The 57,203-nt window shown below is 68.5% G+C and carries 53 protein-coding genes, 1 tRNA gene and 1 other RNA gene (2 of these 55 only partly in view); 37 read left to right on the forward strand and 18 right to left on the reverse strand.

Translation table 11 applies throughout. The features are described 5' to 3' along the window. The 4 genes from VV02_RS13240 to VV02_RS13255 form a co-directional block, all read left to right on the forward strand. Window positions 1-231, forward strand: the final stretch of a protein-coding gene (locus VV02_RS13240) for a hypothetical protein (protein ID WP_052592106.1). 279 nt of this gene lie to the left of the window's left edge; only the last 231 of its 510 coding nucleotides appear in the window; the start codon falls outside the window, past its left edge; the stop codon is at window positions 229-231. 19 nt (window positions 232-250) lie between these two features. Continuing rightward, window positions 251-2,068 carry a hypothetical protein gene (locus VV02_RS13245; protein ID WP_052592109.1) on the forward strand — a complete coding sequence of 606 codons (1,818 nt, stop codon included), beginning with the start codon at window positions 251-253 and terminating at the stop codon, window positions 2,066-2,068. 16 nt (window positions 2,069-2,084) lie between these two features. Further along, window positions 2,085-3,578 (forward strand): hypothetical protein, encoded by a 1,494-nt coding sequence (locus VV02_RS13250; RefSeq protein WP_052592111.1) that lies wholly within the window; start codon window positions 2,085-2,087, stop codon window positions 3,576-3,578. 96 nt (window positions 3,579-3,674) lie between these two features. Continuing rightward, window positions 3,675-4,784 carry a glycerophosphodiester phosphodiesterase gene (locus VV02_RS13255; protein WP_052592113.1) on the forward strand — a complete coding sequence of 370 codons (1,110 nt, stop codon included), beginning with the start codon at window positions 3,675-3,677 and terminating at the stop codon, window positions 4,782-4,784. Window positions 4,785-4,844: 60 nt separating this feature from the next. Here VV02_RS13255 and VV02_RS13260 read toward each other — a convergent pair whose 3' ends face one another. After that, entirely contained in the window at window positions 4,845-5,561 is a 717-nt protein-coding gene (locus tag VV02_RS13260) for a class I SAM-dependent methyltransferase (protein ID WP_157063402.1), read from the reverse strand. Between the two features lie 85 nt (window positions 5,562-5,646). Continuing rightward, window positions 5,647-8,409, reverse strand: coding sequence for a pyruvate dehydrogenase (acetyl-transferring), homodimeric type (aceE, locus tag VV02_RS13265; RefSeq protein WP_052592116.1), 2,763 nt, complete (start codon window positions 8,407-8,409; stop codon window positions 5,647-5,649). Between the two features lie 212 nt (window positions 8,410-8,621). Here aceE and VV02_RS13270 point away from each other — a divergent pair, with 212 nt between their 5' ends. The 8 genes from VV02_RS13270 (at window position 8,622) to VV02_RS13305 (ending at window position 14,255) form a co-directional block, all read left to right on the forward strand. Continuing rightward, window positions 8,622-9,041, forward strand: a complete 420-nt coding sequence (locus VV02_RS13270) for a DUF3052 domain-containing protein (RefSeq protein ID WP_052592118.1) — start codon at window positions 8,622-8,624, stop codon at window positions 9,039-9,041. Beyond that, on the forward strand, window positions 9,038-9,502 hold the full coding sequence (locus tag VV02_RS13275) for a peroxiredoxin (protein ID WP_052592120.1): 465 nt from the start codon (window positions 9,038-9,040) through the stop codon (window positions 9,500-9,502). The genes VV02_RS13270 and VV02_RS13275 overlap by 4 nt, the downstream gene beginning before the upstream one ends. A gap of 120 nt (window positions 9,503-9,622) precedes the next feature. Continuing rightward, a tRNA-Val gene (locus VV02_RS13280) sits at window positions 9,623-9,695 on the forward strand. A gap of 59 nt (window positions 9,696-9,754) precedes the next feature. Further along, on the forward strand, window positions 9,755-10,627 hold the full coding sequence (locus tag VV02_RS13285; protein WP_052596976.1) for a Nif3-like dinuclear metal center hexameric protein: 873 nt from the start codon (window positions 9,755-9,757) through the stop codon (window positions 10,625-10,627). Window positions 10,628-10,662: 35 nt separating this feature from the next. Further along, window positions 10,663-11,364 (forward strand): zinc ribbon domain-containing protein, encoded by a 702-nt coding sequence (locus VV02_RS13290; protein ID WP_425412295.1) that lies wholly within the window; start codon window positions 10,663-10,665, stop codon window positions 11,362-11,364. Then, on the forward strand, window positions 11,361-12,581 hold the full coding sequence (locus tag VV02_RS13295; protein WP_052592124.1) for a bifunctional RNase H/acid phosphatase: 1,221 nt from the start codon (window positions 11,361-11,363) through the stop codon (window positions 12,579-12,581). Before VV02_RS13290 ends, VV02_RS13295 begins: the two co-directional genes overlap by 4 nt. Before the next feature lie 64 nt (window positions 12,582-12,645). Next, window positions 12,646-13,056 carry a rhodanese-like domain-containing protein gene (locus VV02_RS13300; protein ID WP_052592126.1) on the forward strand — a complete coding sequence of 137 codons (411 nt, stop codon included), beginning with the start codon at window positions 12,646-12,648 and terminating at the stop codon, window positions 13,054-13,056. Beyond that, the gene (locus VV02_RS13305) at window positions 13,053-14,255 is read left to right on the forward strand and encodes an O-succinylhomoserine sulfhydrylase (RefSeq protein WP_052592128.1); all 1,203 of its coding nucleotides are present in this window, start codon (window positions 13,053-13,055) and stop codon (window positions 14,253-14,255) included. The genes VV02_RS13300 and VV02_RS13305 overlap by 4 nt, the downstream gene beginning before the upstream one ends. A 6-nt stretch (window positions 14,256-14,261) precedes the next feature. On the opposite strand, the gene VV02_RS13310 is transcribed toward VV02_RS13305, so the two are convergent. The 4 genes from VV02_RS13310 to VV02_RS13325 are packed head-to-tail and all read right to left on the reverse strand — an operon-like array spanning window position 14,262 to window position 18,084. Then, window positions 14,262-15,353, reverse strand: coding sequence for an SLC13 family permease (locus VV02_RS13310; RefSeq protein ID WP_052592129.1), 1,092 nt, complete (start codon window positions 15,351-15,353; stop codon window positions 14,262-14,264). 7 nt (window positions 15,354-15,360) lie between these two features. Then, the gene (locus tag VV02_RS13315; RefSeq protein WP_052592131.1) at window positions 15,361-16,107 is read right to left on the reverse strand and encodes a YaaA family protein; all 747 of its coding nucleotides are present in this window, start codon (window positions 16,105-16,107) and stop codon (window positions 15,361-15,363) included. A gap of 58 nt (window positions 16,108-16,165) precedes the next feature. Further along, entirely contained in the window at window positions 16,166-17,413 is a 1,248-nt protein-coding gene (locus VV02_RS13320; RefSeq protein ID WP_052592133.1) for an alpha/beta-hydrolase family protein, read from the reverse strand. Further along, window positions 17,410-18,084 (reverse strand): hypothetical protein, encoded by a 675-nt coding sequence (locus tag VV02_RS13325; protein WP_052592135.1) that lies wholly within the window; start codon window positions 18,082-18,084, stop codon window positions 17,410-17,412. Before VV02_RS13325 ends, VV02_RS13320 begins: the two co-directional genes overlap by 4 nt. Before the next feature lie 165 nt (window positions 18,085-18,249). On the opposite strand from VV02_RS13325, the gene VV02_RS13330 reads away from it, so the two are divergent. From VV02_RS13330 to VV02_RS13340, 3 genes are read left to right on the forward strand one after another with little or no spacing between them, the layout of a single operon-like run. Further along, a complete protein-coding gene (locus VV02_RS13330; RefSeq protein WP_052592137.1) occupies window positions 18,250-19,506 on the forward strand; it encodes a sensor histidine kinase in 1,257 nt (418 codons plus the stop codon). A 4-nt stretch (window positions 19,507-19,510) separates the two neighbouring features. After that, window positions 19,511-20,176 carry a response regulator gene (locus VV02_RS13335; protein WP_052592138.1) on the forward strand — a complete coding sequence of 222 codons (666 nt, stop codon included), beginning with the start codon at window positions 19,511-19,513 and terminating at the stop codon, window positions 20,174-20,176. A gap of 58 nt (window positions 20,177-20,234) precedes the next feature. Beyond that, window positions 20,235-21,674: an RNB domain-containing ribonuclease gene (locus VV02_RS13340; RefSeq protein WP_052592140.1), complete on the forward strand. Its 1,440-nt coding sequence runs from the start codon at window positions 20,235-20,237 to the stop codon at window positions 21,672-21,674. Window positions 21,675-21,798: 124 nt separating this feature from the next. Here the strand turns inward: VV02_RS13340 and VV02_RS13345 are convergent, their stop codons facing one another. Further along, the gene (locus tag VV02_RS13345; RefSeq protein ID WP_052592143.1) at window positions 21,799-22,893 is read right to left on the reverse strand and encodes a PLP-dependent cysteine synthase family protein; all 1,095 of its coding nucleotides are present in this window, start codon (window positions 22,891-22,893) and stop codon (window positions 21,799-21,801) included. A 22-nt stretch (window positions 22,894-22,915) separates the two neighbouring features. Here VV02_RS13345 and rnpB point away from each other — a divergent pair. Next, window positions 22,916-23,292: RNase P RNA component class A (gene rnpB, locus VV02_RS25805), an RNA gene on the forward strand. Between the two features lie 110 nt (window positions 23,293-23,402). On the opposite strand, the gene VV02_RS13350 is transcribed toward rnpB, so the two are convergent. Next, the gene (locus VV02_RS13350) at window positions 23,403-23,705 is read right to left on the reverse strand and encodes a hypothetical protein (RefSeq protein ID WP_052592145.1); all 303 of its coding nucleotides are present in this window, start codon (window positions 23,703-23,705) and stop codon (window positions 23,403-23,405) included. An 88-nt stretch (window positions 23,706-23,793) separates the two neighbouring features. On the opposite strand from VV02_RS13350, the gene VV02_RS13355 reads away from it, so the two are divergent. From VV02_RS13355 to VV02_RS13365, 3 genes are all read left to right on the forward strand, one after another. Beyond that, on the forward strand, window positions 23,794-24,168 hold the full coding sequence (locus VV02_RS13355) for a helix-turn-helix domain-containing protein (protein ID WP_052592147.1): 375 nt from the start codon (window positions 23,794-23,796) through the stop codon (window positions 24,166-24,168). A gap of 104 nt (window positions 24,169-24,272) precedes the next feature. Beyond that, window positions 24,273-25,130 carry a PI-PLC domain-containing protein gene (locus VV02_RS13360; protein ID WP_052592149.1) on the forward strand — a complete coding sequence of 286 codons (858 nt, stop codon included), beginning with the start codon at window positions 24,273-24,275 and terminating at the stop codon, window positions 25,128-25,130. 23 nt (window positions 25,131-25,153) lie between these two features. After that, the gene (locus VV02_RS13365) at window positions 25,154-25,915 is read left to right on the forward strand and encodes a PI-PLC domain-containing protein (RefSeq protein WP_052592151.1); all 762 of its coding nucleotides are present in this window, start codon (window positions 25,154-25,156) and stop codon (window positions 25,913-25,915) included. On the opposite strand, the gene VV02_RS13370 is transcribed toward VV02_RS13365, so the two are convergent. Next, window positions 25,879-27,339, reverse strand: a complete 1,461-nt coding sequence (locus VV02_RS13370) for a GuaB1 family IMP dehydrogenase-related protein (RefSeq protein ID WP_052596978.1) — start codon at window positions 27,337-27,339, stop codon at window positions 25,879-25,881. The two genes, VV02_RS13365 and VV02_RS13370, sit on opposite strands and share 37 nt — an antisense overlap. 45 nt (window positions 27,340-27,384) lie before the next feature. Between VV02_RS13370 and VV02_RS13375 the strand changes: the two genes are divergently transcribed. The 3 genes from VV02_RS13375 to VV02_RS13380 are packed head-to-tail and all read left to right on the forward strand — an operon-like array spanning window position 27,385 to window position 29,462. Next, window positions 27,385-28,038, forward strand: coding sequence for an MBL fold metallo-hydrolase (locus VV02_RS13375; RefSeq protein WP_052592153.1), 654 nt, complete (start codon window positions 27,385-27,387; stop codon window positions 28,036-28,038). Window positions 28,039-28,087: 49 nt separating this feature from the next. Further along, window positions 28,088-28,264 (forward strand): hypothetical protein, encoded by a 177-nt coding sequence (locus VV02_RS26420; RefSeq protein WP_157063403.1) that lies wholly within the window; start codon window positions 28,088-28,090, stop codon window positions 28,262-28,264. Window positions 28,265-28,307: 43 nt separating this feature from the next. Continuing rightward, complete coding sequence (locus VV02_RS13380) at window positions 28,308-29,462, forward strand: lipid II:glycine glycyltransferase FemX (RefSeq protein ID WP_052592155.1); 1,155 nt, start codon at window positions 28,308-28,310, stop codon at window positions 29,460-29,462. A gap of 9 nt (window positions 29,463-29,471) precedes the next feature. On the opposite strand, the gene ppgK is transcribed toward VV02_RS13380, so the two are convergent. Continuing rightward, entirely contained in the window at window positions 29,472-30,239 is a 768-nt protein-coding gene (gene ppgK, locus VV02_RS13385; protein WP_052592156.1) for a polyphosphate--glucose phosphotransferase, read from the reverse strand. Window positions 30,240-30,270: 31 nt separating this feature from the next. Continuing rightward, window positions 30,271-31,134 carry a type I methionyl aminopeptidase gene (gene map, locus VV02_RS13390; protein ID WP_052592158.1) on the reverse strand — a complete coding sequence of 288 codons (864 nt, stop codon included), beginning with the start codon at window positions 31,132-31,134 and terminating at the stop codon, window positions 30,271-30,273. Between the two features lie 80 nt (window positions 31,135-31,214). On the opposite strand from map, the gene VV02_RS13395 reads away from it, so the two are divergent. The 12 genes from VV02_RS13395 (at window position 31,215) to VV02_RS13450 (ending at window position 45,513) form a co-directional block, all read left to right on the forward strand. Next, a complete protein-coding gene (locus VV02_RS13395) occupies window positions 31,215-31,397 on the forward strand; it encodes a hypothetical protein (RefSeq protein WP_052592160.1) in 183 nt (60 codons plus the stop codon). Between the two features lie 81 nt (window positions 31,398-31,478). Continuing rightward, window positions 31,479-32,669, forward strand: coding sequence for an MFS transporter (locus VV02_RS13400; RefSeq protein ID WP_052592162.1), 1,191 nt, complete (start codon window positions 31,479-31,481; stop codon window positions 32,667-32,669). Window positions 32,670-32,777: 108 nt separating this feature from the next. Then, the gene (locus tag VV02_RS13405; RefSeq protein WP_052592164.1) at window positions 32,778-35,159 is read left to right on the forward strand and encodes an immune inhibitor A domain-containing protein; all 2,382 of its coding nucleotides are present in this window, start codon (window positions 32,778-32,780) and stop codon (window positions 35,157-35,159) included. 93 nt (window positions 35,160-35,252) lie between these two features. Next, window positions 35,253-36,587, forward strand: a complete 1,335-nt coding sequence (locus VV02_RS13410) for a glutamine synthetase family protein (RefSeq protein WP_052592166.1) — start codon at window positions 35,253-35,255, stop codon at window positions 36,585-36,587. Continuing rightward, window positions 36,584-39,577 (forward strand): bifunctional [glutamine synthetase] adenylyltransferase/[glutamine synthetase]-adenylyl-L-tyrosine phosphorylase, encoded by a 2,994-nt coding sequence (locus VV02_RS13415; protein ID WP_052592169.1) that lies wholly within the window; start codon window positions 36,584-36,586, stop codon window positions 39,575-39,577. Before VV02_RS13410 ends, VV02_RS13415 begins: the two co-directional genes overlap by 4 nt. 117 nt (window positions 39,578-39,694) lie before the next feature. Then, window positions 39,695-41,041 (forward strand): histidinol dehydrogenase, encoded by a 1,347-nt coding sequence (gene hisD / locus VV02_RS13420; protein ID WP_052592171.1) that lies wholly within the window; start codon window positions 39,695-39,697, stop codon window positions 41,039-41,041. After that, window positions 41,034-42,152: a histidinol-phosphate transaminase gene (locus tag VV02_RS13425; protein WP_052592173.1), complete on the forward strand. Its 1,119-nt coding sequence runs from the start codon at window positions 41,034-41,036 to the stop codon at window positions 42,150-42,152. The genes hisD and VV02_RS13425 overlap by 8 nt, the downstream gene beginning before the upstream one ends. Then, entirely contained in the window at window positions 42,149-42,748 is a 600-nt protein-coding gene (gene hisB / locus VV02_RS13430; protein ID WP_052592176.1) for an imidazoleglycerol-phosphate dehydratase HisB, read from the forward strand. The genes VV02_RS13425 and hisB overlap by 4 nt, the downstream gene beginning before the upstream one ends. A 1-nt stretch (window position 42,749) precedes the next feature. Next, on the forward strand, window positions 42,750-43,376 hold the full coding sequence (locus VV02_RS13435) for a hypothetical protein (RefSeq protein WP_052592178.1): 627 nt from the start codon (window positions 42,750-42,752) through the stop codon (window positions 43,374-43,376). Next, window positions 43,373-43,999, forward strand: coding sequence for an imidazole glycerol phosphate synthase subunit HisH (gene hisH / locus VV02_RS13440; RefSeq protein ID WP_052592181.1), 627 nt, complete (start codon window positions 43,373-43,375; stop codon window positions 43,997-43,999). The genes VV02_RS13435 and hisH overlap by 4 nt, the downstream gene beginning before the upstream one ends. 36 nt (window positions 44,000-44,035) lie before the next feature. Then, the gene (gene priA / locus VV02_RS13445; RefSeq protein WP_052592183.1) at window positions 44,036-44,770 is read left to right on the forward strand and encodes a bifunctional 1-(5-phosphoribosyl)-5-((5-phosphoribosylamino)methylideneamino)imidazole-4-carboxamide isomerase/phosphoribosylanthranilate isomerase PriA; all 735 of its coding nucleotides are present in this window, start codon (window positions 44,036-44,038) and stop codon (window positions 44,768-44,770) included. Further along, window positions 44,767-45,513 (forward strand): SseB family protein, encoded by a 747-nt coding sequence (locus VV02_RS13450; RefSeq protein ID WP_052592186.1) that lies wholly within the window; start codon window positions 44,767-44,769, stop codon window positions 45,511-45,513. Before priA ends, VV02_RS13450 begins: the two co-directional genes overlap by 4 nt. A 102-nt stretch (window positions 45,514-45,615) precedes the next feature. Here VV02_RS13450 and VV02_RS13455 read toward each other — a convergent pair whose 3' ends face one another. Next, window positions 45,616-45,858 carry an SHOCT domain-containing protein gene (locus VV02_RS13455; protein WP_157063404.1) on the reverse strand — a complete coding sequence of 81 codons (243 nt, stop codon included), beginning with the start codon at window positions 45,856-45,858 and terminating at the stop codon, window positions 45,616-45,618. 149 nt (window positions 45,859-46,007) lie between these two features. On the opposite strand from VV02_RS13455, the gene VV02_RS13460 reads away from it, so the two are divergent. Then, window positions 46,008-46,952 carry an NAD(P)/FAD-dependent oxidoreductase gene (locus VV02_RS13460; RefSeq protein ID WP_052592190.1) on the forward strand — a complete coding sequence of 315 codons (945 nt, stop codon included), beginning with the start codon at window positions 46,008-46,010 and terminating at the stop codon, window positions 46,950-46,952. A 13-nt stretch (window positions 46,953-46,965) separates the two neighbouring features. Here VV02_RS13460 and VV02_RS13465 read toward each other — a convergent pair whose 3' ends face one another. The 5 genes from VV02_RS13465 to lpdA form a co-directional block, all read right to left on the reverse strand. After that, window positions 46,966-48,144, reverse strand: coding sequence for an XdhC family protein (locus VV02_RS13465; protein WP_052592192.1), 1,179 nt, complete (start codon window positions 48,142-48,144; stop codon window positions 46,966-46,968). 12 nt (window positions 48,145-48,156) lie between these two features. After that, entirely contained in the window at window positions 48,157-48,633 is a 477-nt protein-coding gene (locus VV02_RS13470) for a (2Fe-2S)-binding protein (protein WP_052592194.1), read from the reverse strand. A 7-nt stretch (window positions 48,634-48,640) separates the two neighbouring features. Next, window positions 48,641-50,968, reverse strand: coding sequence for a molybdopterin cofactor-binding domain-containing protein (locus tag VV02_RS13475; protein ID WP_052592195.1), 2,328 nt, complete (start codon window positions 50,966-50,968; stop codon window positions 48,641-48,643). 211 nt (window positions 50,969-51,179) lie between these two features. Beyond that, complete coding sequence (locus VV02_RS13480) at window positions 51,180-52,436, reverse strand: glycoside hydrolase family 30 protein (protein ID WP_169787688.1); 1,257 nt, start codon at window positions 52,434-52,436, stop codon at window positions 51,180-51,182. A 391-nt stretch (window positions 52,437-52,827) separates the two neighbouring features. Next, entirely contained in the window at window positions 52,828-54,228 is a 1,401-nt protein-coding gene (lpdA, locus tag VV02_RS13485) for a dihydrolipoyl dehydrogenase (RefSeq protein WP_052596981.1), read from the reverse strand. Between the two features lie 160 nt (window positions 54,229-54,388). On the opposite strand from lpdA, the gene VV02_RS13490 reads away from it, so the two are divergent. Then, complete coding sequence (locus VV02_RS13490; protein WP_083450147.1) at window positions 54,389-55,438, forward strand: HD domain-containing protein; 1,050 nt, start codon at window positions 54,389-54,391, stop codon at window positions 55,436-55,438. 9 nt (window positions 55,439-55,447) lie between these two features. On the opposite strand, the gene VV02_RS13495 is transcribed toward VV02_RS13490, so the two are convergent. Continuing rightward, window positions 55,448-56,419 (reverse strand): sugar-binding transcriptional regulator, encoded by a 972-nt coding sequence (locus VV02_RS13495; protein WP_052592202.1) that lies wholly within the window; start codon window positions 56,417-56,419, stop codon window positions 55,448-55,450. 121 nt (window positions 56,420-56,540) lie between these two features. Between VV02_RS13495 and VV02_RS13500 the strand changes: the two genes are divergently transcribed. Continuing rightward, a protein-coding gene (locus tag VV02_RS13500) for an ABC transporter substrate-binding protein (RefSeq protein WP_052592204.1) crosses the window boundary here: on the forward strand, window positions 56,541-57,203 show its start. Its footprint extends 693 nt past the window's final position; 663 of the gene's 1,356 nt are visible here — the first part of the coding sequence; the start codon lies at window positions 56,541-56,543; its stop codon lies off the right edge, out of view.

Consider the following 57,203-nt stretch of genomic DNA (forward strand, 5'->3'; position numbering starts at 1 on the left):
GCCGAGGCGTTCGCCACCGTCGGGCACATCTCACTCGGCTACACGATTGATGTGTCAGTCCGGTTCGCGGACACCGGCACGCCGGTCGGCGACGAACCCATCGCGATGATCACGGGCACGTTCAACGTGCGCCAGCGTCGCACTCTCATCGGCGAACTGCCCTCTTGCGTCATCGGATTCACTCTGATGGGCGACGGCCGAGGAACGATGAAAGAACTCAAGATCCGCTGAACAACCCGGAAGGACAACCATGCCCGGCAACGACCTACAGATCACGGGCGGCATCACTCAGGCCCTGCTCGATGCTCTCAACCAGATCCACACATCCATCACGGCTGGACTGGTCGGCCCTGATGGCCAGCCGTCCAAGACAGCGATCTACATGCATCTTCCGGTCGGTCAGCCGGTCGACCCGAAGATGTACGCCAACCCATGGACCCCGGCGGGCGGCTCCGCCTACGCCGCCGTGACCAGCACGGGAGCCTTCACCCCGGCGGCGCCGCCGCCCGTGGCCGACGCAGACGCCAAGCCACCGGCTCAGCAGCTCGCGGCGATTCCGGCACCGGACCCGAAGCTGCAGCTGGCGATCAGCAGTGCGTTCAACACCGCGCAACGAGTCGACAACATGCTGATGGTGACCGACAAGGGAGTCGCGGTCGCGTGGCCGCAGCGCACGGTCAGCATCGAGTACTTCACTGCGCTTGAGGGCATGCAGGCGGAGCCCATCCCGGAGCCGTCGGACGAGATCAAGAAGCGCATCGCGGACGCGGAGAAGACCCTTTACACGCTCGACGCGGACGGCAACTTCACGGGTTACACACCCCGGCATGCGTCCTACCGTCACAACCAGAAGGCTCTGGCTGACGCACGTAGTGAACAGGCCCTCGCCTACAGCCAGGCGATGGCCGATCCCGTTGCGGGACAGGCGTGGCCAGTGACCAGCGCGAAATACGAGAACGCGGTCACGCAGGCGTACAACGACTGGCGTGACATGGGCGGCCAGGAGATCGAGGACGCCATCAACACGCTGCAGTCCGTCGGCGGGAGCGCGGCTGCGGCACTGATCGCCAAGGCGCGCAAGATGTTCGACGACTACAGCGTCGGTCTCGGCGGGGCGGTTTCGACGAAGGTGCCGTGGTCGTACATCGACCCAGTGTCCTGGTGGGACCACAGCAACCACGACTTCGGCGCGATGCGGATCACCGCGAAGTCCAGCCAGTACCAGGCCGGCGGAGGCGGGGGAGAGCACAGCTTCGCGCACTCCTTCTATCGGGACGAGTCGTCGTCGAACTCCGGGAGTGCCGGGTTCAGCTTCTTCTGGGGTGTGTCAGCCGATGCATCGCACTCGGAGACGAGTCACGACGACGGGACCAACACCGACACCTCGGGCTGGACCGAGCATCACGACCAGTCCTCATCAGCCACAGTGGAGTTCGAGTGGTTCATGGCGAGCATCGAACGGCCGTGGCTGCTGGGCGACCTCTTCCATATGGACGGGTGGTACCTCGCGGGGCAGAAGAAGGGAGCCATCAGTGACGGAACCATCGAAGGCCAGATCGGCGACGTCCCGAAGCTCCTGCCCATGATTCCGAAGTCGTTCGTGGTCGTGCGCAACGTCAAGATCACGTCCGACTCGTGGGGAAGTCTGGGCAGCTCGTTCCAGAACGCTGTGGACAGCAGTCAAGGTCACACCGACAGCAGCTCGACGTCGTACGGCGGGTCTGTGGGCTGGTTCGGTCTGGGCGGCTCCTACCAGCACTCGGAGTCGGATGCGAACGGGGCCTTCACCACGACGCACGACGGCTCGAACGGTTGGTCGTACACCTCGACCGCCACGGGCGGCACGCTTGAGCTGCTCGGTGCTCAGATCGTCGGGTGGGTCGGGCAGATCCAGCCCGTGGCACCACGCGTCGACGACCCCAACATCGGCAAGGAGCAGGTGGACAAGCCTGCTCCCGACCCGGCGAAGGCGGACGGCGACAAACCGGCCGCTCCGGCACCGGCCGCTCCGGCACCGGCCGCTCCGGCACCGGTACCGGTACCTGCAACGCCCGTGCCGAACGCCTGAGTGAGGGAGGTACGCCATGACTGGGAACAGCGATCAGCTGGCTGTCCTGGGCCAGCAGGTTCTCGACGCCATCATCACGACGTACCTCCCGGACTCGGGATCCGCGCTTGCCCTGGCTCTCCATCCAGGGCAAGCGCTCGCCGACGACCTCGTGCAGGCCGGCGAGACCAACCCGCTACGCCTCTCGGAGTGGATCGCTGACCAGTACGACTACCCGTTGTGGCTCAAGCGCTCTGATGGCTCGTCGGTGTCGGCGTCCGTGGTGGGAGGCATCCCGGCCAAGGCCGCGTACCTGAACATGGTGCCGTGGGCGTGTCCGAGCGTTCCCGCGGACTCGACGTCCTACCCGCGGCTGGCGGCGTTGATCGCGCAGGCTCGAAAGGACCTTGGTGACACTCCCGAGACGCTCCCTTTCGGTTGCGAGCCAACCGATTTCGCCGAGCCGACCAGTCCGGCGTGGCACGTCTTCGACACCAAGATCACCAGCACGTCGAGTATGACCAAGACCGTCCATCCGGAGTCCGCGCCGGTGATCGGGGTCAACCCAGACCTGTGGAAGCTGCGTCCGGTGACGGCGCAGGTGTTGGACGCCCTGCCTGATCGGGCCGTTCAGCTGGAGGACCAGAGGAAGCTGCTGGAGGAGATGACGACGATCCCGCGGTACGAGGTCGCTCAGCGGGTGCGCGACATTCCCTGCCCCGAGGACTATGCGACGCCCGAGGTCCAGGCGCAGGTGGAGGTGGCCACGGAGGTCGTCCAGCCGCCCGAAGAAGCGCAGGTCGCCGCGGAGGTCGTCCAGCCACCCGAAGCGGTCGGCGAGACCGCGGTCACCGGCGTTGCCGATCTCCAGCTGGATCAGCCGTTGGCAGCTCGGGGGATCGCAGGGTTTGCCGGGCTCCGTACGACGCTGGCCCGGTCCGACGTCGCGCTCGACCGGATGGCCGTGGCAACGGCCGTGGCCGCCGCAGAAGAACCGCCCGCACCCGTGCGCGCGATCCGTTTCGACACCGCTGTCGCCGAACAGCTGACGCAGCTGCAGACTGCCGATCTCGTGGCCGCACCTGCGGTCACCGAGACGACGACCGAGAGCAGCGAGCTGCATGTGCACTTCGAGTACTGCCTGCTCACGATCACCCGTCGATTGGCCGGAAACCGTTGGTGGCACCAGGAACTCGTGGCCGAGGACGACTGGTTCGTGCCCGGGATGAAACGGGGCGACATGGTCAAGGAGTCGACGCAGGAGGGCTACGCCCACTGCCTGCCGCAGGCCCTTCTCGTTGTACGCAACGTCAGCCTCACCGGGTCCTGGACCGATGCAGCGCGGGAGTCGATGACCAACGCGATCTCCTATGTCGGCCCCTTCCTCGCCAGCGTTCCGGCCGCAGCAGAGGCGAGCACGGCCAGTGCCGAGCAGGTGACGGTGCTGGGCATCGGCGTACAGGTGATCGGAGAGCTGTGCGCGCCCTTGCCGCCCTTGCCACCGCAGGACGATCCGGCCCTGGTTCAGTGAGAGTGACAGTCCGAACCGTCGTACGGTCACCTTGTGGTTGCTTGCCATGCGGCCGTTTGTCACCCGGAGTGCGTCAATCCGCGGTGTGATGAGCGCATGGATCGTCGAACCTTCACCGGACTCGCCGCTGCTACCGTCGCGGGCGTGGTCGCTGCACCTGGGGCCGCTGCGGCCGCCCCCACCCCTCATTCCCAGAGCTCAGGTCGACCGGGCCATCACACGAGGCCCATCGTGGTCGGTCACCGCGGCGCGTCGGGCTACCGGCCCGAGCACACGCTCGCGTCCTACACGCTGGCTGCGCACATGGGTGCCGACTTCATCGAGCCCGACCTGGTCATCACCAAGGACGGCGTGCTTGTCTGCCGGCACGAGCCGGAGATCAGCGGGACGACGGACGTGTCCAAACGGCCGGAGTTCGCTGCTCTCAAGAAGACCAAGTCGCTGGATGGTGTCGCGACCACGGGCTGGTTCGTCGAGGACTTCACGCTGGCCGAGCTGAAGACCCTGCGCGCGATCGAGCGGCTGCCCGCGCTGCGGCAGCACAACACGACCTACGACGGGTTGTGGGAGGTGCCGACCTTCGAGGAGGTCCTGCAGCTGCGCAAGCGCCTCAGCCGTGAGCTGGGTCGGGAGATCGGGGTCTACCCCGAGACCAAGCACCCGACGTACTTCCGCACCCAGGGTCTGCCGCTCGAGGAGCGCCTCGTCGGGCTCGTCCGCCGTTACGGCCTGGACCGGGCCAAGGCGCCGATCTTCATCCAGTCGTTCGAGCTGAAGAACCTGCAGGACCTGCGGCACCGGCTGCATGTGAAGGCTCCGCTGGTCTTCCTCACCTCGGCCAGCGGCGGGCCGTTCGGCGACGGACGGACGTACGCCGAGCTGCTCACCCGAGCGGGTATGGCGACGTATGCCAAGGACATCACCGGGCTCGGTCCGGACCAGGCGCAGATCATCCCGCGCAAGGCCGACGGCAGCACCGGTCCCGTCACGACGCTGGTCGCGGACGCGCACGCCAACGGGCTGCAGGTCTGCCCCTACACGGTGCGCGCCGAGAACGTGAACCTGCCGGCGAACTACCGCAAGGGCACCAAGGACGACGACTTCGGGCGGGTGCTGGACTACTTCGCGGTGCTGTTCGGCACGGGCATCGACGGGCTGTTCAGCGATATGCCCGACCTCGCCGTGCTGGCCCGCGACCTCCTCTGACCCACCGCTGGTCGAGTAGCCGGAGGCTCGTTCCTCGTCTACTCGACCAGCGGTTTGGTGTCAGGTGGCGGTGAAGATGGTGGCCGCGCCGGTGTAGGTCCGCTCGCCGTCGTACGGCTCGATGGTCCGGGCGGCCTCCGGCGCGAACGAGGCGATGTACGCCGTCGCCGCGGCGTGGTCGGCGACCGCCTGGGTGGCATGGTGCTCGGCCTCGACCTGCTCGAAGTGTCGTCGCAACGACGGCTCACCGTTCTCCGAGGAGAACTGGCTGATGAGCGGGGCGAGACCGGCTGCGGCGCGGAGGTCGGCGGTGTGGGCGTTGCCGTTGGTTCCGGCGACGAACGTGCCACCAGGTCGCAGGACCCGGCGAACCTCGGAGAGCGTCCGATCGAGCTCGGGCACGTGGTAGAGCATCCACATCGCACAGACCGCATCGAACGAGCCATCGGCGAACGGCAGGTCGGTCGCATCGACCACCTCGGCCTGGACACCTCGCTCCAGGGTGAGCTCGACCATGCGGGCCGACTGGTCGGTTGCCGTCACGGTCGCGTCAGGCAGGGCTGCTGTGAGGTGAGCGGCGAACTCGCCTGTGCCACAACCGATCTCGAGCACCGTGGACGGCTTGACCTCAACGATGCGGGCCAGCGCGAAGTCCTGAGGTTGCAAGCCGTCAGGCGTTCCGCGCCAGATCGAGCGGCGCGCGTTGAGCGGCGACTCGTCGGCGTACTGCCGTCGGACTTGGGTGCGGTCACTACCGATCGTGGTGCTCTCCGTCATGGCCAGCACGCTAACCGGCCAGAACACCGTTCACATGCTGAACGGACCACCTCAGGGGGCGGTCCGTTCAGCATGTCGGGAAGTGCTAAGACTCGCCGCCGGCGTTGCCGGACGTGCCTGCCGTGACGTCGAGCAGCTGGTACTTCTCCGCCGCCTGGCGTGCGGCCTCAGCGGGCATCTCACCGCGGTCGGCGAGCATCTGCAGGGCACGCACGGCCATCGACGGTCCGTCGATGTGGAACGCCCGCCGCGCCGCCGCGCGGGTGTCGGAGAACCCGAACCCATCGGCACCGAGCGAGGTGAAGTCCTGCGGTACCCACTGCGCGATCTGGTCCTGAACCGCCCGCATCGAGTCCGAGACGGCGACCACCGGGCCGGGCGCGTCCTTCAGGCGCTCGGTGACGTAGGGCGTACGCCGCTCGTCCTCCGGGTGCAGGAAGTTGTGCTGGTCGCTGGCCAGGCCGTCGCGGCGCAGCTCGGTCCAGGACGTCACCGACCACACGTCGGCGACGACGCCGAAGTCGTCCTTGAGCAGCTGCTGTGCCTCAAGCGCCCACGGCACTCCGACGCCCGAGCCGAGGAGCTGCACGCGACGGGCGTCCTTGCCCAGACCCTCCGTGCTGCCCTCGTTGATGCGGTGCATGCCGCGCAGGATGCCCTCGGTGTCGACGTCCTTGGGCTCGGCCGGCTGCACCATCGGCTCGTTGTAGACCGTCATGTAGTAGATGACGTCCTCGGGGTTGTCGCCGAACATCCGGCGCAGGCCGTCTTGAACGATGTGCGCGATCTCGTAGCCGTAGGCCGGATCGTAAGCAACCACAGCGGGATTCGTCGACGCGAGCAGGTGGCCGTGCCCGTCTGCGTGCTGCAGGCCTTCACCGGTCAGCGTGGTCCGGCCGGCTGTCGCACCGATCATGAAGCCACGCGTCATCTGGTCGGCAGCGGCCCAGATCGAGTCGCCCGTCCGCTGGAACCCGAACATCGAGTAGAAGACGTAGACCGGCACCATCGGCAGACCGTGCGTGGCGTACGACGTCCCGGCCGCGGTGAACGCTGCGATCGAGCCGGCCTCGTTGATGCCGAGGTGCAGGATCTGACCCTGCTCGGACTCTTTGTACGCCAGCATCAGCTCGGCGTCGACCGAGGTGTAGTGCTGCCCGTGCGGGTTGTAGATCTTGGCCGTCGGGAAGAACGAGTCCATCCCGAAGGTGCGCGCCTCGTCCGGGATGATCGGGACGATGTGCTTGCCGAAGTCCTTGTCCCGCATCAGGTCTCGCAGCACGCGGACGAACGCCATCGTGGAGGCGACCTCCTGCTTGCCGGAGCCCTTCTTGGCCACGGCGTACGCGGAGTCGCCCGGGAGCTTGAGCGAGGGCGACGTCGTACGACGGCTGGGCACCCCACCGCCGAGCGACCTGCGCCGCTCGAGGAGGTACTTGATCGCCGGGTCGTCGTTGCCGGGGTGGTAGTAGGGCGGGAGGTAGGGGTTCTCCTCCAGCTGTGCGTCTGTGACCGGGATGTCCATCGAGTCACGGAAGGTCTTGAGGTCGTCCAGCGCGAGCTTCTTCATCTGGTGCGTCGCGTTGCGGCCGGCGAAGTGCGTGCCGAGGCTGTAGCCCTTGATCGTCTTGGCGAGGATCACGGTCGGCTGGCCGTGGTTGGTCATGGCGGCGGCATAGGCCGCATAGACCTTGCGGTAGTCGTGGCCACCGCGCTTGAGCTTCCACCAGACGTCCTCGTCGGACCAGTCCTTGACCATAGCCGCGGTGCGCGCGTCGCGTCCGAAGAAGTGCTCGCGTACGTATGCGCCGTCGTTGGCACGGAACGTCTGGTAGTCGCCGTCCGGGGTGTCGTTCATCAGGTGGACGAGGGCGCCGTCGCGGTCCTGGGCGAGCAGCGGGTCCCAGCCGCGGCCCCAGACGACCTTGATGACGTTCCAGCCGGCGCCGCGGAAGAAGGACTCCAGCTCCTGGATGATCTTGCCGTTGCCGCGAACCGGTCCGTCGAGTCGCTGCAGGTTGCAGTTGATGACGAACGTGAGGTTGTCCAGTGACTCGTTGGCAGCCAGCTGGAGCAGTCCGCGCGACTCCGGTTCGTCCATCTCGCCGTCGCCCAAGAACGCCCAAACATGTTGCTGGCTGGTGTCTTTCAGGCCCCGGTTGTGCAGATAGCGGTTGAGCTGGGCCTGGTAGATCGCGTTCATGGGACCGATGCCCATGGACACCGTCGGGAACTCCCAGAAGTCCGGCATGTTGCGTGGGTGCGGGTAGGACGGCAGCCCGGCCGGCTTGCCGTCGACCTGGTGCGAACGCTCCTGACGGAACCCGTCGAGCTGGTCGGCCGTGAGCCGTCCCTCGAGGTAGGCGCGCGAGTAGATGCCGGGGGAGGCGTGACCCTGGATGAAGATCTGGTCGCCGCCGCCCGAGTGGTCCTTGCCCCGGAAGAAGTGGTTGAAGCCGACCTCGTAGAGCGTCGCCGCGGAGGCGTACGTCGAGATGTGACCGCCGACGCCGATGTCGGGGCGCTGCGCCCGGTGCACCATGATGGCGGCGTTCCAGCGGATCCAGGCGCGGTAGCGGTGCTCGACCTCCTCGTCGCCCGGGAACCAGGGCTCCGCGTCGGGGGAGATCGTGTTGATGTAGTCGGTCGCGGTCAGCGACGGCACACCGATCTGGCGCTGTCGAGCCCGCTCGAGGAGCTTGAGCATGACGTAACGCGCCCGGGCCTGACCGCCCTGATCGATGGCAGCGTCGAGGGAGTCCAACCACTCCTGGGTCTCCTCGGGATCAATGTCCGGGAGCTGACTGGGGATGCCGTTCAGGATCGGTCCTGCGTCCTTGCGTGACACGGTCTGTGTCCTCTCTCGCGTGCTGGCTCTGCGGGCAAGTCTGCTCCCCAGATGCCCGGTCCGCGACGCCGGGAGGGTTACCCGTGAGTACTCCGATCGGCCTACGCCGGTCGCCTCCGACGGGGGCAGCTGAGGTGGGATGGTTGCAAAGCGCGGCGCTTCCTAGTGGACTACGCATCAACTTCACGCACAGAGAGAGGTAGGTAGGGCTGGTGAACGAGACCGCAGGGACGACACCCGCGGCCAAGCTCGGCTTCGAGGACGGGCAGGTTGTCCAGGAGCTGGGTTGGGACGAGGACGTCGATGAGTCGCTCCGCGACCAGATCGAGGACGCTGCCGGATCACCGCTGGAGGACGAGGAGTACGACGGGATCGTTGATGCCGTCATCCTCTGGTTCCGCGACGGCGACGGAGACCTGACCGACGACTGTGTCGACGCTCTCACCAATCTCGGCGAGAAGGGCTTCGTGGTGCTGCTGGTGCCCAAGGCCGGACATCCCGAGCACGTTGACGCCAGCGACATCCAGGAAGCCGCGCAGACGGCCGGCCTGAAGGCGAGCTCCTCGACCAAGGCCGGCGACGACTGGATCGCGACCAAGCTCGTGCAGGGTGGCATCGCCAAGCAGCGATGAGACCTGAGACAGGTGCTCGCGCACCGGCGTTCTCCCTCAAGGACCAGTTCGGCCAGGACACCACGCTCGCATCCCTGACCCAGGAGCGAGCGGTCCTGCTGGTGTTCTACCCGTTCGCCTTCTCCCGGATCTGTACCGGAGAGCTGGCGGCGATCCGGGACGACCTGCCGCACTTCGACAACGAACGGGTGCAGACCGTCGGGGTCTCGTGTGACCCGATGTTCACGCTGAAGGCCTGGGCCGACGCCGAGGGTTTCGACTTCCCTCTGCTGTCCGACTTCTGGCCGCATGGTGTGGCGGCCCGGGCCTACGGCGTGTTCGACGAGCAGTCGGGCATGGCCGTACGCGGGACGTTCCTGGTCGACCGCGACGGCGTCGTGCGCTGGGCACTGGTCAACGGGCCCGGCGAGGCGCGCGACTTCGGCGGCTTCCACGAGGCGCTGGCGACGTTGGACACCTGAGCCGACTAGTCTGTCCTCCGCTCCGCCGCACAACGTGGCGGCGCACCGTTCATCGACGATGGCGGCCCCGGTGAGCCTGCGAGCCGGGACGCAGGAGGAGATGGACGAGAAAGCGCACGAGGGCCTGTAGCTCAGCTGGTAGAGCACCGCGTTTACACCGCGGGTGTCGTCGGTTCGAACCCGGCCGGGCCCACACAGCAGTCATGTTCGGCGCAGCTGCGCCGAACATGACCGACCAGGGGAGTGCGCACGATGACGACGAGCGGCACCACGCTGTCCGAGGTGCTCACCGTCCTCGACGGGCTCTACCCGCCCGACACCGCCCAGTCCTGGGACCAGGTCGGGCTGGTGTCGGGAGACCCGGCCCAGCCCGTACGCCGGATCCACCTGGCCGTCGATCCCACCTTGGCGGTGATCGAGGAGGCGCGTGAGGCCGGAGCCGACCTGCTGGTGACGCACCATCCGTTGCTGCTGCGCGGGGTCCACTCGGTCGCGACCACGTCGGCCAAGGGCGCGAGCGTCACGGCTCTGGTCGTGGCCGACCTCGCGCTCTATGTCGCTCATACCAACGCCGACGTCGCCCGTCCTGGCGTCAACGACGCGCTCGCGGCAGCGGCCGGGCTGACGGCGACCGAGCCGCTCACCGTTCGTGAGGGTCAGTCGCTCGGGCTGGTGGGCGACCTGTCCGTGCCGATGACCCTGCAGGCCTTTGCCGCGATGCTGGCGGCGGCGTTGCCAGCGACACCGGTCGGCGTACGGGTCTCGGGCGATGCGGACGCCGAGGTACGCCGGGTGGCCGTGCTCGGCGGCGCCGGAGACGATGCGTTCGCCGAGGTACGCGCCAGCGGGGCCGACGTCTACGTCACCGCCGACCTTCGTCATCACCCGGCGCTGGAGGCCCGCGAGGAAGCTCGTGGCGGGCCGCCCTACCTGGTCGATGCCGGTCACTGGGCCACGGAGTCGTTGTGGCTGGAGTCCGCGTCGGAGCGGATCCGTCACGAGCTCGGCGGTGCAGCGGCTAGCGTTGAGGTTTACGTGTCGACACTGCGGACCGATCCCTGGGACTTCCTGGTCGCGACCAGCAGCACGACATCGCCTGAACAACGAAGTGGAGGCCCCCGCTGAAAGCCGACCTCAGTCGCCAGTGGCGACTGCTCGACCTGCAAAAGCTTGACACCCGTCTCGACCAGCTGAACCATCGCGCAGGCGCCCTGCCGGTGCTCGCCGAGCTGGCCGCGGCCCACGAGCAGTCCACGCGGGTGGACGAGGACTTGGTTCTCGCGCGCACGGCGGTGACCGACATCGACCGCGAGATCACCAAGGCTGATCAGGACGTGCAGCTGGTGCGCGACCGGTCGACGCGCAACCGGGCGAGGCTGGACAGCGGCCAGGGCAGCCCCAAGGAGCTGCAGAGCATGCAGCACGAGCTCGACACCTTGGCGCGGCGGCAGTCCGAGCTGGAGGACGTCGAGCTGGAGATCATGGAGCGCGCCGAGTCGCTGCGTTCGGACCTGGTCGAGAAGGAGCGCAAGCGCACCGAGCTCGACGAGCAGCTGTCCCGCCTGGAGGATCAGCGGGACCGCGACGTCCGCGACATCGAGTCCGAGCGCACCGATGTGTCCAAGGACCGCGATCAGATCGCGCCTGGACTCGGTGATGACCTCCTGGCGCTCTACGAGAAGGTCCGCGACCAGCACGGTGGTCTGGGTGCAGCAGCGCTCATCGCCCGGCGCTGCGGTGGCTGCCAGCTGGAGCTCAACCAGGCCGACCTGGGCCGCATCCGTGGTGCTGCTGAGGATGAGGTCCTGCGCTGCGAGGAGTGCCGCAGGATCTTGGTTCGTACGGCCGAGTCCGGTCTGTGAGCGCGGGCGCCGGGCGCCGGCTCGTCGTTGAAGCCGACGGTGGGTCGCGCGGCAACCCGGGCGTTGCCGGCTATGGCGCGCTGGTTCTTGATGCCGAGTCGAGCGAGCTGCTCGCCGAGCGTGCCGCCCCGCTCGGCAAGGCCAGCAACAATGTGGCCGAGTACTCCGGCCTGATCGCCGGGCTCAAGGCGGCTGAGGAGATCGACCCCGCCGCGCGGATCGACGTACGGATGGACTCCAAGCTCGTCATCGAGCAGATGGCCGGTCGCTGGAAGATCAAGCACGTCGACATGCAACGGCTCGCGCTCGAGGCGAGAGAGGTCGTACGCCGGTTGCTGGAGTCCGGTGGCAGTGTCACCTGGACGTGGATCCCGCGGGAGATCAACAAGGCGGCCGACAAGCTGTCCAACGACGGCATGGACGGCGAGACCATCGAGAGCGACTACTGGCGCGACAGCGCTCATGACGTCGCGCGGTCGGAGGAGACGTCCGAGGCAGACGAGACCGTTGAGGTCGCGGAGCAGCAGATCCTGTCGACGGACAGCACCCCAGGGGCACCACCGGACGTCGGGCGCCCGACTCGAATCCTGTTGGTACGCCACGGCGTCACCGACTTCACCGTGCAGGGCCGTCTCGACGGACGGGGCGGGGCTGACCCGTCGCTCAACGACGAGGGCCGCGCGCAGGCCGCTCGGGTCGCCGGCGCGGTTGCGGCGCGGCTGAAAGACGCATCGGGTGAGGCCGTCGTCGTGACGTCCTCGCTTGCGAGGGCCAAGGAGACCGGGGCTGCGGTGGGCCGGTCGCTCGGCGTGGACCCGGTCGAGGACGCCGACTGGGACGAGCAGTCCTTCGGCGAGTGGGACGGGCTGACCTTCGGCGAGATCTCCGAGCGCTTCCCCGATGACCTGAACCGGCTGCGCAGCGACGAGGGCTTCGCGGTCGACGGCGGTGGCGAGACTCACGTGCAGATGGCCAAGCGGGTCGAGCAGGCGATGCAGCGGACGCTCGCGCTCGCCGGGTCCGGCGGCACGGCGGTGGTGGCGACGCATCGCAAGCCGATCATGGTCATCCTGGCCTCGATCCTGGACATCTCCGCCGAACGCGCCTGGCGCCTCGCGGCTTCTCCGGCGTCGATCACGGGCATCGAGGTGTGGCGTGACGGCAACGTCTCGATCGCGTTCCTGAACGACACGCACCATCACGATCCGGTCGGCTGAACCAGCCCGTCCGCGGTGCGGGACCCGCGTCCCAGATCGCGGACCCCTGTGCCACGCTGACGCCATGAGCTACGCCGGTGATGTGAGCCCGCAGCAGGCGTTCGAGGCGTTGCGTGAGGATCCCTCCGCACGACTCGTCGACGTCCGCACCCAGGCCGAGTGGGCGTACGTCGGGGTGCCCGATCTGACGTCCGTCGGCCAGCAGGTCGTCTACGCCGAGTGGCAGACCTATCCCGAGGGCGCTCGCAACGAGGCGTTCCTCGACCAGCTGCGCGAGGCGGGTGTCGGTGACGGACCGACCTACTTCCTGTGCAGGTCGGGTGTGCGCTCGATCGCCGCGGCCGAGGCGGCGACGGCCGCGGGCTCAACCCAGGCGTACAACGTGCTCGAGGGCTTCGAGGGTGGCGTGGACGAGCAGGGTCACCGCAGCGTGGCTGGCTGGAAGGTCGCGGGACTGCCCTGGGTGCAGAAGTGAGCGACGCGAAGACTCCGCGACCCGACACCCTGGCGGTCCGAGGAGGCCTGGCACGCAGTGGCTTTGAAGAGACCGCCGAGGCGCTCTACCTGACCTCAGGCTTCGTCTACGAGACCGCCGAGGACGCCGAGGCGGCGTTCAAGGAGGAGGTCGACCGCTTCGTCTACAGCCGTTATGGCAACCCGACGGTCGCGGTGCTCGAGGAGCGCCTGCGACTCCTCGAAGGCGCCGAGGCGTGCTACGCGACGGCGAGTGGGATGTCGGCGGTCTTCACCGCGTTGGCCGCCCTGCTGGCCAACGGTGACCGGGTCGTCGCGGCCCGAGGGTTGTTCGGCTCGTGCTTCGTGATCCTCGACGAGATCCTGCCCCGCTGGGGTGTCGAGACCGTCTTCGTGGACGGCTCGGACAACGACCAGTGGCGTGAGGCCCTGTCCAAGCCGACGACGGCGGTGTTCTTCGAGACGCCCAGCAACCCGATGCAGGAGCTCGTCGACATGGACACCGTCTGTGAGCTCGCCCATGCGGCGGGCGCACAGGTTGTGGTCGACAACGTCTTCGGCACTCCGGTCTTCTCGCGTCCGCTGGAGCACGGCGCGGACATCATCGTCTACAGCGCGACCAAGCACATCGACGGTCAGGGTCGCGTCCTGGGCGGCGCCATCCTGGGACCGCGGGACTACATCGACGGGCCGGTCAAGAACCTCATCCGGCACACCGGTCCGTCCCTGTCGCCCTTCAACGCGTGGGTGCTGGTCAAGGGGCTGGAGACCATGCGGATCCGGGTCGAGCAGCAGGCCCGGTCCGCGCTCACGCTGGCGCAGGCGCTGGAGCGCGACCCGCGGGTGGCGACCGTCTGGTACCCCTACCTCGAGTCGCACCCGCAGCACGGACTGGCGCTGCGGCAGATGTCGGGCGGCGGCACCGTCGTGACCTTCGAGCTCGCAGGCGGGGAGGGTCGGACCCAGAAGGACGACGCCTTCACGGTGATGAACGCGCTGGAGATCATCGACATCTCCAACAACCTCGGCGACTCCAAGTCGCTCATCACCCACCCGTCCACCACGACTCATCGCCGGATGGGCGAGGAGGCGCGGTTGAAGGTCGGCATCACCGACGGCGTTCTGCGGATCTCGGTGGGTCTCGAAGACATCGAGGACCTGCTCGCCGACGTTGCGACGGCCCTGAGCGGACTCGGCTGACCCTCGTCAGAGGGTGAGCGCGGCCGTTGCGGCCGCCACCGCAGCGACTGCGCACAGCAGGCTCTTGGCCATGAAGGGCAGCACGGGTACGACGAGCCCGGCTCGGCGGCAGCGCTCGCGCCACAGCAGCGTGGCCAGCGAGCCCCAGATGGTCACCATCGGCCCGAGGTTCACGCCGATGAGCAGCGCCATCAGTCGGGCCGGCCGGTCGGTGGTCAGGCCCTCGAGGGCGAGATAGGCGGGCAGGTTGTTGGCCAGGTTGGCGGCGACGGCACCGGTCGCGCTGACCTGCCAGAGGTCTCCGGGCGAGTGACCTGTGCCGAGCGCGCCAGACAGCAGGTCGTGCAGCCCGTGTCGTGACGCGATGTCGACGACCACGAACAGTGCACACACGGCAACGACCATGAGCCAGGGCACCGAGACCCTGCGCAGCGCTGCCCGCTGCCGAACCCAGAGCGTGCCGACCAGGACGACGGCCGCGATGGTGGCGGGTATCGCAGGGGTGATGCCGGTGACGAAGATCGGGCCGAGGGCTACGCATACTGCGGCTGCGACGAGCAGCAGAGGACGGTCATGGGGATCGGCCGGTGGCTCGATGGTGTAGCGCCCAGACAGCTCACGTCGGTGCAGGAGCGCCAGGACGACCAAGGTCGCGACGACTGCGGCCAACGCGGGTCGCCATGACAAGGCGACATAGTCCAGGACGCCGACACCCAGACCCGAGAAGTGATGCATGGCAAGCAGATTCGACAAGTTGGAGACAGGCAGGAGCAGTGATGCGGTGTTGGCGAGCCAGACCGTGGTGAGGGCGAAGGGCATGGCGGACACACCGACCTGGCGTGCGACGGCGATGACGACAGGCGTCAGCAGCACAGCGGTCGTATCGAGGCTCAGCACGATCGTCGCGCCCGTCGACAGCAGGGCCACCAGCAGCCACAGCAACCAGGTGCGGTGCCGTCCGGCGCGCGCAGCCCAGTGACCGGCAACGTCGAACACCCCCGCGATCTCTGCGATCTCGGCCACCACGGTGATCATCACGAGGAAGACCATCACCGGTGCGACCCGGCTCGCGAGGTCACCCAGCTCGGCTGCGGTCATCGTCGGGTCATGGGGTTGAGACGTCGAGCACCCAGGGCTGACCGGTCCGGGCCGGCGCAGTCAGCGTGGTCGAGAACCCATCTGCCGCAACGGCTTCGAGTGCCTGCGGGGTGCGTACGTCCTTGCCGACCTGGCAGAGGTGACGGGCCAGCAGTCCACGAGTGTGCTTGGCCATGTGGGTCGCGCCGGGCACGCGGATCTGCACCCACTTGCGGGCCAGGTCGCCCCGCGGGGTCCAGGCGGCGACGTAGGTGCTCGACCGGCAGTCAACGATGACGCCCCGGCCGGCGGCCGCGGACAGCACGTCATCCAGCGGCTCGCGCCAGGCTGCGGCGACCGGGCCGAGGCCGGGGAGGTTCACAGCCATCGAGAGCCGGTAAGGGGCGACCTTGTCCCGAGGACGGACGGCGCCGTAGAGCGCGGACACCACGACCAGCCAGCGCCGGGCTCGGCGCAGGGCAGCGGCGTCGAGAGTGCCGAGGTCGAGCGCGTCGTACAGCACGCCCGTGTAGAGGTCCTGGACCGGCAGTGCGGGAGTGGTGCGCAGCCGGGTGTTGCGGGCCAGGTCCTCCGTGAGGTTGCTGCTGACGCCGAGGATCTCGGCCGCATCGTCCCGACCACCCACATCGGTGAGAGCGTCCAGGACCCGGTGGCGGACGTCACTCAGCTCCGGGAACGACAGGGAATCGACGTCGAGCCGATGGCCTCGGGTCCGCGCGTGCTTGGTCTCCGAGGGCGGCAGCAAGATCAGCACCCGGCGAGGGTACGGCGAGCAGGCGACAGGCGCGTACCCCGTCCGATCGTCGGGCCGGTCAGCAGGTCTGGAGGGCGTTCGCCTGCTCAGGCCCGTAGCGGTGACCGGCCCCTGTCGGGACTGCCAGTGAGCTGACGAAGTCGACGCCGGCCTGCATCAGGCTCACGACCGGCAGCCACGGGCGACCGTTGTCCGGCGGCTCGAACAGCATCGACGGGTTCGTGTGCACGATCGGGTCGTCGTCGTTGGCGACCGAGGACTCCTTGAGCAGGCCCGTGGTGTCGCCACCCGGCGTACCGACCCAGAGCGCCGAGCAGACCTGATGGGTACGCGCCCGGCCGCCCGGGCCGGTGAAGATTGCCTGCCCAGCCGTCGCGCCGAGGCTCTCGCCGTAGACGTGCAGGTCCGGGCGCTGGTTGGCCGGGAGGCTCTGGATCCGCGCGCTCACCGCGTCGAACAGCGCTCGTGCCCCACGCGTCGCACCGTCCTGGTCGAAGACGTACGCCATCCAGCTCGGGCTGGAGGAGTACTGCATGCCGACCATCGCGACGTCCGCGCCGAAGCGGTGCTCCAGCCCGTCGACGAGGTTGGGATCGACCCAACCCGAGCCGGTCGGGATCACCAGGACCACCCGCGACCGGTGCAGGCCGCCGGCACGTACCAGCTGGTCGGCGGCACGCTGCGCCCGCGCCGTGACGCTCTCGCGACCGGTCATCGCGGCGTACGTCCGAACTGCACCGACAGGGGAGGGGTCCATGAGGACTTGTCCCTCGCTCGTGCCCTGTCCGCCTGCTGCGTGGCTGGGCGTCATCGGCACCATGACCGATGTGGCCACCGCGAGAGCAAGGACTGGACGCCACAGCCGAGCCCGCTTGCGCCAGGCGAGACGGACGCCGCGGCCGAGCAGCACGACGCTGCCGATCGTCGCGGCCATGCCGGCCCAGTCAGCGAGCCCGAGCGGCGCCATCCCGATCTGCGCGCGCATCGCGTTCTGCGACAGGTGTGCCCACACGACGGCGGCTGCCAGAGCCACACCTGACCCGACCACGACGTGCTGCTGCCGTCGCCCGGTCACGCGGGGCTCGGCCCGCCGCAGTCGTCGTACGACGGACAGGGACCCGAGGACGAACACCGCCGTCACGAGGCCCTGTACCAGCGGCGAGTGAGGCAGATAGCCAGGGAAGAACGACAGGAACGTGGTGAGCGCGACGGTCACCGCGCTCGAGGCCCGGGCCAGGCGAAGCGACTGCGACCAGCGACGGATCAGCGGTGCCGCAGCCACGGGCGGCGACTCGATGGCGCTCATGCGTGCACCGCCTGGGTGGGACCGTCGACTGCGGTCAGGGACCGGGCGATGACTCGGCGGGTGCTCCCGAGGCCGAGACCGGCCAGCGCGGCGCCCGCGCCCAGGAACATCACGGCAGCAGCGCCGGAAGCGACCGACAGCGGACTCTCGTGGCCGGGAGTCGACCAGTGCTGGCGCCAGGAGTTGATCCGGACCGAAAGCGTCGCGGAGCTCGCCCACAGGTCGCACACCCCGCGGGACACGGTGTTGCTGCGCTGCTCGCACGCGGCATGTGTCGTGCGGTCGAACTGGTCATCGACGGACCGGCGCGCACTGGCGGGCAACGGCCCGGAGGTCTTGGCAGCGTCTCGGATCAGGTCGTAGCCGAGGTCGTGCTGGCGGCAGGCGGCCGTGAAGTAGCCCGGCAGCGGGATGGGCGACGAGCAGTCACCGGACGGGTTGACGAGGGCTCCGTGCTCGACCTCGGGCTGATAGCCCTTGCGATCGGCGAACCCGGCGGGCAGGGCTTGCCGAGCGGCCAGACCGGGCTCGTGCACGAGGGCCACGACGGCCCTCTCGTGCGTCGGGTCGAAGGACGTGTCAGCCGGACGGTCGGCGTAGTCGATGGTCGCCCACGCGCACCCGCTGAGGGCGAGGGTGGCGGCGAGCCGTCGTACGGTCGTGGTCGTCATGCGAGGAAAGTTAGGTACGCGAGGCCCGAGTCCACGTCGCCGTGAGGAGCCATTCGCGAGTCACCTTCTGGTGCACTCCGACGCGTTGTCGTAGTACTGGAGAGTGACGCGAAACGAACCCCTCGTGTGACGCGCGTCGGTCGTTCGGCTCCCTAACCTGATGCCATGTCCAGACCTCCGCGTCGACGCCTCAGACGCGTCACACGTGCCGTCGGGCGTGGCACGTGGGTCGGTACGCTCGGCCTCGGACGTGCGGCGCGTGCCGGCCTCCGCCTCGCTGCCAAGCAGCCCGACGTTCTCCCGGTCCTCGCCGCCGCCATCATGCTGGCGATCGCCTGGCCGACCATCTGGGTCTCCCACGAGGTCCCGGCCTCGATCCAGCCGGTGCTCGCGCTCATGGAGGTCGCTCCGCTGCTCATGATGCGCCGCTGGCCGTTCTTCGCCTGGGTGGCGAGCGCGGGCGGTGCCGTCATCTGGTTGTTCGTCGATCAGACCGCGAACGCGCCGATGCCCTGGCCGGTCACGCACTTCCTGATCCTGCTCACCGCGATCCTGGTGGCGGCGATGCTCGCCTCGGTGCTCGAGGTCGTCCTCGTGACGGTGGGCAGCGCGACGCTGTTCTTCAGTGCCATGCCTTCAGAGCTGAAGCCCTGGGGCGTCGGCGCGGTCCTCGTCGTGGCGTTCGGTCTGCTGATCCGGTGGCTGGTGCTGTCGCGTCGGCAGCTGGCTGCGCAGTCGGAGGCGACCGAGGTCGAGAAGGCCAGACGTGCCGTCGTCGAGGAGCGCAGCCGGATCGCCCGCGAGCTGCACGACGTGGTGGCCCACCACATGTCGATGGTCGTGGTGCAGGCGCAGAGCGCGCCCTACCGCCTGACCGACGTCTCTCCGGAGGTGCGCGAGGAGTTCTCCGGTATCGAGTCATCCGCGCGACAGGCACTCAACGAGGTCCGTGGGGTGCTGGGCGTGCTGCGCCAGGAGGAAAGCCCCGCCGATACGGCTCCACAACCCGGAATCGCTGAGATGCCAGGCCTGCTCGAGGCAACCCGCAATGCCGGTGTCGACGTCAGCTGGCGTCTGGACGTACGGCCCGAGGAGTGCCCGACCGGCACCGCACTGGTGCTGCATCGCATCCTGCAGGAGTCCCTGGCCAACGCCACCCGCCACGCGCCGGGCGCGCCGGTCGAGGTGACCTTGGACCGTACGGCGGAGGGCGCTGAGATGGCCGTCCGCAACGGCCCGCCGACCCGACTCGAGGACGTACTGCCTGATGAGCACAGTGGAGGCAACGGCATCCCCGGGATGCGGGCGCGTGCGGAGGCGGTCGCCGGCCGGTTCTACGCGGCGCCATCGGCAGACGGGGGCTTCGTGGTGCACGTGAGCGTGCCCCTCGAGGGCCGGCCGCAGCTCGCGGGCCTAGGTTGAGTGCATGACGATCACGGTGGTCATCGTGGATGACCAGGCCATGGTGCGACAGGGGATAGGGGCTCTGCTCGGGGCGCAGTCCGACATCAGCGTCATCGGGGACGCGGCCGACGGGGCCGAGGCGGTCCGCGAGGTGGCCCGGCTGAATCCTGATGTGGTGCTGATGGACGTACGCATGCCCGAGGTCAACGGCCTCGAGGCGACCGCGACGATCCTGTCCGCGCCGAGCCCGACCCGCTCCCGCGTGCTGATGCTGACGACCTTCGACATCGACGACTACGTCTACGAGGCGCTGCGGATCGGTGCCAGCGGATTCATGCTCAAGGACGCGCCCGCGGAAGAGCTCGCCCGAGCGGTTCGCGTTGTCGCGCAAGGGGACTCGCTGCTCGCGCCGAGCATCACCAAGCGGCTCATCGCGGAGGCGACTCAGCGGCGGAGCACGGTGCCCAAGCACTCCCGACTGCTCGACGGGTTGACCTCGCGGGAGCGCGAGGTGCTCGAGCTCATCGCGAGTGGGCTGTCCAACGCCGAGATCGCGAGCCGGCTGTTCGTGGCCGAGCAGACCGTCAAGACGCACGTGTCCCGGGTGCTGACCAAGCTCGGTCTGCGAGACCGGGCGCAGGCTGTGGTCTTCGCGTACGAGCACGGCGTCGTCGTCCCGGGGACCTGATCATTCGAGGGCCCGCAGATGCGGCCGTTCAGCGGACGCGGTGCATAGGGTGAGGCCCATGCCGAAGCGACAGATCGTTGCCCCGCAGGCCCAGCCCGACGCCGGCGCTGACGCCGGACCACTCGAGCAGGCCTTCCAGGCCGTCAGACAGGAGCTCGAGCTGCCCGGCGAGTATCCCGCCGACGCCGCCGCGGAGGCGCAGCAGGCCGCCCAGTCCGTGACGATGCCCGAGCGCGACGAGACCGCGGTCCCGTTCTTCACGGTGGACCCTCCGGAGTCCAAGGACCTGGACCAGGCGATCCATCTCGAGCGGTCCGGTGACGGCTACCGGTTGAGGTACGCCATCGCGGACGTCCCGTCCTTCGTCAAGCCTGGGGGAGCGCTCGACACCGAGACGCGCCGTCGTGGCCAGACGCTCTACCTCCCGGACGTGCGGATCCCGCTCCACCCGGAGGTCCTCAGCGAAGGCGTCGCGAGTCTCCTTGCCGGAGAAGTGCGTCCGGCGTTCGTCTGGGACATCGTCATGGACGCCAAGGGCGAGACGAAGTCCGCCGAGGTCTACCGCGCGCAGGTCCGCAGCCAGGACCGGTACGACTACGAGCAGGTGCAGCAGGCCATCGACGGAGGCACGGCCGACGAGCGCGTCGCCCTGCTCAAGGAGGTCGGCGAGAAGCGCATCGCTCTCGAGCGTGAGCGCGGCGGCGCGAGCCTGCCGATGCCCGAGCAGGAGATCACCCGCGAGGGTGACAGCTATGTCCTGTCCTTCCGCCCGTTGTTGCCCAGCGAGGACTGGAACGCGCAGATCTCGCTGATGACCGGCATGGTCGCGGCCGAGATGATGCTGCACGCCCAGATCGGCATCCTGCGCACGATGCCCGCGGCCGATCAGGAAGCGCTGCAGCGCTTTCACCGGCAGGCCGTGGCACTGGGCGTCCCATGGCCGGCCGAGCAGCCGTACGGCGAGTTCTTGCGCACGCTCGACCGCACCAACACCAAGCACCTGGCGCTCATCCACGCGGCCACCACGCTGTTCCGTGGCGCGGGCTACACACCGTTCGACGGCGATGTGCCCGACCAGCCGGAGCAGGCTGCCGTCGCGGCACCGTACGCCCATGTCACCGCGCCGCTGCGCCGTCTCGTGGACCGGTTCGGGCTGGCGATCTGTGAGGCGCTGAGCCGCGGTGACCAGGTGCCCGACTGGGTCAAGCAGGCGCTCCCGACGCTGCCCGACATCATGCGGGGGACCGACCAGCTGGCCGGCAAGGTCGAGCGCAGCTGTGCTGACGCCGTCGAGGCCGCCGTGATGTCCAGCCATCTCGGCGAGACGCTCGCGGCCTCCGTGGTCGAGAAGCGTGACAAGGGTGCGGTGCTCGTCCAGCTCAAGGACTTCGCTGTCGAGGCCGAGTGCCAGGGCGATGCCGAGCTCGGCGCGGACGTCCAGGTCAAGGTCGCCAGCGCCGACATCGCCACCCGCAAGGTCGAGTTCCAGCTCGCCTGAGTCCGTTGGTCGAGTAGCCCGGAGCGCTAGCGGAGGGCGTATCGAGACCAGGTGACCGTGGCCCCTTGGGGGTCTCGATACGGGCTCGCCCTGGGGGGCTCGCCCTACTCGACCGGCGAGGGGGTCAGCCGGTCCAGGTGCCGTGGTCCCACGCCTGGGCGAGCACACCGTCGTACGGCGTGAGGTCCAGACCGTGCTCGGCGACCCAGTCGTCGTTGTCGTAGGACTGGACGTAGCGCTCGGCGTGATCGCACAGCAGCGCCACGATGCTCCCGGCCTGACCCGCCGTGCGCATCTCGCACGCCAGCAGCAGCGCGCCGTAGAGGTTGGTGCCGGTGGACGCTCCGGCGCGCAGGCCGGTGCGCTCGCGCAAGAACCTCATGGCCGCGACGGACGCCGCATCGGGGATGCCGAGCATCCGGTCGACCACAAGGGCATTGAAGCTCGGCTCGACGCGTGGTCGGCCGATGCCTTCGATGCGCGAGCCACGACCGGTCGGATCTGCTTCTCCTGCATAGCTTTTCAGGAACGCCGACCCCTCCGGGTCGACCACCGCCAACCGCGACGAGAGCCCGCGGTAGCGCGTGTAGCGACCGATCGTCGCGCTGGTGCCACCGGTGCCGGCGCCCACGACGACCCAGGTCGGGACCGGGTGCCGCTCCAGTGACAGCTGCTCGAAGATCGACTCCGCGATGTTGTTGTTGCCTCGCCAGTCCGTCGCTCGCTCGGCGTAGGTGAACTGGTCCATGTAGTGCCCATCGCACTCCGCTGCCAGGTCGCGCGCGACGTCGTACACGGTGCCGGGATCGTCGACGAGGTGACAGGTGCCGCCCTCGCGCTCGATCAGCGCGACCTTCTCGGGGCTGGTCGAGCGGGCCATGACCGCGATGAACGGGAGTCCGACCATGCGGGCGAAGTACGCCTCTGAGATCGCTGTTGACCCGGAGGACGCCTCGATCACGGTGGTACGCGGGCCGATCCAGCCGTTGCAGATGGCGTACAGGAACAGCGAGCGGGCGAGGCGGTGCTTCAGGCTGCCGGTCGGGTGCGTCGACTCGTCCTTGAGATAGAGGTCCACGTCCCACCCGTCGGGGAGAGGCACCTTGATGAGGTGGGTGTCGGCGCTGCGGTTGGCATCGGCGAGGAGCCGGCGTACGGCCTCGTCGATCCATGCGCGGTCGGGACAGCTGGTCGAGGCGAGATCATGTACGGGCTCCACGGCACTAGTCTGGACCAGTGGATGAGTCGGTCAGACGGCCGCGTCGCCAGGTTCGCCTGGTGCCGAGGAACGTCCGGGCTCCACAGGGCAAGGTGATGGTTAACGGCCATCCGGGGCGACCCGCGGGACAGTGCCACAGAAAGCAGACCGCCACCGGTTCGCCGGTGGTAAGGGTGAAACGGTGGTGTAAGAGACCACCAGCGCTCCAGGTGACTGGAGCGGCTCGGTAAACCCCACCTGGAGCAAGGTCGGACAGCATGCGTTCGAGGGCGGCCCGCCCGAGCATGCGGGTAGACCGCTGGAGGCGGCTGGCAACAGTCGTCGTAGATGGATGGCCGTCACTCGGTCGCTGGCAACGGCGGCCGGGGACAGAACCCGGCGTACCGACCGACTCATCCCACACTCTTCGTACGCGCGCTACCGAGAGCGGCCCACAACCGCGACTGCCGGCCCATCACTGGGTGGGCCAGTCATGCGCTTGGTGGGCCACTCTCGGCCGTGCTGGCGAGCTAGCTCCGCACCTCGAAGCCGGTTGCCGTGTGGTGGAGCTGTCCGCCGCCTGCGCAGGTAAGCAGGACCTCCTCGATGTTGATCGACAGCAGCGCAGCACCGTTGCTTCGCCCCATCGCGGCGCGCGACTCCTTCGCGTAGCGGTACTCCAGCTGCGCGTACGCCTGGTCACTCACCAGCCACGTCACCTCGACCGGTCCCGCCTCGCGCTGGACCGTGAAGCGAATGCCCCCGCGGCACAGAACAGCCGCGATCTCCTCGGAGTCGTCGAGGTGGGCGATGAGCCTCTCCAGCGCAGCCATGGGTCCAGACCGTAGCCCCGCCCCCGTGTTCGCTGACCGCGGACAGAACACGCGGGCGCTCGCGGCACCGGCGTTCTAGGCTCGCGGTATGAGCCCGAAGCCGTCCCACCTCGCGCCGGTCACGCCCATCCGCCCGGTTCGTGAGGCCGAGCCTGCACCGCTGCTGCGGGACGTCTTCGGCCGCCTCCTGCGCCGCGCACGACAGGACCAGGGCCGCACGCTCGCCGATGTGTCGGGCGACGCCGGGGTGTCGCTGCCCTACCTGTCCGAGGTCGAGCGGGGGCTCAAGGAGCCGTCGTCCGAAGTTCTCGAGGCCCTCTGCGGCGCGCTCGGCGCCAGCGTGGCCGAGCTGCTCGGGGCAGCCCACCGAGAGCTCACCTCGACCGCACCTCGTGAAGTCACCACCCGGCGTACGACCTCTGTCACCAGCGGACAGGGTCAGGCTCTCCTGCTCGCCGCCTGAGGCGCCCTGGCGCGGACGGTAGCCACGTCGCGTACGTCGACCTGTCGCCCACTCGTCGTTCCCGCGTCGCCCAAGCAGTCCACAGGTCCCGTCATGGTGGCCTCATGCCAGCGATCTCTCGTCGCAACCTGCTCATCGCCGGCGCAGCCGGCCTGACCGCCCCCGTCGTGCTGTCCGCACGTGCTGAGGCGAGTACGACGGCACGTCGCCCCTCAGGGCCGCGCCCCCTAGCGCGCGCCCACGCCCACAACGACTACGAGCACGACCGTCCGCTGCTGGACGCGCTGTCGCACGGCTTCACGTCGGTCGAGGCCGACGTGTGGCTCGTTGACGGCGAGCTCTACCTCGGCCACGACGGCCCCAACATGAGCATGACCTTGCGCCGGGACTACCTCGACCCGCTGCGCGCGATCGTGCGACGCAACGGCCACGCGGTCTACCCGGGCTGGCATCGCGGCTTCCGGCTGCTGATCGACGTGAAGTCCGACGGACCGGCCGCCTACCCGGTGCTCCAGCAGCAGCTGGCCGCCTATCCCGAGCTGATCACGTCGTGGAAGCAGGGCCACCGACGGCAGCGTCCGGTCACCGCCGTCCTCTCCGGCACGCTCGCCAACATCGTGAAGCCCACGCGCGAGACCCGCTGGTTCGGCTTCGACGGCCGGATCGCGAACCTGCCCGTCGGATCCACCGCGGAGCAGATCCCGCTGGTCAGCGACAACTGGGTCAACCACTTCAGCTGGTTCGGTGTCGGTCCGATGCCGGCCGACCAGCGCGCCAAGCTGCACTCGCAGGTGGCCGGACTGCACGCCGACGGCTACGAGGTGCGCTACTGGAACACGCTCGACAGCGCCGGACCGGCTCGTGAGGCGGTGTGGCGTGAGCTGCTGGCCGCCAAGGTCGACGTGCTCAACACCGATGACCTCGCCGGTCTGCAGGCGTTCCTGCTTGCCAACGACTCCTGAGTCCGATCTGGCAGGCTGCCGCCATGGACGGTGGCAGGCGCACCTGGACCGCGCTCTGGTCGCACAACGACGAAGACCGACGCCGGCCCCTGCTCGACGCACTGGAGCAAGGGGCCGGTTGGATCGAACCTGACGTGTGGGTCGTGGGCGAGGACGTCCTGGTCGGGCACGACCGACCGGACCCTTCCATGAGTCTGCGCGAGGTCTACCTCGAGCCGTTGCGGCAACGCCACGACGACCTGGACCACTTCTATCTCGTCCTTGACGTGAAGTCCGCCCCTGACATCTCGATGCCGGTCATCGAACGCACCCTGGCGGCGTACGACGACGTGCTGACCCATGCCACCCGAGGCACCGTCGTACGCCGGCCGGTCACCGTGCTCCTGTCCGGCACGTTGTCCAATCGGGTTGCCCTACAAGCAGACTCGGTGGGCATGACGTACGACGGCCGGCTCGGCAACGTGCCCGACGGCGCGAGCCCTGAGTGGATGCCACTCGTCAGTGCGTCCTGGCGCGACCACTTCTGGTGGCGCGGCGTCGGGCCGATGCTGCCGCGGGACCAGCGGCGTCTGCGTGAGCTCGTCACCGAGGTGCACGAGGCTGGCCTTCGGCTGCGCTTCTGGAGCCTGCCTGAGTGGGCGCCTTGGTGGCGTCGTCGGCTCTGGACGACGCTCCTCGACGCAGGCGTCGACGTGATCACGACCGACCGGCCGGAGAAGCTGGGCCGGCTGCTACGCGCTCGTGAGGCTCACCAGGAGGTCTCGCGCGGCCGTCCCTCGTCGTAGCCGCTGCTGCTTTGCACGCCGACCGTGGCGCGCTCGCGGAACTCGGCGATCGAGCGCGCACCGGCATAGGTGAAGCTCGAGCGCACGCCGGCGACAATCGTGTCGATGAGGTCCTCGACACCAGGTCGCTCGGGGTCGAGGTACATCTTGGAGGAGGAGATGCCTTCCTCGAAGAGTGCCGAACGGGCCCGGTCGAACGCACTGCGCCCAGCAGTCCGGTTGCGGACGGCCCGCGCTGAGGCCATGCCGAACGACTCCTTGAAGAGGCGTCCGTCGTGGTCCCGGTTGAGGTCGCCGGGGCTCTCCCAGGTGCCGGCGAACCACGAACCGATCATCACGCTGCCGGCTCCAGCGGCCAGTGCGAGAGCGACGTCGCGGGGGTATTTCACGCCACCGTCCGCCCAGATCTCGGCGCCGAGATCCGCTGCAGCGGAAGCACATTCGAGGACGGCAGAGAACTGCGGCCGACCGACACCGGTCATCATGCGGGTCGTGCACATCGCGCCCGGTCCGACTCCGACCTTGACCACGTCGGCGCCCGCCTCGACCAACTCGCGGGTGCCGTCCGTGGAGACCACGTTGCCGGCGACGACGGGCACGCGTACGCCTGTGCTCGCCTCGTGCGCGTCGCGTGCCTGACTGATGAGCTTGAGCGCGTCGAACATCTTGTCCTGGTGGCCGTGAGCGGTGTCGACGACCAGCACGTCCGCGCCCGCGGAGAGCATCGTCTCGGCCTTCGCCTGTACGTCGCCGTTGATGCCGATGGCGACGCCCACCCGAAGGCGACCACTCGCATCCACCGCAGGGTCGTAGATCGCCGAACGCAGGATGCCCTTGCGGGTCAGGACGCCGGCCAGCCGACCGTCCTCGACGACCGGTGCCAGGTCGAGGTGCTGGTGGGTCATCCGGTCGAAGGTGTCACCGAGCTCGGCGCTCGCCTCGACGGTGATGAGGTCAGAGCTCATCACGTCAGCGACGGTCGAGAAGCGGTCGACCTCGAGGCAGTCCTTCTCGCTGACGACGCCGAGCGGCCGATCCTCAGCATCGACGACGATCGCGCGCCGGTGCGCACGCTTGCCGATCAGGGCCAGCAGCTGGGAGACCGGCGCGTCCGGGTCGATGGTCACCGGTGTCTCGAAGACCGAGTGGCGGCTCTTGACGTAGCTGATCGTCTCGTGGACGGCGTGCACCGGGATGTCCTGCGGCACGATCGCGAGGCCGCCCCGTCGAGCGACGGTCTCGGCCATCCGTCGCCCGGAGATGGCCGTCATGTTGGCCACCACGATCGGGATCGTGGTGCCGACCTTGTCGGGCGTGGTCAGGTCCACGTCCAGACGGCTGCTCACTGAGGAGCGCGACGGCACCATGAACACGTCGCTGTAGGTCAGGTCGTACGCCGGTCGCTGCTCTCCCAAGAACTTCACGTCCCGATCGTAGGAGACGATCCGGAGCGGTCGTACGGTGCAGACATGCAGATCACCCACCACGGACACTCCTGCCTGCAGCTCGACGTCGCCGGTTCGCGCATCGTGATCGACCCGGGCGTCTTCTCCGACCTGGACAGCATCGAGGGCGCCGACGCCATCTGCATCACTCATCAGCACCCAGACCATCTCGACCTCGCCCGATTCGCCGGTCTCCTCGAGCGGAGCCCCGATGCGATCGTGTACGCGGAGCCGCAGGCTGCGAACCTGTTGCAGGACAAGGGAATCGAGGCGACCGACACGTCGTCTGGCGCAGCCATCGAGGTGGGCTCGGTGACCGTGACGCCCGTCGGACAGAAGCACGCGGTCATCCACCAGTACATCGACCGCATCGACAACCTTGGCCTCGTCGTACGTGCCGAAGGGGAGCCGTCGTTCTTCCACCCGGGAGACGCGCTCGACGCGGATCCGGGTGAGGTGGACTTCCTCGGCGTGCCGCTGAGCGCGCCGTGGTGCGCGGTCAAGGAGACGATCGCTTTCGTCCGCCGGATCGCGCCTCAGCAGGCCATCGTCCCGATCCACGACGCGCTGCTGGTGCCGCCGGCTCGCGCGCTGTACCTCAGCCAGGTCGAGGGCTTCGGGCTCGACGGGGGAGTGGCGGTCCGCGACCTGGCCGGCGCCGGCGTACAGGAGCTGTGAACGCGAGACGCGTTTGGCAGAGTAGGTAAGGCTCACCTACAGTCACGACGTGCCCACGGTGACCGCCAAGAAGAAGTGCTGCAAGGACAAGCCTCGTTGCAAGAAGTGTCCTGTGGTGCTCAACCGGCTGTCCAAGGCCGGGTACGCCGAGCGGCTGAGCCGCCGGGACTACCGCCTCCTGGGCAAGATCCCCGGCAAGGTCAAGGCCGCCGCGCGCGCTCGTTGAGTGTGCTGACAGCCGGCTCCGGCCGCGTCGATAGCCTGGCGCCATGAGCCTTTCCGTCACCTCCTGCCACGACAAGACCGAGTGGGATGCACTCGTCGACGCCGCCGGTGGGCACCCGCTCCAGCTCTGGGGCTGGGGTGAGCTCAAGTCGCGCTACGAGTGGTCCGCCGACCGGGTCGTCGTGCGCGACGGCGACACCGTGATCGGCTCGGCCCAGGTGCTGCTGCGCCGCCTGCCGGCACCGTTCCGGTCCCTGGCCTACGTGCCGCGTGGGCCACAGGCGAAGCCCCAGCACCGCGGAGCCGTCCTCCGTGCGGTGTCCGACTACATCAAGGGTGAGCACAAGCCGATCGCCATCACCATCGAGCCGGATTGGGCCGAGCCGTTCTCACCGCTGCCCAAGGGCGAGGTCGATGAGGCCATCGCCGCAGGCCGCGCTGCTGGGCCGTCGGGCTGGCTCGCGGACGTCCAGGCAGCAGGCTTCGAGCGCAGCGACAACACGGGGCTCATCCCGCGCACACTCATCGTCGACGTGACGCGCGACGAGGACACGATCCTCAAAGAGCTCAGCTCCACCACGCGCCAGAACGTCCGCAAGTCCTTCCGTGCCGAGAACGTCCGGTTCGGTGAGGTCACCGACGAGGCCGACCTGCTGAAGATCCTGGAGATCAACCGGGAGACCGCCCGACGGGCCGAGTTCGCCGTCCACGACGACGACTACCACCGCGGTATCCGCGACCTGATGGGTCCGCAGTCGCAGCTGCTCGCCGCGTGGGAGGGCGATGAGCCCGTCGCGTTCGTCTGGCTCGTCGTCTCGGGCACCACCGCCTTCGAGCTGTACGGCGGGGTCAGCCCGCGCGGCATGAAGCTGCGGCTCAACTACGGCCTGAAGTTCCATGCGATGAAGTACGTCAAGGCCCAGGGCGTCGAGCGCTACGACTTCAACGGCCTGCTCAACGACGGGATCTCCGACTTCAAGCGCCAGTTCGCCAAGCATGAGGACCTGCTCATCGGCACGTGGGACAAGCCCCTCTCACCGATGTACCCAGCCTTCGCCAAGGCGCTACCCATGGTGCGCTCGGGCCTCAAGCGCGGCCTGCCCACGGTGAAGAAGGCTGTACGCGACCCGCTCGGGACCGCCGCGCACGCCAAGGAGGCCGTGCAGGCCAAGGTGCGCGAGCGGCGTACTCAGGACTGAGCCGCGGGCTCAGTCCTGGACGTTGTCGTGCGCCTGGCGGGCCGCACCGATGATGCCGGCGGCGTTCTTGAGCGTCGCAGGGATGATCTCGGTGCGCAGGTCGAGCAGCGGGAGGAACTGGTCGGCGTCCTTGGAGACGCCGCCGCCGACCACGATCAGGTCGGGCCACAGCAGCGCCTCGAGGTGTGAGTAGTAGCGCTGGAGGCGCTTGGCCCACTCGGCGTAGGAGATGCCTTCCTTGTCCTTGATGCTGGAGGCTGCCCGCGTCTCGGCGTCGTGGCCGTCGATCTCCAGGTGGCCCAGCTCGGAGTTGGGCACCAGCTCACCGTTGTTGAGGATCGCGGTGCCGATGCCGGTCCCGAGGGTGGTCAGCACCACGAGACCCTTGGCGTGCTTGGCGGCGCCGTAACGCAGCTCGCCGATGCCGGCGGCGTCCGCGTCGTTGAGCAGGGTGATGTCGCGGCCCAGGCGCTTCTCGAGGAGCTTCTCGGCGTCGCTGTCGATCCAGGACTTGTCGATGTTGGCCGCGGTGCGCACGGTGCCGTGCTGGACGACTGCCGGCACCGTCACGCCGATGGGTTCGTCGCCGATCTGGTCGGCGAAATGGTCCACGATCTCGGCGATGACCTCGGCGACCGCCTCAGGAGTGGACTTCTCCGGTGTGTCGATCCGCTTACGCTTCTGGGCGAACTCGCCCGCCTTGAGGTCGACCGGAGCGCCCTTGATGCCGGAGCCGCCGACATCGATTCCGAGCGGGTGGTGCTTGGACTTCGACATCGAGCGCTCCTTGGGCGGTGATGAGGGTCGGTCAGGGGGCCGTGAGGATCTGCGGGCCGGCCGGGGTGATCAGGATGGTGTTCTCGAACTGAGCCGAGCGGCTCTTGTCGGCCGTGACCACGGTCCAGCCGTCGTCCCACGTGTCCCACTCGGAGCCGCCGAGATTGAGCATCGGCTCGACGGTGAAGGTCATGCCGGGCTCGATCACGTCGTCGTGGGACGGCGCCGCGTCGTAGTGCGGGATGACCAGACCGGAGTGGAAGGTCGTGCCGATGCCGTGGCCGGTGTAGTCACGGACCACTCCGTAGCCGAAGCGCTTGGCGTACTTCTCGATCACGCGGCCGATGACGTTGACCTGCCGGCCCGGCATCGCGGCCTTGATGCCTCGGTGCATGGCTTCTTCGGTCCGCTCGCTCAGCAGCCGCGACTCCTCGCCCACGTCGCCGACCAAGAACGTCGCGCAGTTATCACCGTGCACGCCGTCCTTGAAGACGGTGATGTCGATCTTGACGATGTCGCCGTCCTCGAGCGGGCGGTCGTCGGGGATCCCGTGGCAGATGACCTCGTTGACGCTGGTGCACAGCGACTTCGGGAACCCGCGGTAGCCGAGAGTCGAGGGGTAGGCGCCATGGGCGAGGGCGAACTCGTGCCCGACGCGGTCCAGCTCGTCGGTGGTCACCCCTGGGGCAACTGCCGCGCCCGCCGCCTGCAGGGCCTGGGCAGCGATCCGACCGGCGACACGCATCTTCTCGATCGTCTCGGCGTCCTTGACCTCAGGACCATCGTGCGGCTCGGGAGCCGGCCGATCGACGTACTCAGGACGCGCGATCGAGTCGGGAACCGAACGACGGGGACCCACCGTGCCTGGGCGGATGCTGGCACTCGTCGTCGGCATAGGGTGGAGTGTAAGCGGGCCGCGGAGGCACTTGAGAGCCCCGGGTCCGCACGGATGTCGTCGACGCAGGAGGTGGCCCCATGGCCTTTTGGTACAACGTCTCGTCCGGTCAGGTCGAGGAAGACGGTGGGACTGAGCCCAAGGGTGACCTGATGGGCCCGTACGACTCGCGCGAGCAGGCCGAGGGCGCGCTCGCGGCCGCCAAGAACAAGACGGAGCAGTGGGACGCCGAGGACCGCGCCTGGAACGAGGGCGAGGACTGACCCGGTCCACCGAAGACGGACGACGGCCCCCGCCCTGAGGCGGGGGCCGTCGTTGCTGCGCCCAGGCGTACGCTCGAGCCAGTGAGCGACGAGACGACCTTCAGCTTTCGGTCGCTTGCCATATCCGCCTACGGCCCGACCCTGCTTTTCGGCGTCGGTGACGGCGCGATCCTCCCCGTCGTCGCGCTCACCGCGCGTGATCTGGGCGCCAGCGTCGCGGTCGCGGCCCTGGTCGTGATGCTCATGGACCTGGGCTCCCTGCTGTTCAACGTGCCCGCCTCCGTGCTGACCGCGCGCTACGGCGAGCGCCGGGTGATCTCCGGTGCAGCTGCGGGCGGCGTGCTCGCGACGATGCTGTGCTTCATCGCGCAGAACCTCGCGGTCTTCTGCCTCGGCACCGTGCTCATCGGATTCAGCGCGTCGGTGTTCATGCTCGCGCGGCAGAGCTATCTGACCGAGGCCGTTCCTGTGCAGTACCGCGCTCGCGCCCTGTCGACCCTGGGCGGCGTGATGCGGGTCGGAGTCTTCATCGGTCCGTTCATCGGTGCTGCTGCGATCCACGCGTTCGGCCTCTCCAGCGCGTACGCCGTAGGCGCCGTCGCGCTGGTGCTCGCCGGGCTCCTGTCGGCGCGGATGCGAGACCTCCCGCCACATCCGCACCTGGAGAAGGAGCGGGCTGCGGTGACCGTGCGTGGCGTGCTCCGCGACCATCGCAAGGTCTTCCTGACCGTCGGGATGGGCATCCTGCTCGTGGCGGCCGTGCGCTCGTCGAGACAGGCGGTCATCCCGCTGTGGGCACAGCACATCGGCCTCTCGCCGCAGGCGTCGTCCGTGGTCTACGGCATCGCCGGCGGGATCGACATGCTGGTGTTCTACCCAGCGGGCAAGGTCATGGACCTCAAGGGTCGCCGGTGGGTGACGGTGCCGTCGATGCTGGTCATGGCGGCGTCGCTGCTGGCGATGCCCTTCACGCATAGCGCGGTCCTGCTGACGCTGGTGTCCTGCGTGCTCGGGTTCGGCAACGGCATCGGGTCGGGCATGGTGATGACCCTCGGCGCCGACTTCTCACCGGACGTGGGGCGCGCACAGTTCCTCGGCATCTGGCGCGAGCTGTCCGACACCGGCGCCACACTCGGGCCGGTGCTGCTCTCCGGTGTGACCGCAGCGGTGTCCCTCGGCGCCGGGATCATGGCCGCAGGTCTGGTCGGACTGCTGGCCGCGGTCGTCCTGGCGCGCGCGGTACCTACCCGAACAATGGCAAAGGTTTCGTAAATTCTGCCCAATGGGCAGGCCTGGTGACATCGCGCAGCGCAAACTGGCTCGCGGTCCGCTGTGCCCGCCATCGGGGGCCGGCCGACCTTCTTAACTCCAGGAGGAATTGTGAAACGACGTCTGCTTGCTGTCGCTACAGGCAGCACCGCAGCAGCCGCGATGGTCTTCGCGCTGAACCCAGGTGGGACCGCGACCGCGGCACCGCCCTCGGGACAGGACGGGCAGAAGCCCGGCGAGGTCACCCGGTCGGACAACCTGCCCGACCCGATTGCTGCCAAGGCGGCCAAGACTCGTCAGACCGCGGTCGAGAAGCTCCTCAAGGGGCAGGCCAAGACCAAGGTCATCAACGGCACGCGCGTCATCGTGCTGGATGACGGCCAGCCCACCGCGGGCCAGAAGGTCGCGATGGGCAAGAACGCCCAGAAGAAGACGACCAAGGCTAAGTACGTCCAGTACGACGCCACCCAGACGTCCAACATCTTCACGGTCCTCGCCGACTTCGGCACCAAGACCAAGCCGGAGACGGCCGGGACGGCAGGCCCTCTCAACAACAAGATCCCGCAGCCGGACCGCAAGTACGACGGCACCGCGACGGACGACAACTCGACCTACTGGGTCAAGGACTTCAACCGCGAGCACTACAAGAAGATGATGTTCGGGACGACCGGCGAGTCGTTCCGCAACTTCTACCTCGCGCAGTCGTTGGGGCGCCACCACGCGCAGGGTGACGTGTCCGACTGGGTCACGGTGCCCTTCAACGAGGCCCGTTACGGCTCGAACGCCGGCGTCGACGAGAACCCCGAGCTGGGGGCCGAGCGTTCCTGGTCCTTCGTCGGAGACTCGCTGACGGCCTGGTACAACAGCCAGAAGGCCGCCGGCAAGACGCTGGCCCAGATCAAGGCGTCCCTCAAGCAGTTCGACGTCTGGGACCGCAACGACTACGACGGTGACGGCAACTTCAACGAGCCGGACGGCTACATCGACCACTTCCAGGCGATCCACGCCGGTGAGGGCGAAGAGGCCGGTGGCGGCGCGCAGGGCGAGGACGCCATCTGGTCGCACCGCTGGTCGGTCCAGACCGGTGCTGGCACGCAGGGACCGGGCACCAACAAGGCTGGCGGTGTCCAGATCGGTGACACCGGCATCTGGGTGCGCGACTACACCACGGAGCCCGAGAACGGCGGTCTCGGCGTGTTCTCGCACGAGTACGGCCACGACCTCGGACTGCCCGACCTGTACGACACGACGAACACCGCGACCAACAGCGTCGGCTTCTGGTCGTTGATGAGCGCCGGTTCCTGGCTGAACCACGGTGGCGACGCGATCGGCACCACGCCCGGCTACATGGGCGCCTGGGAGAAGACGCAGCTCGGCTGGGCCGACGTCAAGACGGTGCCGTACGGCCACGCCGGCAAGGTCGCCCTGGGTCCGGCCGACAAGGACAACGCGAAGACGCCTCAGGCCATCGCGGTGACCTTGCCGGACAAGACCGTTGCGACGCCGTACAACAAGCCGAAGTCAGGCACGTACGAGTGGTGGTCCGGTCGCGGTGACGACCTGAGCAACACGCTCGGCCAGGACGTCGACCTGACCGGCAAGACGTCGGCCTCCGTGAGCGCTGCCGTCTGGTACGACATCGAGAAGGGCTACGACTACCTCTACGGCCAGGTGTCGACCGACGGTGGCTCGACGTGGACCAACGTCGGCAAGGAGCTGACCGGCAAGAACGCGAGCTGGACGACGACCTCGTACGACCTGTCCGCGTACAAGGGCAAGAAGGTCAAGTTCCGCTTCCTCTACACCACCGACGGTGGCACCAACGAGGCTGGCGCGTTCCTGGACGACATCGCGGTCACGATCGATGGCAAGGCCACGACCGACGACGTCGAGTCGACCACATCGGCCTGGACGCCCAAGGGCTTCGAGCGGATGAACGGCACCGACACCAAGGTGGTCTCGCACTACTACCTGGCCGAGTACCGCGGCTACGGCGGCTACGACGCCACCCTCAAGAACGGCCCGTACAACTTCGGCTTCGGTCCCCAGCGTCCGGACTTCGTGGAGCACTACCCCTACCAGGACGGTCTGCTGATCACCTACGTCGATGGTGAGTACGCCGACAACAACGTCTCGGCGCACCCCGGCCACGGCCAGGTGCTCCCGGTGGACGCGCACGCCACGCCGATGCTGTGGCCGGACAACACGGCCGTGAGCAACAAGCTGCAGCCGTACGACGCCACCTTCGGCCTGGACAAGACCGACGCGTTCACCCTGCACAAGGGTGGCCTGGCGGCGAAGGTTCCGTCGCGTCCGGCGGTGTCCGGGTTCGATGACACCAACCCGAACGCGTACTGGTTCGCCTCCAACAAGTACGGCTCCGTGCAGGTTGCCGGGTCGGGCACCAAGATCAAGGTGCTCAGCAAGCAGGGCGACGGCCTGGAGCTGAAGCTCGGTTTCCCGACGGGAAGCATGCTGAACAAGCGCAAGTGATGCAGAACTGATCGCACCCGCGGTCAGCGGCGGCCCCGGACTTCACGTCCGGGGCCGCTGCGCTGCCCGGGGCCGGTAGGGCAGGATCGGCACATGGATCGTCAGCAGGAGTTCGTGCTGCGCACAATCGAAGAACGTGACATCCGCTTCGTGCGGGTCTGGTTCACCGATGTGCTGGGCACCTTGAAGTCCGTCTCCATTGCCCCCGCCGAGCTCGAGGGCGCCTTCGCCGAGGGCATCGGCTTCGACGGCAGTGTCATCGAGGGCCTGGCTCGGGTCTTCGAGGCCGACATGCTGCTGCGACCCGATGCGAGCACGTTCCAGGTGCTGCCGTGGCGCGGTGAGAACCCTGGCACCGCAAGGATGTTCGGTGACATTCGGCTGCCGGACGGCAGCCCGAGCGCCGCCGACCCGCGGACCGTGCTGCGTCGCTGCCTCGCGCGGGCGGGCGACCAGGGCTTCACCTTCTACACCCACCCCGAGATCGAGTTCTATCTCTTCCAGGACTACCAGCCCGGTCAGATTCCCGTTCCGGTGGACCAGGCCGGGTTCTTCGACCACGTCCCGCACGGGACGGCACACGACTTCCGGCGTGCGGCGATCACCACCCTCGAGGGCATGGGCATCTCTGTCGAGTTCAGCCACCACGAGGGCGGGCCCGGCCAGAACGAGATCGACCTGCGCTATGCCGACGCGCTCGCGACCGCCGACAACATCATGACGTTCCGCGCGGTGGTCAAGGAGGTCGCGCTCGAGCGCGGGGTGTTCGCCTCGTTCATGCCCAAACCCCTTGCAGGACAACCGGGTTCGGCGATGCACACTCACGTCTCACTGTTCGACGGCGACGCCAACGCGTTCTACGAAGCAGGTGCTCCCTACCAGCTGTCCGCGGTCGGCCGGAAGTTCATCGCCGGGCTGCTGCGACACGCCAACGAGATCAGCGCGGTCACCAACCAGTGGGTCAACTCCTACAAGCGCATCTGGGGTGGCGGTGAGGCGCCGGCGCACGTGTGCTGGGGCCACAACAACCGCAGTGCCATGGTGCGGGTGCCGATGCACAAGCCGGGCAAGGGCCAGAGCAGCAGGATCGAGCTGCGCTCACTGGACGCGTCCTGCAACCCCTACCTCGCGTACGCCGTCCTGCTGGCTGCCGGCCTCAAGGGCATCGAGGAGGACTACGAGCTGCCGCCCGAGGCGGAGGACGACGTCTGGTCGCTGACGGAGCGGGAGCGCCGGGCTATGGGCATCGACCCGCTGCCGGCGTCGCTGGACGAGGCGATCCGCATCATGGAGGACTCCGAGCTGGTCGCCGAGACGCTCGGCGAGCACGTCTTCGACTTCTTCCTGCGCAACAAGCGCACCGAGTGGGCCGCCTACCGCGACCAGGTCACCCCCTTCGAGCTCGAGCAGTACCTGCGTCGGCTGTGAGTCCGGACCGCGGGCAGAGCCGCTCCGGCGAGCTGATCCGGGCGGGATTCACCAACACGGCACGCGCCGAGCAGCTGCTCGGCGAGCTCGGCCTCGGTGATGTGCTCGCCGATCACGATCTGGTGGCGGCCTTGGGCAGAACGGCCGACCCGGACCAGGCCCTGCTCGGCCTCCTGCGTCTGCGGGAGGAGATGGACGCGACGCACCGGTCCGAGATGGACTCGACCACCGCGCAGGACGAGGCCTTCCGTACGCGGCTGCTCGCGGTCCTCGGCTCATCGACCGCTCTCACCGACCATCTGGTGCGCCACCCCGAGCAGTGGCGTGACGTCGGCAATGCTCGTCGTCGCGACGCCGCCGAGCTAGCGGCCACGCTCCTCGGGGAGGTCGCCGCGCGAGGTGAGGCGACGGCGTACGACGCGCTCCGGGTGGCCTATCGGCGTCAGGTGCTACAGATCGCCGCCCTCGACCTCACCGAGGACTCGGTCGAGCAGATGCCGGCGACGGGTGAGGCTCTGGCCGATCTCGCCGGTGCGGCTCTGGAGACCGCCCTGAGGATCGCTCAGGACGAGCACGAGGGCGCCGACCAGTGCCGCCTGGCGATCATCGGGATGGGCAAGACCGGGGGCCACGAGCTCAACTACATCTCCGACGTGGACGTCGTCTTCGTCGCCGAGCCGGCCGAGGGTGTGGACGAGGACACCGCGCTCGCCATGGCGACGGCACTGGCCACCTCGACCATGCGGGCCTGCTCGGCGGCGACCGCCGAGGGCAGCCTCTGGCAGGTCGACGCCGCCTTGCGGCCCGAGGGCAAGAACGGGCCGCTCGTGCGCACTGTCGACAGCCACCGGACCTACTACGAGCGATGGGCCAAGACCTGGGAGTTCCAGGCCCTGCTCAAGGCCCGACCGGTTGCCGGGGACCCCGAGCTGGGTGCGGCGTACATCGATGCGGTGAGCCCGTTCGTCTGGCAGGCCAGCACGCGCGACAACTTCGTCGAGGACGTCCAGGCCATGCGCCGCCGCGTCGAGGACAACGTCCCTGCGGCCGAGGCCGACCGGCAGCTCAAGCTCGGCCCGGGCGGTCTGCGCGATATCGAGTTCAGCGTCCAGCTGCTCCAGCTGGTGCACGGCCGCACCGACGATCGCATCCGCTACCGCGGGACGCTGGCGGCGCTGGACGCCTTGTCGCGGCGGGGCTACGTCGGCCGCGCGGACGCGCACGAGCTGGACTCGGCGTACCGCCTGCTGCGGGTCCTCGAGCACCGGATCCAGCTGTCCAGGATGCGCCGGACCCACCTGATGCCGACGTCGGAGGACGACCTGCGGCGCCTCGGCCGCGGCATGGGCCTGCGCACCGACCCGGCCGATTCGGTCACCCGCCTGTGGCGTCAGAAGGCCCGTGAGGTCCGGCGGCTGCACGAGCGGCTGTTCTACCGTCCGCTCCTGTCAGCTGTGGCGCGGCTGAGTGACGATGACGCGCGACTGACACCGACTGACGCTCGAGAACGCTTGTCAGCGTTGGGGTTTCGCGATCCAGCCGGTGCCATCCAGCACATCCAGGCGCTGACCGTCGGGGTGAGCCGGCGGGCCTCGATGCAGCGCACGTTGCTGCCCGTGATGCTCCAGTGGTTCGCCAGCGAGGCCGACCCGGATGCGGGGCTGCTGGCGTTCCGGCGCATCAGTGAGGCTCTGGGGACGAGCCCCTGGTACCTCAAGCAGCTGCGCGAAGGCTCCTCGGCCCAGCAGCTTGCGAAGGTGCTGGCGAGCAGTCGCTACGTCGCCGCGATGCTCGAGCGCGCGCCTGCGTCGGTCGCCATGCTCGACGACCCGGACGCCCTTCGCCCGCGCAGCCGAGCCGCAGTGCAGGCCACGATGAGATCGGCCGCCCGACGTCACGCCGACCCCGAGCACGCGGTCCAGGCCGTTCGTGCCGTACGCCGCACCGAGCTGATCCGGATCGCGACCGCCGACCTCGTCGGGGATCTCGAGCTGGACGAGGTCGAGCTCGGACTGACCGACATCATGGCCTCGACGATGCAGACGGTCCTCGAGATCGCCATCGCCAAGGTCGCACGGCAGTCGCACCGCGCCCTGGTCACCCGGATGGCGGTGATCGGCATGGGGCGGTTCGGTGGCCGCGAGGTCGGCTACAGCAGCGACGCCGACGTGATGTTCGTGCACGACCCGGAGCCGGACGCCAGCGAGCAGGAGGCGCAGGAGCAGGCGCTCGCCGTGGTCACCGAGCTGCGGCGCCTGCTGCAGCTCAGCGGACCGGACCCGGCCCTGACCGTCGATGCCGACCTTCGCCCGGAGGGCAAAGGCGGCCCGTTGGTGCGCAGCCTGGGCTCCTACCGCGCCTACTACGACCGCTGGTCGGAGGGCTGGGAGGCGCAGGCCCTGCTGCGTGCCACGCCGGTCGCCGGAGACGAGGCCCTCGGGCAGGAGTTCCTCGAGCTGATCAACCCGCTGCGCTGGCCCGAGGGTGGGCTCAGTCAGGCCGCGATTCGGCAGATCCGGACGCTGAAAGCGCGGATGGAGGCAGAGCGGATTCCGCGGGGCGGTGACCGCAAGACGCACTTCAAGCTCGGTCACGGTGGGCTGTCCGACGTCGAGTGGACGGTCCAGCTGATGCAGCTGGAGCACGCCGCGCGGGTGCCAGGACTGCGCCACCCCGGCACCATGACCCCCCTGCGCAAGGCGGCCGAGGCCGGCCTCATCAGTGAGGAGAACGCCGAGATTCTCCGGGAAGCGTGGGTCCTGGCGACCCGGCTGCGCAATGCGTCGGTCCTGTGGCGCGGGCGGCCGGTGGACTCACTGCCGAGCGACCTGCGTGACGGCGACGGCATCGGCCGGATCCTCGGGCTCGAGGCCGGTTCAGGCCCGGTGCTGCACGACGATTACCGTCGCGCGGCTCGACGGGCCCGGTCCGTGGTCGACGAGTGCCTCTACGGCACTCCGCCTCGTGACAACGGCACCGACAACGCCTGACAGGTCAGGCCGGCGTACCCAGTGCGGAGCGTTGATGTCGCGCTCGTGAGCATGGCCCGGCGGCCGCCGCCTGAGATGGCCCGGCAGCGCGAGCGGGTCGCTTCGTAAACTTGGCGGGTGATCTCTCGTACCGATCTGCGCGGTCCCGCCCTGGCGTCCTTGGACGCTCGCGGTCTGCGCGACACCTTGCCCCGGGCCGGCTTCGACGTCGAGGCTGCCCTCGACGTCGTACGACCGATCTGTGAGCAGGTGCAGCATCACGGTGCTGACGCGCTGCGTGACCTGTCTGAGCGGTTCGACAAGGTTCGTCCCGAGGCCCTGCGGGTGCCGGCCGCCGTGCTGACCGCCGCTCTCGAGCAGCTCGACCCGGACATCCGGGCGGCGCTCACGGAGGCCACCCGCCGGGCGCGGGCCGTGCACGAGGACCAGCGACGCACTGACACGACCACGCAGGTCGCTCCGGGTGGCACGGTGACCGAGCGCTGGGTCCCCGTCGACCGGGTGGGGCTCTATGTGCCGGGCGGGGTGGCCGTCCTGGCCAGCAGTGTCGTGATGAACGTCGTCCCGGCGCAGGCGGCCGCGGTGCCGTCGCTGGCCGTTGCCAGTCCGCCGCAGCGTTCCAACACCGGTGTCTTCGCGGGCTATCCGGACCCGACGATCCTCGCGGCCTGCGAGCTGCTCGGCGTGGACGAGGTCTATGCCGTCGGCGGCGCCCAGGCGATCGCCATGTTCACCTACGGCGCCCGCGAGGACGACGGGACGGTGGTCTGCGAGCCCGTCAGCCTGGTGACCGGACCGGGCAACATCTACGTCGTGGCTGCCAAGCGGCTGCTCAAGGGTCTGATCGGGATCGACTCCGAGGCCGGCCCGACCGAGATCGCCATCCTGGCGGACGACAGCGCGGATCCCGAGCACGTCGCCGCTGACCTGATCAGTCAGGCCGAGCACGACAATCTCGCTGCGGCGGTGCTGGTCACCGACAGCGACCAGCTCGCCACGCAGGTCGAGGCTGCCCTGGAGCGACGGGTCGCGGCGACCAAGCACGCCGAGCGAATCCGTACCTCCCTCGGTGGCGCCCAGTCGAGCATCGTCCTCGTCGACACCATCGAGGACGGGCTCCGGGTCGTGGACGCCTACGCCGCCGAGCACCTGGAGATCCAGACCCGCGACGCGGCGGCGGTGGCAGCCCGGGTGCACAACGCGGGTGCGATCTTCGTCGGTGCGTACGCCCCGGTGAGCCTGGGCGACTACGCCGCCGGCTCCAACCACGTGCTCCCGACCGGTGGCTGTGCGTGCCACAGCTCGGGCCTGTCGGTTCAGTCGTTCCTGCGCGGCATCCACGTCATCGACTACACCCAGGACGCGCTGCGCGATGTCGCCAGCACGGTCACGACGCTGGCCGCGGCCGAGGACCTTCCGGCCCATGGCGAGGCCGTGACAGCGCGGTTCGACGCTGATGTCTGAGATCCGGGCGCTGCTCAGGGAAGACCTGCAGGGCCGTACGCCGTATGGCGCGCCCCAGCTCGAGGTGCCCGTGGCCCTCAACACCAACGAGTCGTCGTACGACGTCCCGGCCGTTGTCGTACAGACGATCCTCGAGCGTGTGGCGGCTGTGGCGCCCGGGCTCAACCGCTATCCGGATCGCGAGTTCGCCCAGCTACGAACGGCTTTGGCGTCCTACCTGACTGAGACGACCGGCGTGACGTTGACCGCTGACCACCTCTGGGCGGGCAACGGCAGCAACGAGGTGCTGTCGCATCTCGTCCAGGCCTTCGGCGGTCAGGGGCGGACCGCGCTGGGCTTCACGCCGTCGTACTCCATGCACCCGATCATCAGTCGCGGAGTCGGAACGACCTGGGTGGACGGGCTGAGGGGAGCCCCGAGCGGGATCTTCGACCTGGATCTCGAGACGGCGGTCACCCAGGCTCGTGAGACCCAGCCGGACCTGGTGTTCCTGTGCTCGCCCAACAACCCCACCGGCACGGCGCTGTCGCTGGAGGTCGTCAAGGCTGTCTATGACGCGGCGCCGCACGCGATCGTCGTGGTGGACGAGGCGTACGCCGAGTTCGCTCGCCCGGGCACACCCAGCGCAACGACCCTGCTGGAGGGTCGCGACCGTCTCGTCGTGACGCGCACGATGAGCAAGGCCTTTGCCTTTGCGGGAGTCCGCCTGGGTTACCTCGCGGCATCGCCCGAGCTCACCGACCTGCTGCGCCTGGTCCGCCTGCCCTACCACCTGTCCAGCGTGACCCAGGCGGTGGCGCTCGCGGCCTTGGAGCACGCCGACACGATGCTCGGCATGATCAAGGTCATCAAGGCCGAGCGAGACCGGCTCGTGGAGGGAGTCGCGGCACTCGGGCTGGCTCCCGTGCCCAGCGACGCCAACTTCGTTCTGGTGGGTGGCCTCGCCGACGCCGGACAGACCTGGCAGGCTCTGCTCGACCAGGGTGTCCTGGTTCGTGATGTCGGCATTGCGCACCACCTTCGGATCACGGCCGGGACACCGGAGGAGACCGACGCCGTACTCGCTGCCCTGGCAGCGCTCGACCCCAGCCACAGACAGGAGCCGTCGTGACTCGCACAGCTCAGATCACGCGTACGACCAAGGAGAGCTCGGTCGACCTGTGGCTGGACCTCGACGGGTCGGGCACAGCCGAGATCAGCACCGGCGTGCGGTTCTACGACCACATGCTCGAGAGCCTGGCCAAGCACAGCCTGATCGACCTCCGCGTCGAGGCCAAGGGCGACCTCGACGTGGACGCCCACCACACCGTCGAGGACACCGCGATCGTCCTTGGTGACGCGCTGCGCGAGGCGCTGGGCGACAAGTCGGGCATCGCCCGCTTCGGCGATGCCACGGTGCCCCTCGATGAGGCCCTCGTCCTCGCGGTCGTCGATGTGGCGGGCCGGCCCTATGTCGTGCACACGGGCGAGCCCGAGGGTCAGGTCTACGCGATCATCGGCGGCACCTATACCGGCTCGCTCACCCAGCACGTGTTCGAGTCGTTCGCGCACCACGCGGGCATCGCCCTGCACGTACGCGTCCTGTCCGGTCGCGACCCACACCACATCGTGGAGGCCCAGTTCAAGGCCGTCGCGCGAGCCTTGCGTGCAGCTGTTGCCCTCGATCCGCGGGTCAAGGGGATACCCAGTGCCAAGGGGGCGCTCTGAGATGTCCGCGGCGTCGTCCACCCTGCCGGGCCTGCTGCTGCTCCAGGGTGACGCCAAGCGGATCGGCAGCTGGGTCGCTCGGGGCACGGTGCCGGCCTATGTCGTCCCGGTCGGCGGCTGGACCGCGGTCGTGCCGGCAGGGGAGTCGGCCGCCAAGCCGCCCTATGACGACGGACTGACCATGCTGGCCAACCGGCCGATCCCGCACGGCTTCCGAGCTGCCCTGGGCTTCTTCGTCCTCGACAAGCGGGCGGTCGTCATCGCCCACCGACGTGGCTGGCGCGTCATCCCACGGTGGTTCGTGTGGGAGTCCGGTCGGGGCGCAGTGCGCGTGCAAGGGCTTTCGCCGATGCGGGTCGAGGACCTGCTCGATGTGGCAGGCGTCGCCTCAGGCGAGTCAACAGGCGTGCGCTCTCTCATGCGCTCCGACGAAGGCCAGCCGATGGACCTGCTGCGCGACCTGGTGGACGGCCTCGCATTGCCAGCCGGACGACTGCTCGCCGGCAGTGGCGTTCCGACGCAGGAGGACGCCGTACTCGTGACGCCCGACGAGCGCGACATCGCTCGGTTCGAGCGAGTAGTGGGCGAGGACAGGGCAATTCGCGCGGAGCAGGAGGGCCTGGAGTGAGCCGTCGTATCGTGGTCCTGGACTACGGCAGCGGCAACGTCCGGTCAGTTGTGCGGATGCTGGAGCGCGTCGGCGCCGAGGTGACTCTGACCGCAGACCCCGCTGCAGTGCGCCGCGCGGACGGCCTCTACGTCCCCGGCGTCGGCAACTTCCACGCGTGCGTCCAGGGACTCGTCGACGTCGGCGGTGACACCCTCGTGCGGGAGCGCATCGCGGCGGGAGCTCCGGTGCTCGGCGTCTGCGTCGGCATGCAAGCGCTGTTCGCGGACTCGACCGAGACGAGCGCGATCGCCACCCACCCTGGCCTGGCCCACTGGCCAGGCGTCGTACGCCGGCTGGCCGGCCCGGTCGTACCCCACATGGGTTGGTCGTCGGTCGAGCCTCCCGCGGAGAGCGTGCTGCTCAAGGGTCTGGCGGGGGAGCGGTTCTACTTCGTGCACTCCTACGCCGCGGACAAGGCCGCGACCCGTCAGGGCGGTGCGCCACTGACGACGTGGGCCACGCACGGGAGCCGGTTCGTCGCCGCGGTCGAGGACGGCCCGGTGAGCGCGACCCAGTTCCACCCAGAGAAGTCCGGAGACGCCGGTGCGCAGCTGCTGTCCACCTGGCTCCAGACTCTCTGAGCATTGACGAATGGCCATGAACGAAAGGACAACTCAGTGACGAAGTCTCGTCTGGAGCTCTTGCCCGCTGTCGACGTAGCCGGAGGTCAGGCCGTCCAGCTCGTGCAGGGCGTCGCCGGCACGGGCGGACAGTTCGGCGACCCGTGGGAGGCCGCCCAGGCCTGGCAGGACCAGGGGGCCGAGTGGATCCACCTCGTCGACCTGGACGCGGCGTTCGGCCGGGGCTCCAACCGTGAGCTGCTCGCTGAGATCGTCGGCCGGCTCGACATCAAGGTCGAGATGTCCGGCGGCATCCGTGACGAGGAGTCGCTCAAGGCAGCGCTGGCCACCGGCTGTCGCCGGGTCAATGTCGGCACCGCGGCTCTCGAGGACCCGGAGTGGACCCGGCAGGCGATCGCGACGTACGGCGACCAGGTCGCGGTAGGTCTCGACGTACGCGGTACGACCCTCGCCGCACGCGGATGGACGCGCGAGGGCGGTGATCTCTGGGAGACGCTCGAGCGTCTCGACGCCGAGGGGTGCAGCCGCTACGTCGTGACTGACGTCGCCAAGGACGGCATGCTGCAAGGCCCCAACGTCGGCCTCCTCAAGGACGTCTGCGCTCGCACCACCCGCCCGGTCGTGGCCTCCGGTGGCATCTCGACGATCGAGGACCTCGAAGCGTTGCGCGGCCTTGTCAGCGACGGTGTGGAAGGCGCGATCATCGGATCCGCGCTCTACCGTGGGGCTTTCACGTTGCCCGAGGCTCTTGACGCGGCCGGCTTGCCGTGACGGACAGCGACCCCGCCGCGGACTCGGCGGGTCAGGAGTGGTCGGGCCGGAGTCTCGGCAGCACGGGCTTCGACGACGACTCCGGATCAGCCGATCCCGCTCTGCTGACCGCGTTGGCCGACCCGACCGACGAGCAGGCTCTGATGCGAGCGGTCGGCGCAGCGCGCCTGATCGTGCCGATCGTCGCGGCGCCAGGTGAGGTCGATGAGTCAGGCCCGCTCGCTGTCGAGAAGTCGACCGACATGGCCGTCGTCACGCTGACCGCTCCTGACGGGCAGCGCGCGCTGCCGGTGTTCTCCGGGGTCGAGGCGCTGCTCGCGTGGGACAGCTCTGCACGGCCGTCGCCGGTCACGGCTGCTCGCGCCGCGCAGGCGGCAGTCTCCGAGCGGTGCGACGTGATGGTCCTCGACCTGGCCTCACCGAGGGTCACGACGCTCCGGCCGAGCATGGTGTGGTCCCTCGCGCAGGAGGCGAGCTGGTTGCCTGCCCATCTGGATCCCTTTGTGGCACAAGCCGTTTCGCGGGCCGTCGCCGATGAGGCCGACGTTGACTCCGTCGCTTGTGAGGATGGCGGCGAGGCCGGGCCAGGCGTTCTACGGATCGCGCTCACCGTCCGTCCGGGTCTGGCCACCGAGCAGCTGCAGGCCCTGGCCACCCGGATCGGCGAACGCATCGCCACTGACGGCGAGACCCGAGCGCGCATCGACGGTCTGGCGTTCTCGCTGCGCACCGCCCAGCCCTGACGCACAGGACCGCAGAAGGTTCGAGCGCCATGACGCTCGAACCTTCTGCTCCTGCCTGGTGGTGAGGACGCTCGCGTCAGCTGCCCTGGCGGACATGACGCATCAGCGCTTGTTGGCCTTCAGGGCGTCGAGCCGCTGTCGCATCTCATCGGCGCTGATCTCGCCGCGAGCGTAGAGGTCACGCACGGTGCCGGCCGCGTCGTAGCGACCGCCCCGCCAACGGCGTGAGGCGAAGAAGATGATCGTCCCGATGACGAGCAACGGGATGATCGGGAAGAACGGCCACGGCGGGCCGTCCCAGTGATCGTGGTAGTCGGTGGCCATCTGTGTGAGTGCTGTATTCATGTCATCCAGGCTCGCCGAGACAGGCGTTCAACACATCGGCTCGACGTTGAGATCGACGCTGCACACCCGTCGTACAACGCCCATTCGCAAATTGCCATTACGGCAACACAAGTTGCCCGGCGGTGCGAGTCGGGCGCACTCTCGTGAGCATGACGAACTCAGCGCAGTACGACGTCCTCGTGATCGGCGGCGGTGCCGCCGGCCTGTCCGCCGCTCTCACTCTCGGCCGCATGCGGCGATCGGCGCTGGTCGTGGACGCGGGGGAGCCCCGCAATGCCCCGGCGGCACACATGCAGGCGTTCCTCTCCCGTGACGGGCTGCCGCCGCGGGAGCTGCTCGAGATCGGGCGTCGTGAGGTGAAGAGCTACGGCGTCGAGATCGCCGATGATCGAGTCACCGAGATCGCCCAGGTGCCAGGCGGATTCGAGGCGCGTACGGCTTCCGGGCGGCAGGTGCGCGCCCGTCGAGTCGTCCTCGCGCTGGGTCTGCGCGACGTGCTGCCGGGCATCCTGGGACTGCAGGCACGATTCGGCAAGGACGTCGTGCACTGCCCGTACTGCCACGGCTGGGAGGTGCGGGACCAGCGCATCGGCGTCCTGGCGACCGGCCCGATGGCTGCGCACCAGGCACAGCTGTTCCGTCAGCTCTCCGGCGACGTCACGGTGCTGGTCAACGACATCGATATCCCGGCGGACGAGAAGGCTGGGCTACTCGCCCGCGGCATCGTGCTGCGCACCGGCCGTGTGGTGGAGGTGACCGTGGCCGACGACCGGCTGACCGGCGTACGGCTGGAGGGCGGCGAGCACGTGCCGTTCGACGCACTGGCTGTGGCGACTCGGATGGAGGTGCCGACCGACCTGGCCCATCAGCTGGGCGTCGACCTGACCGAGCTGCCCGGCATCGGCCGGCACGTCACGGTCGACGAGGTCGGGCGGTCCAGTGTCGAGGGCGTGTGGGCCGTCGGCAACACGGCTGACCTCAAGCTGCAGGTCATCAACGCCGCTGCCTCGGGCAATCTCTCCGGGGCCATGATCAACATGGATCTGATCCAGGAAGAGATCGCCGAAGCGCTCGTCCAACGAGCCGATCGCTGAGCGGGTGGGGCGCTCAGCGACACACGCCGGCGCCGATCAGCCGGGCGTCGATCTGAGCGGGGCTCCAGTCGGCATCCCGATGGATCGGACCCGAGTGGGCCGACAGTCGGGCGCCAGAGGCTCCGGATCGCAGCGCCAGGATCTCGGCGGCGATACTGACCGCGGTCTCGGCCGGCGTGCGGGCTCCGAGGTCCAGTCCCAAGGGGCTCGACAGGCGAGCGAGCTGACCCTCCGAGAGACCGGCCTCGCGCAACCGGTCCAGACGGTCAGTGTGGGTCAGTCGCGAGCCCATGGCACCGACGTACGCGACGTGCGGCAGTCGTAACGCCACCTCGAGCACGGGTACGTCGAACTTGGGATCGTGAGTCAGGACGCAGATGACGGTGCGGTCGTCCAGCCGACCGGCCTCGGACTCCTCCGCGAGGTAGCGGTGCGGCCACTTCGCCACGACCTCATCGGCGGCGGGAAAGCGCGACGGCGTAGCGAAGACCGGGCGGGCGTCACAGGCCGTGACGCGGTAGCCCATGAACGAACCCATACCGGCCAAGGCCGTCGCGAACTCGTTGGCGCCGAACACCAGCATCCGTGGCGCAGGCATGGCTGTCCACACGAAAACCCTTGTGGCGTCTCCCTGTTCGCCGTCCGGACCGAACGTGAGAGTGCCACTCGCGCCGTCGCGGAGCAGTCCATCAGCGGCCCGCGCCACTGCCTCGTCCAGACGGACCGAGCCGAGCCCGCCGACATCGAGGCCGGTGTCGGGACTCACGACGAGGCATCGGCCGACGCGTCCGGGTTCGCGGTCGGCGACCACGGTGGCGACCGCAACGGGTGTTCCGGCTGCCACCGCGTCCGCCACCTCGCCGAACCACGGCGCGGACTCGGCGTCGACATACTGCGTGAAGACCTCGATCGTGCCGCCGCAGGTGAGTCCTACGGCGAAGGCGTTGCTGTCGCTCACGCCGTAGTGCCGGAGCACGGGAGCACGGGAGCGCAGCACCTCCGTCGCCTGCTCATAGGCGTCGCCGTCCACACATCCGCCCGAGACCGATCCGAGGACGTCGCCGGCAGGCAGCACGACCATCGACGTACCGGCAGGCCGGGGCGCCGAGCTGGAGGTCGAGACGACCGTCGCCACCGCGACCGGCCGTCCCGCCCTCCAGTGCTCGGCCAGCTCAGGAAGAACGTCACGCATCTGAGCGCCCGGTCACATGTTCGCCGCGCCGGCCTTGATCGCCTCGCGGATCCGGACGTAGGTGCCGCACCGGCAGACGTTGCGGATCTCGTCCAGGTCGGCGTCGGAGATCTCGCGCCCCTCGGCCTTGGCCTGCTTCACCTTGGCGACGGCGGCCATGATCTGGCCGGGCTGGCAGTAGCCACACTGGGCGACGTCGGTCTCCAGCCAGGCCTGCTGCATCGGGTGCAGGTCACCGTCGGCGGTGTCGGCAAGGCCCTCGATCGTGGTGACCTCGTCCGTCGACTTGAGGTCGCCGACGCGCACCGAGCACGGGTTGAACGCCTTGCCGTTGACGTGCGAGGTGCACGCCTTGCACACGTTGATGCCGCAGCCGTACTTCGGGCCCGTCATCTTGAGGACGTCACGGAGAACCCACAGGACGCGTACGTCGTCGTCCACGTCGACCGAGACGCGCTTGCCGTTGAGGATGAAGGTCTGCTCAGTCATGGCTTCCTCAGAAGGTGTGGGCGAGGCCGTCGACCGGCGACTCGGGGACGGACGGGATGAACGGCTTGGGCTCGAACGAGAGCGTGTTGTGGTTGATCGGGAAGCGGGTCGGCACCTTGCCGGTCGCGCGGGCGTAGGCGCACGCGACCGCTGCGACCGAGGCGGGTACGCCCGCCTCACCTGCTCCGCCAGGCTGGTCGGTCTCCGGTGGCATGACCACGCACTCGAACTCCAGCGGCGTGTTCCACTGCCGCGTGTAGAAGTAGTTGTCCCAGCTGGCCTCGAGGAAGTGACCGTCCTTGAGGTGGGTGCTGTTGGTCAGCGCGAGACCGATGCCGTCCGACAGGCCACCCAGCATCTGTGCCTTCAGGCCAGCCGGGTTGACGACCAGGCCGGCATCGACCGCGATCACGGCCTTGGTCACCCGGGGGCCTGTGACGCCGTTGGGGACCTTGCGGTTGACCGTCGCAGGACGGCAGTCGATCTCGACGAGGCAGGCGGTCGCGCCCTTGTACTCACGGTGGATCGCGATGCCCTGTGCGGTCCCCGGCGCCATCGGGCGTCCCCACTTGCCGACCTCGGCGGCCTTCTGCAGCACGCGCTTGATCCGGGCGTCCTTCAAGAAGGCGAGCCGCATGGCCAGCGGGTCCTTGCCGAGCTTCTTGGCGAGCATGTCGATGACCAGCTCGTTGGCGCAGGCGACGTCGGGGGAGTAGATCGCCCGCATGCTGCCGGTGTTGAACCGCTGGTCGGTCTCGCTGAGCAGCTGGGTGACGACGCCGAAGTTGTAGGGCAGCTCCTGGGTGAGCGTGAAGATCGTCTCCGACAGCCCAAGGCCCACGGCACCGGGCGGCAGCTTGGCCGCGGTCGCGATGATCATCTCGCCGAACCCGTGACTGAAGTCGGTCGCGACGCTGGTGTGCCGCTGCTCGAACGTCAGCACCTGCCCGGCCAGATAGGTCGCCCGGATGCGTGAGGTCGCCATCGGGTGCATCCGACCCTGGCGGGGCTCGTCCGCGCGGTGCCACATCAGCTTGACCGGCTTGGCCATGGCCTTGGAGACCTTGGCCGCCTCGACCGCTGCGTCGTCGAACAGCTTGTGCCCGAACGAACCGCCGCCGGTCACCACGTTGACCGTGACGGAGGTCAGAGGCAGCCCGACGGCCTCGGCGACGTGGCCCTGCGCGACGATCGGCGCCTTGAGCCCGGCCCAGATCGTGGCCTTGTCCGGTCGTACGTCGGCGATCGCGCAGTTCGGCTCGAGCGCCGCACTGCTGCGGAACATGAACTCGAACGATGCCTCGACCTGACCAGCCAGGATGGGCACCTTGGGGACCACGAGCGGGAGCTCGGCCTTGCGCAGGTGCGCGAGCATGGACGCGTCGTCCTCGCCCTCGACCTTGCCGGAGCCCCAGTCGACATCGAGCGCGCGGATGGCGTCGATGCACTGGCCGAACGTCTCAGCTCGTACGGCGACCCCGGTGTCGATCATGGTCACGTCCGTGACGCCCGGCATCGCAAGCACGACCCGTAGGTTGCGGACGGCCTTGGGCGAGCCGTTCAGCCCGGGAGCGCGGCACAGCATCGTCGGCAACGCGCCTGGGATGTCCAGGTCGGTGACGAACTTCTTCTTGCCCGTCACGATGTCGCGCGCGTCGAGCCGCTTGACCGGCTTGCCGATCACGCTGAACTCCGACCTGGGCTTGAGCTCCACCTCGACCTTCTTCACGACCTTGCTGGCGGCTGCTTCGGCCAGCTCGCCGTAGGTCACCGACTTGCCGTTCGGCGCGGAGATGACACCGGCCTTCGACTTCAGCCGCGTGACGACCGAGCCGAGCTCGATGGCAGCGGCCTCGAGCAGTGCGCCCTTGGCGATCGCGGCGGCGACGCGGATCGGGGTGAACGTCGAGACCGTGGTGTTGGAGCCACCGGTGAGCTGGTTGAACAGCAGCTCCGGGCGGGCAGGTGCGAGCTTGACCGTGACCTTGCTGACGGGGAGGTCGAGCTCCTCGGCGATGATCATCGCGGTGGACGTCGTGATGCCCTGGCCGACCTCCATCCGTGGCAGCGAGAACTCAGCGGTGCCGTCCTTGTTGACCTCGATCTTGATGAGGTTGGCGGTCGCCAGCCCGGCGTCGACCTGAGCGTCCTCGAGGTCGTAGATCTCCGGGACCTGTGGGATCGAGGGCACGGCGGCGTACGCCGGCGTGCCGAGCCGCAGGTCGGCGGCCACGACAAGGGTGGCCCCGCCAAGGACGTAGCCGACAAAGCGACGGCGACTGAGGCCGGACTTCGACCCGTCGTCGGAGTGGTCAGAGGGAGGGCTGGTAGGCACGCTGGTCCTTCCGGTGTCTCACTCGCGGGCCGCCGGGGAGGGGTGGGCCGGCCGGTTCGCGGAGCGCAGATCAGGGGGTCGATGTGACGTAGCACACATCGCCCACCTTGGCACGCGGCGTCCCCGCATAGCGGAAAGCGATGCGCCGTAAACGTGTCCACGAGCTTCGGCGACCCAGGGACGCTGATTCTGGTCCGTCGAGTCGTGGAGGCTACGGCAGCCGAGCTGCTCGGAACGTCACGGTTGCTCCGGCCGGCAGGCGGTAGTCGAACCCGCCCCGATCTGTCCACCGGGTGCTGAACGCCACGGTGGCGGTGGTGGGGTTGTGCGCCACCAGCACCTGCGTACCGTCTCGGTTGACGAATGCCGAAGTCACGACGCCACCGGTCTCCTCCGTCGAGGAGATGTGCCACGCCCCGGGCCGGACGAATCTCGCGACCTGCCCCAGCTGGTCGCGGATCGGCGTCCAGCTCTCGCCCGTGTCGGTCACGGTGAGGAGTCCTCTGCAGCCCTGACACCCGCCCAGATGCGGGGTGCCGCCGGGACCGAGCGCAAGATTCCACAGCACCACACTTCGTGCCCAGTGCTGAGTGGAGCGGAGTGCGAGCTCGGCCGTGCTGTAGCGGATCAGGTCGCCCGAGGCCGTGTCCGAGGAGCACTCGGTCACGTGCTGCGGGAGGTCAGGATAGATCCGGTGCACGGCCGTCATGGTCGATGTGCCGGCCTCGTTGTTGTAGCAGTGCCAACCCACAGCGCCCACGAATGAACGATCGCCGGACAGCTCGTCCTTCGCCTCGGTGGCATTCGCCCAGTTGTGGTCATGAGCAACGATGACTGGGCGCAGGTTCGCTGCTTTGAGAGCGGGTGCGAGATACGACTTGGTGAATGTCGCGAGCTCACTGGCGGAATACGGCATACCGGGATAGTCGGCAGGGGCGAAGTACGGCTCGTTCTGCACGGTCACACCCCAGACTGGTACTCCGTGTGCCTTGAGGCCGCGAATCCATCTGACGAAGTAGTCGGCCCACGCGTTGTAGTACTCGGGCCGAAGGGAGCCGCCTTCCTGCCCGATCAGTGAGTGGTGTTCCTTCATCCAGGCAGGGGCACTCCAAGGAGTGGCCACGATGTGCATGCTCGGATTGATGGCCAGAGCGTCTTTGATGACGGGAATCAACCGACTCGTTTCGGCCGGGCTGAGCGCGAAGTAGTGCAAGGGGTCCTCGCGAGGGCCCTGGCGATCAGCGTCCGTCCAGTGATGGCTCTCGGCAGTGAAGTCTGACGATCCCATGGGGACGCGCATGACATTCAGCCCCAGACCTGTTCGCGTGTTGAACAGATGCTGCATCACCTGGGCGTAGTGCGTCGGGTTGCGCTTCTTCAGGCGAGTCAGCTGGTAGGCGGACGAGTCAGTGAAAGCCGCACCGAACCCCTCGATCGGCTGGCGGACATCGCGAGCGTCGAGGGTCACGGTGTGTTCACCCGAATGCGCCGGTCCGAACGGTATGGATGCGCGACGCGCAAGGCGATAGGCGCCGTCTGCGGTGCTGAGGGTGACCTCCACAGAGGTCGAGTCGAGATTACTGGTCGTGCCCGGAGCCGACTGCTCTGAGGGTGGAGACGCTGTCGTGACACTCAGGAGCACGAGAAAGGCCGTGGAAAGCGCGGGAACGTGACGACGTATCTGATTCAGCATGCGAGCCTCACGAGAGGGGCGGACGGCGTGCTGTGCTCACAGAGACGCTAACGAGGCATCGATCTGACGTAGTTATAGCGCAGGTCTAGTTCCCACAAATGGTTCTCGGACCCACAAGTCCGGGGCTTGTCCAACAGGAGCTGGACAAGCCCCGGACCGGGTGGGCCTAGAGATTGATCATGTGGCCGGCGATGCCTTCGACGGCTTCCTTCATGGCTTCGCTGAGAGTCGGGTGCGCGAAGACGTTGCGGGCGACCTCGTCAGCGGTCAGGTCCCACTGCTGAGCCAGCGTCAGAGCGGGCAGCAGCTCGGTCACCTCGGGGCCGATCAGGTGCGCGCCGACGATCTCGTTGTGCTTGGCGTCCGCGACGATCTTGACGAAGCCGACGCCCTCGCCCATACCGCGGGCCTTGCCGTTGGCCGAGAACGGGAACGACGCGACCTTGACGTCGTAGCCCTTCTCCTTGGCCTGCTCCTCGCTGTAGCCGAAGGAGGCGATCTGCGGCTGGCAGAACGTGGCTCGCGGAATCATGTCGAAGTTGATCTCGACCGTCTCCGCGCCGGCGATGGTCTCGGCCGCGACGACACCCATGGCCTCGGCCGTGTGCGCGAGCATCAGCTTGCCGGTGCAGTCGCCGATCGCGTAGACGCCCTCGACATTGGTGCGGCCGCGCTCGTCGACCGCGATCGCCTTGCGCTCGGTCAGCTGCACGCCGCTTGCCTCGAGGCCGTAGCCGTCGACGCGCGGCGCGAAGCCGAACGCGGCGAGGAAGCGATCGGCCTCCAGCACCTGCTCATCGCCGCCGGCAGCGGGTGTGACGGTGACGCGCACGCCGGAGCCGGTGTCCTCGACACTCTTGACCGCGGTCGACAGCAGAACCTTGACGCCGAGCTTCTTGTACTGCCGCTGCAGCTCCTTGGACACGTCGGCGTCCTCGGTGGGAACCATGCGGTCCAGGAACTCCACGATGGTGACGTCGACGTCGAAAGCCTTGAGCACGTACGCGAACTCGACGCCGATGGCACCGCTGCCGCCGATGATGATCGAGCTCGGCGGATTGGGGTCGAGGATCTGCTCCTCGTAGGTGACGACGTTCTTGGACAGGGTCACGCCCGGCACCAGACGTACGGTGGCGCCCGTCGCGATGATGATGTTGTCGCCGGTCACCGTCTGCGTCTCGCCGGCGTTGAGCTCGACCTGCAGGGTCTTGGCGTCGGTGAACGTCGCCCACCCGTCGATCTCAGCGATCTTGTTCTTCTTCATCAGGTAGTGCACACCCTTGGCGCTGGCGTCGGCCACGCCGCGGCTGCGCTGGTGCGTCGAGCCGAAGTCCATCGTCGCGTCGCCGCTGATCCCGAACTTCTTCTTCTCGTTCGTGATGATGTGCGACAGCTCGGCGTTGCGCAGCAGCGCCTTGGACGGGATGCATCCCACGTTGAGGCAGACACCGCCCCAGTACTTCTTCTCGATGACGGCCACGGTCTTGCCCAGCTGCGCCGCGCGGATCGCCGCGACATAGCCACCAGGACCGGCTCCCAGGACAACAACATCAAAGTGATCAGCCACGTCGCTGAGCCTATCTCCGGCCTTCTTGCCGTACGACGGCGAGCCCGGCTCCTGGCCAGCCACTCACCCTCGGTCGAGCGTGCGGCACCGTGCCTGTGACCGCAGGCGCGATGGCCTACGGTCGGTCCATGGGGGTTCTCCACCGATCGGCCGCAGCATCATGAGCTTCGACGAGCCAAGAGTCTTCGGTCAGTGGGTGACCTGGGAGCACGCCGCTGAGGGACTGTCCGGACGTCTAGACGAGTCAGCAATGGCCGGTCTGCACGACGCGTATCGGTACGCCGCCTCGCGCCACGAAGGACAACGCCGCCCGGCCGGCGAGCCGTACGTAAGACACCTGCTCGAAGTCGTGGAGATCATGGCGACTGCGCTTGATGTCACCGACGCCGACATGCTGGAGGCAGGGCTGCTCCACGACGTCGTCGAGGACACGGACGGCACCAGTGCCGAGATCACGGAGCGGTTCGGCGGACGTACGGCTGACCTCGTCGCCCACGTGACGATGCCCGAGATCCTTCCGGGACAGGACAAGCGGCTGGTCCGGCTGGCGTACCTCGATGGTCTGCGCGACGCCCGGCCCGACGTGCTGCGGCTGAAGCTGTCCGATCGCTACAGCAACGTCCAGCGCCTGCACACTCACCCGCGTGCGGAGAAGCAGCGGTCCTACTACGCCGAGACTCTTGAGCACTTCGTGCCGCTGGCGAAGGTCGATGACCGGCTGGCCGAGCTGTTCGCGGTGTGGGCCGAGGCGTACGACTACCTCACGGCGCCTGTCGACACCATCAGCGCAGCGACGAAGCTGGCGGCCGCCGTCCACCGCGAACAGGTCGACAAGAGCGGGGCGCCATATGTGGAGCACGCCTATGCCACAGCACGAATTGCCTTGGAAGACGGAGCTTCTGAGCATCAGCAGATGGCCGGACTCCTCCACGATGCGGTCGAAGACACGCCCTGCACTCTTGAGCAGTTGCGCGATCTCGGCGTTCCGGAGCCTGTGGTTGTGATGGTGGACGCGCTCACTCGACGTGACGGCGAGTCACACCCTGAGTACCTCGCCCGGCTGATCGAGACACCCGAAGCGGTGCCGGTCAAGCGTGCCGACATCCAGCACAACCAGAGCCCGGATCGCCTGGCCCGGCTCGACAGCGCCACTCAGGACCGGCTGCGCGGCAAGTACGAGGCGGCGCTCGCGGCCCTGTCGCGGAGCTAGCGGCGGGGTCTACGTCGTGGGTGGCTCCGCCAGGAGGGCGCGGGCCAGGCCGCTGTCGGCCACCAGGCTGTTGATGATGCCGGCGCCCACTGCGGCGCGCACGACGACCGCGCGCGCCTCACCGGTCACGAGCCCCACGACATGCGGAATCGCCTCGAGCTGCTCGGCAGTCACACTGATGAGGCGTCCGGTGAGCTCGCTGACGATGGGCTTGCCGTCGGCGTCGATGAACGCGCCGGAGATCTCTCCGACTGCTCCGGCTTTGGCCTGAGCACGAGCATCGGCGGGGGCGACGAGGTCGTACAGCGTGGACTCTCCCGGGCGCCACGCGCCGATGCCGACCACCGCGACGGTGACCTCCGGGAGGTGGGCGAACGTCTCGGCAACACTCGGCTGACGGCGCAGCATCTGCGCACTCTCGACATCGGTGGCGACTAGCGGCGCATAGAAGTGGTGTGCCTCGCCACCGCTCAGGCGAGCGGCCTCCCGTACGACGTCAACGGGAGTCGCGGTCGCGTCCGTGACGGTCAGCGCACCGCTGAGCTGCACCACGGGCACCTTGGGGAGCGCCTTCAGCGCCGTCACCATCGCCGAGACGGTGCGCGACCACGGCAGACCGAGCACGTCGTCCTCGGTGAGGATCTCGCCGAGGAGAGCGGCGGCCGTACGCCCGATCTCGGCACGCAGGTGCGCGACGGCCTGGTCGTCGTCGGAGAACGCGGGCACATCGACGACCACGGCGCGGCGTAGACCCAGCCGCTGCCGCAGCTGCGCAGACAGGGCGGCATCGACTCCGGCCTCGGGCGCGATGTCGATGCGGACCACGCCTCGTTCGCGCGCCTCGATGAGCAACCGCGCGACCTTGAAGCGGCTGATACCCAGCTCGTCGCCGATCTGCACCTTGGAGCGGTCCTCCAGGTAGTAGCGGCGCGCGACGGTGGCCAGCAGCATCCGATCGTCAGGGGAGTCCGGCGGGATCACGTGCTACCTCGCATCTGATCGGTCGAAGTCGTGCGTTGGCGGATGTGATCTGCCACACTACACTCATATGTGCACCATAGCGCTCATATGAGCGCGACGCCAGCACGGGCAAGGAGGCCACATGCACAGGCGAACCCGGAGGATGACGGCGGTGGGATCGGCGGCGCTGCTGGTGAGCAGCGTGTCGGCCTGCGCCGGCTGGGGCGGAGGAGTCGGCGGTGGTGGTGGCGACACCATCAACGTGCTGATGGTCAACAACCCCCAGATGATCGATCTGCAAAAGCTGGCTCCGGAGTTCACCAAGGAGACGGGCATCAAGGTCAACTTCACGGTGCTCCCGGAGAACGACCTCCGCGACAAGGCCAGCCAGGAGTTCTCGAGCCAGGCCGGCCAGTACGACGTCGCGACCTTGAGCAACTTCGAGATCCCGATCTACGCCAAGAGCCGCTGGGTCGCTCCGCTGGACAGCTACATCGCCAAGGACCCGGGGTTCGACCAGGCCGACATCCTCAAGCCGATGACGACGGCACTGACTGCGGGGGGCAAGGTCTACGGCGAGCCGTTCTACGGTGAGTCCTCGTTCCTCATGTACCGCAAGGACGTCTTGGCCTCCAAGGGCATCACGATGCCGGCCAACCCGACCTGGCAGCAGGTCGCCGACATCGCGGCCAAGGTCGACAACCCCCGGATGGCCGGCATCTGCCTGCGCGGTCAACCGGGCTGGGGCCAGCTGTTCGCGCCCCTGACGACGGTGATCAACACGTTCGGCGGCACCTGGTTCGAC

It is taken from the genome of Luteipulveratus mongoliensis (assembly GCF_001190945.1).
GTDB classification, from domain to species: domain Bacteria; phylum Actinomycetota; class Actinomycetes; order Actinomycetales; family Dermatophilaceae; genus Luteipulveratus; species Luteipulveratus mongoliensis.

What these genes read in the sequence shown, in the direction of transcription:
- VV02_RS13330 (WP_052592137.1), top strand. Translation starts at nt 18,250, where the DNA reads ATGTCCAGACCTCCGCGTCGACGCCTCAGACGCGTCACACGTGCCGTC.
- VV02_RS13285 (WP_052596976.1), top strand. Translation starts at nt 9,755, where the DNA reads ATGACGACGAGCGGCACCACGCTGTCCGAGGTGCTCACCGTCCTCGAC.
- VV02_RS13360 (WP_052592149.1), top strand. Translation starts at nt 24,273, where the DNA reads ATGCCAGCGATCTCTCGTCGCAACCTGCTCATCGCCGGCGCAGCCGGC.
- VV02_RS13410 (WP_052592166.1), top strand. Translation starts at nt 35,253, where the DNA reads ATGGATCGTCAGCAGGAGTTCGTGCTGCGCACAATCGAAGAACGTGAC.
- VV02_RS13260 (WP_157063402.1), bottom strand. Translation starts at nt 5,561, where the DNA reads ATGACGGAGAGCACCACGATCGGTAGTGACCGCACCCAAGTCCGACGG.
- VV02_RS13245 (WP_052592109.1), top strand. Translation starts at nt 251, where the DNA reads ATGCCCGGCAACGACCTACAGATCACGGGCGGCATCACTCAGGCCCTG.
- VV02_RS13380 (WP_052592155.1), top strand. Translation starts at nt 28,308, where the DNA reads ATGAGCCTTTCCGTCACCTCCTGCCACGACAAGACCGAGTGGGATGCA.
- VV02_RS13340 (WP_052592140.1), top strand. Translation starts at nt 20,235, where the DNA reads ATGCCGAAGCGACAGATCGTTGCCCCGCAGGCCCAGCCCGACGCCGGC.
- VV02_RS13395 (WP_052592160.1), top strand. Translation starts at nt 31,215, where the DNA reads ATGGCCTTTTGGTACAACGTCTCGTCCGGTCAGGTCGAGGAAGACGGT.
- VV02_RS13490 (WP_083450147.1), top strand. Translation starts at nt 54,389, where the DNA reads ATGAGCTTCGACGAGCCAAGAGTCTTCGGTCAGTGGGTGACCTGGGAG.
- VV02_RS13375 (WP_052592153.1), top strand. Translation starts at nt 27,385, where the DNA reads ATGCAGATCACCCACCACGGACACTCCTGCCTGCAGCTCGACGTCGCC.
- VV02_RS13250 (WP_052592111.1), top strand. Translation starts at nt 2,085, where the DNA reads ATGACTGGGAACAGCGATCAGCTGGCTGTCCTGGGCCAGCAGGTTCTC.
- VV02_RS13325 (WP_052592135.1), bottom strand. Translation starts at nt 18,084, where the DNA reads ATGACGACCACGACCGTACGACGGCTCGCCGCCACCCTCGCCCTCAGC.
- VV02_RS13300 (WP_052592126.1), top strand. Translation starts at nt 12,646, where the DNA reads ATGAGCTACGCCGGTGATGTGAGCCCGCAGCAGGCGTTCGAGGCGTTG.
- VV02_RS13320 (WP_052592133.1), bottom strand. Translation starts at nt 17,413, where the DNA reads ATGAGCGCCATCGAGTCGCCGCCCGTGGCTGCGGCACCGCTGATCCGT.
- VV02_RS13310 (WP_052592129.1), bottom strand. Translation starts at nt 15,353, where the DNA reads ATGACCGCAGCCGAGCTGGGTGACCTCGCGAGCCGGGTCGCACCGGTG.
- VV02_RS13275 (WP_052592120.1), top strand. Translation starts at nt 9,038, where the DNA reads ATGAGACCTGAGACAGGTGCTCGCGCACCGGCGTTCTCCCTCAAGGAC.
- VV02_RS13455 (WP_157063404.1), bottom strand. Translation starts at nt 45,858, where the DNA reads ATGAATACAGCACTCACACAGATGGCCACCGACTACCACGATCACTGG.
- VV02_RS13465 (WP_052592192.1), bottom strand. Translation starts at nt 48,144, where the DNA reads ATGCGTGACGTTCTTCCTGAGCTGGCCGAGCACTGGAGGGCGGGACGG.
- VV02_RS13365 (WP_052592151.1), top strand. Translation starts at nt 25,154, where the DNA reads ATGGACGGTGGCAGGCGCACCTGGACCGCGCTCTGGTCGCACAACGAC.
- map (WP_052592158.1), bottom strand. Translation starts at nt 31,134, where the DNA reads ATGCCGACGACGAGTGCCAGCATCCGCCCAGGCACGGTGGGTCCCCGT.
- VV02_RS13255 (WP_052592113.1), top strand. Translation starts at nt 3,675, where the DNA reads ATGGATCGTCGAACCTTCACCGGACTCGCCGCTGCTACCGTCGCGGGC.
- VV02_RS13425 (WP_052592173.1), top strand. Translation starts at nt 41,034, where the DNA reads ATGTCTGAGATCCGGGCGCTGCTCAGGGAAGACCTGCAGGGCCGTACG.
- VV02_RS13335 (WP_052592138.1), top strand. Translation starts at nt 19,511, where the DNA reads ATGACGATCACGGTGGTCATCGTGGATGACCAGGCCATGGTGCGACAG.
- VV02_RS13355 (WP_052592147.1), top strand. Translation starts at nt 23,794, where the DNA reads ATGAGCCCGAAGCCGTCCCACCTCGCGCCGGTCACGCCCATCCGCCCG.
- VV02_RS13470 (WP_052592194.1), bottom strand. Translation starts at nt 48,633, where the DNA reads ATGACTGAGCAGACCTTCATCCTCAACGGCAAGCGCGTCTCGGTCGAC.
- VV02_RS13460 (WP_052592190.1), top strand. Translation starts at nt 46,008, where the DNA reads ATGACGAACTCAGCGCAGTACGACGTCCTCGTGATCGGCGGCGGTGCC.
- ppgK (WP_052592156.1), bottom strand. Translation starts at nt 30,239, where the DNA reads ATGTCGAAGTCCAAGCACCACCCGCTCGGAATCGATGTCGGCGGCTCC.
- VV02_RS13350 (WP_052592145.1), bottom strand. Translation starts at nt 23,705, where the DNA reads ATGGCTGCGCTGGAGAGGCTCATCGCCCACCTCGACGACTCCGAGGAG.
- VV02_RS13435 (WP_052592178.1), top strand. Translation starts at nt 42,750, where the DNA reads ATGTCCGCGGCGTCGTCCACCCTGCCGGGCCTGCTGCTGCTCCAGGGT.